Origin of the sequence: Rhodococcoides kyotonense, from assembly GCF_900188125.1 — a bacterium.
In the GTDB taxonomy this organism is placed as follows: Bacteria; Actinomycetota; Actinomycetes; order Mycobacteriales; family Mycobacteriaceae; genus Rhodococcoides; species Rhodococcoides kyotonense.
This window is the reverse complement of record NZ_FZOW01000033.1, coordinates 1-41,032: the sequence shown is the minus strand read 5'-3', so window position 1 is coordinate 41,032 and position 41,032 is coordinate 1. Positions and strand designations below refer to the sequence as shown.

Sequence of the window (41,032 nt, the reverse complement as noted above, 5' to 3'; positions counted from 1 at the left end):
GCAGCAGCAGACACATCACGAGGAAGACAGCCATCGGCGTCAGAGCGAAAACGAGTCAAACTCCTGCATCGACGAACAACTCCAGTATCACTGAGTGGAAATGTATAGGTGGCTATACATTTCCACTCACGTACGGCTAGGCGCCTGCGGGCCCGAACTCCTCCAGCATTTCCGTCACCAGCGCGGCGATCGGCGAACGCTCACTGCGCGTGAGGGTGATGTGCGCGAAAAGCGGGTGCCCTTTGAGCTTTTCGATGACCGCGGCCACTCCGTCGTGACGCCCGACGCGCAGGTTGTCCCGCTGCGCGACGTCGTGGGTCAGCACGACGCGTGAGCCGCTTCCGAGTCTCGAGAGGACCGTCAGCAGTACATTGCGCTCGAGGGACTGTGCTTCGTCGACGATCACGAACGAGTCGTGCAGCGACCGTCCACGAATATGCGTGAGCGGCAACACTTCCAGCATTCCGCGTGCGATGACCTCCTCCATCACCTCGGGGCTCGCGAGACCGTCGAGAGTGTCGAACACCGCCTGAGCCCACGGGCCCATCTTCTCGCTCTCACTTCCGGGAAGATAGCCGAGCTCCTGGCCGCCGACGGCATAAAGGGGCCGGAAGACAACGACTTTCCGATGTGTCCGACGCTCCAACACCGCCTCGAGCCCGGCTGTCAGAGCCAGCGCGGACTTGCCCGTACCTGCCTTACCGCCGAGCGAGACGATGCCGATACTCTCGTCGAGCAGAAGGTCCAGTGCCACACGCTGTTCCGCCGAACGACCGTGAAGACCGAACGCTTCTCGCTCACCGCGCACCAGCTGAACCTGTTTGTCCGGTGTGACGCGTCCGAGCGCACTCGATCGTCCGCCCAGCAACCGAACTCCGGTGTGGCACGGCATCTCTCGCGCACCGTCGAGGTCGATGACACCCTCGGCGAACAGCTGATCGATGTCGCCCGGCTGGACGTCGAGCTCGGCCATCCCGGTCCAGCCCGACGGTACGACGTCGTGTGCGTGGTACTCGTCGGCAGGAAGCCCGACTGCACCTGCCTTGACTCGGAGCGGGATGTCCTTGCTGACCAGTACGACGTCCTTGCCCTCGGCCGCCAGGTTGAGTGCGCAGGCGAGGATTCGTGAGTCGTTGGAGTCGGTTCGGAATCCGACGGGGAGCACCGACGGGTCGGTGTGGTTGAGCTCGACTTGCAGTGTGCCGCCGTCGATTCCGATGGGAACCGGCTGATCGAGTCGCCCATGCTCGACGCGGAGGTCGTCGAGCATACGTAGTGATTCCCGCGCGAACCATCCCAGTTCGTGGTGATGGCGCTTTCCCTCCAACTCGCTGATGACCACCAGCGGTAGGACCACATTGTGCTCGGCGAACCGGATGACTGCCCAAGGATCCGACAGCAGGACCGAGGTATCCAGCACGAAAGTCCGAAGAGGGGCGGAAACGGAGCGTGAAGTGGTCACGTGGGGCTCCTATGTCTGCGGCGCACCGCGCAGACGTTTGTCGCTCGGCCGGTCGGTCTGCCGTGTCAGATGACACGAGGACCGGGTGCCGGCCCTCTCGCGCTCACTTGCTCAGTCACGTATCAGAACCTCCCGCACAAACAGCTTCCCCGCTGCCTGATACTGCCGACGGTACAGCCGAAACCGGCGGTTGGCTCGGCGAGTGCGGGGCGTGTCGGTGAACAACAAGTTAAGGGGCTTCCGCCGAAAACATCGATGGCCGCGAAACACGAATGGCCCATTCGTACGATCCAGATGGCTTGAATGTCAGATTCAAGCCATCTGATCGTATGAATGGACCATTCAAGCGATACAGGGGGACCCCAAAGAAGTGAGCTATCCGATCAAGCCCCAGTCCTCGAGACCGTTGTACAGGGGCTTGCTCTGTGCGAGCTTGACGACGCGCTCTTTCAGCGAATCGCTGGCCTCACCGGTGGCGAGGGCGGTACCGATGATGTCGGCGACCTCGGTGAACTCGGCTTCGCCGAAGCCACGCGTCGCGAGTGCTGCGGTTCCGATACGCAGGCCGGAGGTGATCATCGGCGGGCGCGGGTCGAACGGAACGGCGTTGCGGTTGACGGTGATGCCGACCTCGTGGAGGAGGTCCTCGGCCTGCTGGCCGTCGAGGTCCGAGCTGCGCAGGTCGACGAGCGCGAGGTGAACGTCGGTGCCGCCGGTGAGCACAGAGACACCCTTGTCCGCGACGTCCTTGGCGAGCAGACGGTCCGCGAGCAGCGATGCACCGAGGAGGGTGCGCTCCTGACGTTCCTTGAACTCGGGCGTCGCGGCGATCTTGAAGGCGACGGCCTTGGCTGCGACGGCGTGCATGAGCGGGCCGCCCTGCTGGCCCGGGAACACTGCCGAGTTGATCTTCTTGGCCCATTCCTTCTTGGCGAGGATCAGGCCGGAGCGCGGTCCGCCGAGGGTCTTGTGGACCGTCGAGGACACGACATCCGCGTACGGAACGGGCGACGGGTGCAGACCCGCCGCAACCAGCCCGGCGAAGTGAGCCATGTCGACCCACAGGAGGGCGCCGACCTCGTCGGCGATCGAGCGGAACGCCTCGAAATCCTGGTGACGCGGGTACGCGGACCAGCCGGCGATGATGACCTGCGGCTTGGACTGGATGGCCTGCTTGCGCAGCTCGTCCATGTCGATGCGGTGGTCTTCCTTGCTGACACCGTAGGACTCGACCTCGTACAGCTTGCCGGAGAAGTTGAGCTTCATGCCGTGCGTGAGGTGGCCACCGTGCGCGAGGTCGAGTCCGAGGATCTTGTCGCCCGGGTTGATCAGCGCCATCAGGACAGCGGCGTTGGCCTGCGCTCCGGCGTGCGGCTGGACGTTGGCGAACTCCGCGCCGAACAGTTCCTTCGCACGGTTGCGGGCGAGGTCCTCGACGACGTCGACGTGCTCGCAGCCACCGTAGTAGCGACGACCCGGGTAGCCCTCGGCGTACTTGTTGGTCAGCACGCTGCCCTGGGCCTGCAGCACGGCGCGGGGAACGAAGTTCTCCGACGCGATCATCTCGAGGGTGTCGCGCTGACGACCGAGTTCGCCCGCCATGGCCTCGGCGACCTCGGGGTCGAGTTCGGCCAGCGACAGGTTGTTCACGTCGGTCATGTCAAGAATCTCCCAAAGGGTGTACGCGCGGGTGGGCGCATACAGTTTAGAAGATGCGGCTCAGCTCGTTCGCAGCGCGCTCGGGATCAGCGGCTCGTCGAGAAGCCGCCCGAACAGCGCGGATCGCTCGCTGACCGTTTTGCCCTGATCCAGCCAAGCCCCCAGAAGTTTGTACCCCTCGACGTAGGTGCTGATGTAGGCGCGCCACAACGGCGACGACAGGAACTTCAGGCTCTGACGCGCCCGCTTGGGCGAGGCCAGCGACCACTTCTCGAGATAGGCGGCGACGTCGTCGTGCGAGCGGTGCTGGTCGTGCAGCAGCAACGCCGCGTCCTGACGCACCCCGAGCAACTGACCCGACGCGTTCGACAGCTTCTCTGCCTTCTCGCCATCGAACCGCAGGCCAAGATCGGCGTAGATCTCCTGAGCCCACAGTCCCCACCCCGGCCCGACGATCGACTTCAGCGCGAGGTCCGCAAGCCCCTCGGCCATCAGGCACTGCGGGGTGTTCACGAGGAACAGCGTCTGCTCGAGCTGACCGGTGGACACCAACCCGGCTTCCTTGCGGCAGTGTTCGGTGTGGTGACCCGGGTAGGCCTCGTGCGCGATCAGATGCGGCAGGTTCGCCATCTGCTGCTCGAGATCGGAGTTGATGGCGACGGTCGACTTGTAGTCACCCAGGTAGTAGTTGAAGCCCGACCACGGCTTATCTCCGACCACCTCGTACGTCACCTGCTCGGTATCGGGCAGCGTGTATTCGGTACGGACCTTGTCACGCAACGCGCTGGAGAACGCGTCGACGCAGTCCTGCAGACGATCGGCGGGTACGACGTCGGAAGCGCGATGCGCGGCAAGACGGTCGGCGAGCGTTCCTGGACCAGCCAGCACCTCGTTCATCTTTCGATGCGCCTCGCGGTACTGATCCTGGTCGCCCGCTTCGATGCGGACGTCGAAGTACGCGAACACCTCGTCGACGAATCCGATGTCGTCGCCGGCGAACTTCCGGCCCGAGCATTCGAGCGCACGCAGGTGCACATCGATGAATTCGGCTCGCTGCGCAGGCAGTTCGGTATTCGCGAGTTCACCTCGAAGCTCCCCTGCCCGACGAGCCAACGCACGGGGCTCGGGAGCGGGTGCGTTCTCGACCTGCCGACGCAACTCGGGATCACCGGTGTACGCGTCGACGAATCCCTCTTCGAGACGGTCGAAACTCAGGCCGAGGGTCAGATACTCACGAACGAAGGAATCGGCATGCATGAGATCCGACACTAGCGGTCGTTCGCGGGTGAACCACCCCGCCCGAGCCAGTCTTCGTGGCACCGAGCACAATCTGAATCCATGCGACACGCGCTCCACCGGAGTTCACGCCTGCGAAGTGACCGTGTACTGCGCGCGTGGCGGTGCCACCGATGAGCGAATCCAGCCCGTACGTCGAGTTCGACCGCAAGCAGTGGCGCACGCTCCGGCAGTCGACTCCGCTGGTACTCACCGAGGAAGAACTCGTCGGCCTGCGTGGTCTCGGCGAACAGATCGATCTCGAGGAAGTCGCCGAGGTCTACCTGCCACTGGCCAGGCTCATTCACCTTCAGGTCGCGGCGCGTCAGCGACTGTTCGCTGCCACCGCCACATTCCTCGGCGAGAAACACCCCGACCGTCAGGTGCCCTTCGTCATCGGAGTCGCGGGAAGCGTCGCCGTCGGGAAATCGACGACGGCCCGTGTCCTGCAGGCGCTCCTCGCACGATGGGACCATCATCCCCGCGTGGACCTCGTCACGACCGACGGATTCCTGTATCCGACAGCCGAACTGATGCGTCGCGGCATCCTGCATCGCAAGGGATTCCCCGAGAGCTACGACCGACGCAAGCTTCTTCGATTCGTCACCGAGGTCAAGTCGGGCGCGGAAGAGGTTGCGGCGCCGGTGTATTCGCACGTGTCGTACGACATCGTCAAGGGCCAGCTCCACATGGTCCGACAGCCGGACATCCTCATCGTCGAAGGCCTCAACGTTCTGCAGACCGGACCGCGGCTGATGGTGTCCGACCTGTTCGACTTCTCGATCTACGTCGACGCGCGGATCGAGGACATCGAGTCCTGGTACGTCCGGCGATTCCTCGCGCTCCGTGAGACGTCGTTCGCGGATCCCGAGGCGCACTTCCACCACTACGCGAATCTGTCCGACGAGCATGCCCGCATCGCCGCCGAGGACCTGTGGCACTCGATCAACCTGCCGAATCTCGTGGACAACATCCTCCCGACGCGTCCGCGGGCGACGATGGTGTTGCGTAAGGACGCCGATCACACGATCAACAGGCTGCGCCTCCGCAAGCTGTGAACCCCCTCGTGAGTGAAAATGTATAGCCCTCTATACATTTTCACTCACATGGTCAGATCCCGAACCTCCTGTGCCTCGCGGCGTAATCACGCAACGCACGCAGGAAGTCGACGCGACGGAACTCCGGCCAGTACGCCTCGGTGAACCAGATCTCCGAGTACGCGCTCTGCCACAGCAGGAACCCGGACAGCCGCTGCTCCCCCGACGTACGGATGACGAGATCCGGGTCGGGCTGGCCGGACGTGTACAGGTGACTGTCGATCGCGTCGACGGTGACGGACTGCAGCAGCGCCTCGTCGGTCAACCCGTCGGCGATCTTCTCGCTCAGCAGCGACTGAACGGCGTCGGCGATCTCCTGCCTGCCGCCGTAGCCGACCGCGACGTTGACGTGCGTGCCGGTTCGGCCGACGGTGAGGTCGGCGGCTTCCTTGAGCCGGCGGGCCGTGGGCGCGGGCAGCAGGTCCAGTGTGCCGACGATCTTCACTCCCCAGTTCTGCTCGGGCCCACAGATTTCCTCGACGACGTCGGTGATGATCTCGAGCAGCGAATCCAACTCGTCGGGGTCGCGTCGTAGATTCTCGGTGGACAGCAGGTAGATGGTCGCCATCTCGATACCTGCGGCGTCGCACCAGCCGAGCATCTCGGCGATCTTCAGCGCGCCCATCCGATGCCCGTGTGCGACGTCGGTGAATCCGTTCTCACGCGCCCAGCGGCGGTTGCCGTCGCACATCACCGCGACGTGACGAGGGTGTGCCACACCGTCGAGTTGCGTCAGTAGACGCCTCTCGTACACGTTGTAGAGGACGCTGCGCACTTTGGTCGGGAGAATCTTCACCGAGACATCACCACGGGGAACAACCTTACGCCGACCCCCTACAGCTACTCGCCGGTACAGTGTTGACCGAACCTACGGTTGCGTAGGTTTCAGCTCGCGAGGAGGTCACGCCGATGACGATGTTCGGTATCGACGAACTGCCGGTCAAACCGCGTATGCGGGGATGGATTCACCTCTACGCGTTCGGTTTCGCTTTTGTCTCCGGCATCGTGCTGGTCACACTGGCGTTCTCGCTCGTCTCGGTGAGCGCCGGCATCGCGACCGCGGTCTATGCGACGACGGTGTGCGGGGTGTTCGGTGTCAGCGCGACGTATCACCGCGTGCACTGGGACAACCCGACGCACCGGATATGGATGAAGCGCGCCGATCACTCGATGATCTTCCTGTTCATCGCCGGCAGCTACACCCCGTTCGCCGTGCTCGGGCTACCTGCCGCGACAGGACGCACACTGCTGATCGTCGTCTGGGCAGGCGCGTTGGGCGGCGTCGCACTGAAGATGTTGTGGCCGCAGGCCCCTCGCTGGGTCGGAGTCCCGCTGTATCTGCTGCTCGGGTGGGCCATCGTCCCGGTTGCGCCCACGCTCATCGACCAGGTCGGCTACGCGCCGTTCGTGCTGTTGCTCGTCGGCGGCATCCTGTACAGCGTCGGAGCCGTCCTCTACGCCACCAAGTGGCCGAACCCGTGGCCGACGACGTTCGGCCATCACGAGTTCTTCCATGCGGCGACGGTTCTCGCGGCGATCTGCCACCTCGTCGCAGTGTGGCTGGTGCTGTTCTAGCGCCGCAGCGCCTCACGCAGTTCGTCCTCGGTCATGACCGGCCGATCACACACGAAACCCCTGCACACGTAGGCCGCTTCCCTGCCCTCGACCGTAGGCCGGTCGACGAGCAACGGAGAAGAATCGACGACGCCTGCAACGATCGTGGTTCCGCCCGGCGCGTACCTGCGCGCGACGTCGAGAAGTGAGCCGGGCGCGTCGAGGGACACGGCCACCTGCAGCGGACCCCGCACCGACGCCTCGGCGACGGCGAGCCAGTGCCCGGCAGACCGCGGCGCACGTTCGAGAACCACGGCCGCACGCGCCAATCCGGCTGCCGCCAACTCTCCGTAGCGAGCCGAGTCGGCAGGTGTCACCAGTGCTTCGGCCGTCAGCAACGCCTCGGTGATGGTCGACGCCCCGGACGGCGTCGCGTTGTCGAGTGGGTCTCGCGGCCGCGTCACCAACATCTCGGCGTCGTCGGCGGTGTCGAACCAGCTCCCCGGATTGTTCGTGTCGGCGAAATGCGCGATCGCGTTGTCCAGGATGGTCTGCGCCCGCGTCGACCAGACGACGTCACCGGTGGCCTGGAACAGCGTCGACGACGCCACCGCGAGAGCCGCGTAGTCCTCCAACACACCGGGTGCATCTCCGACGCGGCCACCGAGCGAGGCTCGTCGCAGCCTGCCGCCCTCGTCGTGGGTGGCGAAGAGTTGTTCGGCGCATTCGACGGCTGCGTCCACCCACTCGGTACGTCCCAGGCCGGACCCGACCTCGGCGAGCGCCGTGATCGCCAGCCCGTTCCATGCGGTGACGACCTTGTCGTCTCTACCCGGCTGCGGGCGCCGGTCACGCGCCTGCTTCAGCGTCGCGCATACTCGTTCGTACCGTTCGGCGTCGTCGGGATCTTCCGGCAACTGCAGCACCGACATTCCTGCCTCGAACGTGCCCGAGCTGTCGACGACGAACAGCCCCGCGGCCCAGACACCGTCCTCGAAGCCCAGTACATCGATGAGTTGCTCGGGCGTCCAGGCGTACGTCAGCCCTTCGACGCCATCGGTGTCGGCGTCGAGAGCCGACGCGAAACATCCCTTCTCGGTACGCAATTCGCGCAGCATGAACTCCGCTGTCGCGGTCGCGACCCGCAGCGCCGTCGCATCACCCGTGACGCGCGCGAAGTGGCCGTAGAAGCGTAGCAACAACGCATTGTCGTACAGCATCTTCTCGAAATGAGGGACGACCCATTCGTCGTCGACCGAGTAGCGCGCGAACCCGCCGCCGATCTGGTCGTACATGCCGCCACGTGCCATCGCCGACGCCGTGCGCTGCACGGTCGCGAGCACCGCGGCGGATCCGGTCCGTTCGTGGTGACGCAGAAGACCCTCGAGCAGCGGGCCCGGCGGGAACTTCGGTGCACCGCCGAAACCACCTCGGTCGACGTCCTCGTCGCGCAGCACCGACGCGACCGCGTCGGCGAGCAGGTCCGCATCGACCGGCCGTTCCGACGACGGCAACCCACCCGAGTTCTGCTTCAACGCGGTCACGACGGCCGCCGACGCGTCGAACACCTCGGTACGACGCGTCGCCCATGTGTCGGCGATGGCCTCGAGCAACTGCGTGAACGACGGGCTACCTGCGCGCGGCCTCGGCGGAAAGTAGGTGCCGCAGTAGAAGGGCTCGGTGTCGGGCGTCAGGAAACACGTCATCGGCCAACCGCCCTGCCCGGTCATCGCGACCGTCGCGTTCATGTAGACGGCGTCGAGATCGGGGCGTTCTTCTCGGTCGACCTTGATGCAGACGAAGTGCTCGTTCATGACCGCCGCGGTGGCCTCGTCCTCGAACGATTCGTGGGCCATCACGTGGCACCAGTGGCACGCCGAGTAGCCGATCGACAGCAGGATCGGCACGTCTCGCTCGCGCGCAGAGTTCAACGCCTCGGCCGTCCACTGCTGCCAGTGGACAGGATTGTCGGCGTGCTGCCTCAGGTACGGACTGGTCGAGTCCCCGAGTGCGTTGGCGCCGAGCACGTCAGCTGTCGCCGGGCGTGCTGTCGCTGGGCTTGACGTCTCCGGTGTCACGAACGGCACCCCGGTCGGTGCCCTCGTCGAATTCCCGATCGGCACCGGGATCGTCCTTCTCGAAGGATTCCGGGAGCTTCTTGATCTGCTTGTTCATGGACCAGATCAGAAATGCGGTACCCACGAGCAGCGCGACGATGATCACCAGACCGACCGGAGAGGATTTACCGAACTCCGGTCCGGTCGGCTGCTGCGCCAAGATGGAGATGATCACTCAGGCGTCCTCGGGATCGATACCGGCGAACAACTCGGTCTCGGGAATCGACGTCTTCACACGCGTACGTGCGAGTTCGTATTCCTCGGTAGGCCACAGTTTACGTTGCACGTCGACGGGCACGGCGAAGAACGAACCGTTCGGATCGATCTGCGTCGCATGGGCGCGCAACGCGTCGTCGCGCTGTTCGAAGTAGTCGCCGACGGCTACCTGCGTCGTGATGCGTTCCATGATCTCGTCGCGATCGGTGGTCCAGCGCTTCAACCAGTCGACGAACGGGCTTTCCTCACCGCGGTCGATGAACCAGTCGTGGAACAACTGCATCCGCTTCCGCAGAAAACCGTGCGAGTAGTAGAGCTTGAGCGGCGTCCAGGGCTCGCCCGCATCGGGGAACTCGGCTGGGTCTCCTGCAGCCTCGAACGCTGCGACCGACACCTCGTGGCACCGAATGTGGTCGGGGTGCGGGTAGCCACCCTTCTCGTCGTATGTGGTGATCACGTGCGGCTTGAACTCGCGAATGACCTTGACGAGAGCTTCGGTGGACTCTTCGAGCGGAACGAGAGCGAAGCACCCTTCCGGCAGGGGCGGAAGTGGGTCACCCTCGGGCAGGCCCGAGTCGACGTATCCCAGCCAGGTCTGCTGAACACCGAGAATACGAGCGGCCTCCGCCATCTCCTCGCGTCGAACTTCCTGGATGCGCTCGTGCACTCCCGGAATGTCCATCGCCGGATTGAGGATGTCTCCCCGCTCGCCTCCGGTCAGCGTGACGACCAGAACGTCGTTTCCCTCGGCCGCGTACCGAGCCGTCGTCGCCGCGCCCTTGCTCGACTCGTCGTCGGGATGGGCGTGTACAGCCATGAGCCGTAGTCCGGACACGTTCTTTCCTCACCTCAGCGTCGCCTGTTTCGAACCTCCCCCTATAGTTCCATCTGACACCGACAGTGCGTGCACCGGCTGCCGAAGACAAACGTTTCCGCTCCACCCGACGAAAGCTCGTATGACTGCCACGCTCCCCGAAGGCCGCTATCCCAGGTCGACGACGCACCGTGGCATCGGCCGACGCGCCAAGACCGTTCTGCTGGTTCTCGTCGTGCTTCTGGGACTGGGCGTCGCCTACATCGGCTACCAGCGGTTCTCCGTCAAGGATGTCGAGGGAACATCACTTGCCTTCGATCTGCTCGACGACCGAACCATCTCCATTCGCTTCAGCGTGACCCGCGCGCATCCCGACGAAGACGCCGTCTGCATCGTGCGCGCGCGCTCTCGGGACGGATCGGAAACCGGCCGACGCGAGGTGCTCGTACCGGGCTCGGCGAACCGCGAGGTCGAGGTCGTTTCCGAGCTCAACACGTCCCAGCCGCCCGCTGTCGGCGACGTGTACGGATGCAGCCTGAATGTTCCGGAGTATTTACGCGCAGGCTGACCAAATGCCTGCTCGTGGTAACATCTACACGTACACGGTTCCGAACTGGGGCCGTGTATTGCTGCATTGACGGTCGATGCCGACTATGCGGGCCGGCCGGGGGGCTCCACGTTCTGGATCTCCCGCACGCACGCTCGCGCGTCCGTCCGCAGGCACACCGGGAGTCCACCGCGACTTCGACTACAAGGGAGTGATCGAGATGACCGAGACCCAGGTGACCTGGCTTACCCAGGAGTCACATGACAGGCTCAAGAGCGAACTCGACCAACTCATTTCCAATCGCCCGGTCATCGCCGCCGAAATCAACGAGCGACGCGAAGAGGGCGATCTGAAAGAGAACGGCGGATACCACGCTGCGCGCGAGGAGCAGGGCCAGCAGGAAGCCCGCATCCGCCAGCTTCAGGAGCTGTTGAACTCCGCCAAGGTCGGGGAAGCCCCCACCCAGTCCGGCGTCGCACTGCCAGGATCCGTCGTGAAGGTCTACTACGACGGCGACGAGTCGGACACCGAAACGTTCCTCATCGCCACCCGCGAAGAGGGTGCACGCGACGGCAAGCTGGAGGTCTACTCCCCCAGCTCACCCCTCGGCGGCGCACTCATCGACGCGAAGGTCGGCGACACCCGCGAGTACACGCTCCCCAACGGCAAGACCATGAAGGTCACGCTGCTCAGCGCGGAGCCGTACCACGCCTGACGCGTCGGTTCAGCCGAAAGACCCCTCCCGAGCACAAGCTCGGGAGGGGTCTTTTTTGCGTTATACAGCCGACACAGAGCACGGCGACAGCGCACACTTGACCGATGGAGCCCGTATCACTGCAGGTGGACCCGGTTTCCGGTCCCATCGACAGCGCGACGGTCTTCCGTGTTCACGGTGTCGCACCGGGTCTGCCGGTCCACCTGGACATCGCGACGATCGACGCGGACGGCCATCATTGGATATCGCAGCAGGACTGCGACGTCGACAGCAACGGGCAACTGAGAATCGCCGACCCGGACCGGCCGTGGTGGAACATGAAGTTCGTCGACGAGGGCATTGCCCCGGTCACCTTCGTCGGTTCCGAAGCAGGGCTGGACTATCGAATCTCCGTGCACGCACACGAAGGGTCGTCGAGCACGACGGTCCGCCGTAGTTGGGGCGACGATCTCGTACGCGAGGATCACGTCGGAAACGGATGGCATCTGCGCATCTACCTACCGGACACCGGTGAATCGGTCTCGGCGGGTGTGCTGCTCCTCCCCGGCACGATGGGTGCCCGCCCGTCGACACCGACCGCGGCGCTCCTCGCGTCGCACGGCTACGTCAGCGCCGTGCTCTCCTACATGGGAGAACCCGGGCTGCCGAACGACTTCGAGGACATTCCGATCGAAGCGATCGCTGCCGGGATGGCGGCATTCGCATCACACGAACGCGTCGACGCCGATCGCATCGCCGTGCATGCCGCGTCCGTCGGCGTCTCGGTGGCGCTGTCCGCGCTCGTGCACACGCCGGGATTCTCCGTGCGTGCCGTCGTCGCCGTCGCACCGACCCACGTCGTACTTCAAGCTCTGGCCGACGGCGCCCCACCACCCAAGGCGTCGTCGCTCACCGTGGCCGGTGAACCGTTGCCGTACATGCCGATTCGCGTCGAGCGGCTCCTGGGGCAGATCGCCAAGAGAACGTTCGGGCGCGTGTTCTCGCCGTCGCCGACATCGCGTGCGTTGTCACTCCGGCCGGCCTACTCCGCTGGCCTGCGCGACGACGACGCCGTCGCGCAGGCCCTCATCCCCGTGGAGAAGATCGACGCCCCGATGCTCGCGATCGCAGGCGTCGCCGACGCGTCCTACCCGGCGGACCGAATGGCCCGCGCACTGCTCGCTCGACGCCGACGCGACACGGACCGGTTGCTGATCCTGCCGAACGCCGGCCACTTCCTCCGGCCGCCTGCCACTCCGACGACGGTGGACCGCAACAACAGGATCGTCTCGGGTGGCACTCCGGCGGGAACGGCGAAGGGCCAGCGTCGAGCATGGAACGAGACACTGGACTTTCTGTCGAAAACCCTTGCCGCGAACTGACTCCGCTCAGGCCGTCAGCGTCCGCTCGTATTTGCGCACCGACAACGGCACGAAGACGACGAGGAAGATGACGACCCAGATCAGCGTGTAGAGCACCGGATTCTGCAATGGCCACACGTCCGGCGGGGGTGTCATCGGATTGGTGTTGCCGAACAGCTCACGCACCGCCTGGGTGACGGCGGAGATGGGGTTCCACTCCGCGATGGTCTTGAGCACCGTCGGGAAGCCGTCGATCGGGACGAACGTGTTGGCGATGAACGTCAACGGGAAGATCACGATGAACGACGCGTTGTTGAAGATCTCCGGCGACCGAACCGTCAGTCCGACGAACGCCATGACCCACGAGATCGAGTACGCGAACAACAGCAGCAGAACATAACCCGCGACCGCTTCGAAGAACGACGACGTGATGCGCCAGCCGACGATGAGGCCGGTGATCGACATGATCGTGATGGTCACGATGTTGTTGCCGACATCCGCCGCCGTCCGCCCGATCACGACGGCCGACCGTGCCATCGGGAGGGAGCGAAAGCGGTCCATGACGCCCTTCTGCAGATCCTCCGCGAGCGACGAACCGGTGATGGACGCACCGAAGATCATGGTCTGCACGAAGATGCCGCCCATGAGGAAACTCTTGTAATCCACTCCGGGAACGTCGATCGCGCTGCCGAACACGTACGCGAACAACAACACGAACATGATCGGTGACAGCGTCGCGAAGAACAGCAGATCGGGAACTCGCTTGAGCTTGATCAGGTTTCGCTTGGTGACGATCAGCGAGTCGTGAAGAACACTCATTTCGCTTCCTCCACAGGTGCGTCGGCCTCGGTTGCATGGCCGGTGAGAGTGAGGAACACGTCGTCGAGGTTGGGGCGTCGTAGACCGACGTCGACCACCTTGATACCGGCATCCTTCAGCTGGACGAGAGCGCTGGTCAGGTCGTCGGCACCGTCGCCGACCGACACCGCGATGCGACGCGCCTGCTCGTCGTAGACGGGGGCGTCGACGCCGATCGGCGCCAGAATCTGCTCGGCACGTTCACGATCCGCCGAATCGACGAGCACGAACTCGAGCCGCTCGCCGCCGACCTGCTCCTTGAGCTGATCGGCCGTTCCCCTGGCGATGATCGACCCCTTGTCGAGCACGATGATCGAATCGGCCAGTCGGTCGGCTTCTTCGAGATATTGCGTCGTCAGGAGAATGGTCGTTCCGTCCTTCACGAGGTCGGAGATGAACTCCCACATGCCGATTCGACTGCGTGGATCGAGGCCCGTGGTGGGCTCGTCGAGGAACACGACCTTGGGCCTGCCGATGAGGCTGGCCGCGATGTCCAGTCGACGACGCATACCCCCGGAGTATTGTTTCGCCGTTCGGTCACGGGCGTACTCCAGATCGAAACGCTCGAGCAGTTCGTTCGCGCGACGACGCGCTTCGGCCTTCTTCAGCCCGAACAGCCTGCCGACCATCTCGAGATTCTCGTATCCCGTCAGGTACTCGTCGACCGCTGCGAACTGCCCGGTCAGACCGATCGTCTTGCGGACGTCGTTGGGGTGTTCCCCGACGTCGACACCGTGCACTTTCGCGGTCCCGGACGTCGCTTTCAGCAGCGTCGCGAGAATGCGGACAGCCGTCGTCTTTCCTGCGCCGTTGGGACCCAGGACTCCGAGGACCGTGCCCTCGGGGACAGAGAAGCTGATTCCTGCAAGCGCGGTGTTCTTCCCGTACTCCAGTACCAGGTTTTCGACTTCGATGGCATCAGCCATGGTGTGTAACTCCATTCCTGTGGTGCATCCGTACTGCAGACTCGGAACCCGTGGAACATTAATCGGTCCGTAGGACAGTGGCTGTCCTCGAGCGCGCTCAGCGTGACGGCGCCCACACCGTCGACCCGAATCGATCCGATACCGTCAGCACACCCGCGGTCTCGGATACCGACACCTCACGTGGATCGACGCCTTCGGGCCACGGGATCGACCACATCATCACCCCGTCCGACGCCCGAATGGCGTGCATGCCGGTGTAGTCGCCGAATACGTAATGTTCACCGTCGGACGTGCCGGCCCGAGCCCAATAGGCGTCCTGCCACGGCGTCGTCCATGTCGTTCTTCCCGTCCCGAGGTCGATACCCGAGAACGTCCGCGTCTCGGACGATCGCACGACGACGGTGTCCCCTACGACTGCCAGCACCGCGGAGTTGATACCTCCGTTGTTTTCGAGCGTCGCCGGGTTTCGCCACAGTTCGACACCGGTGTACGCGTCGTACGCCCCGTCGCCGAGGAACCTGGGCAGCTCGGAGTCGTAGAGGTTCGCCCACGGCAGAGGTGAGAGACCTACAGTGGCGACCGGTACCTCCGTCCGCTCCTGGCCGACACCATCCAGAATCGCCTCGCGCAGTGCACCGTCGGGCGCCCGGGTGACGGTGACGAACAGGTCGTTCCCGAGTGGTAGCGGGTTCTCTCCGGTGAAGACGAATCGCGGCTCACCCGTGTCGATATCGATGATCTGGCGGGCGCCGGACGAGTACACGTCGGCGATGCCCTTGTCCGGGAACACTGCAGGGGAAGCGGGCTGACCGGGCACCGGCGACGGATAGCTCGCACTCCACCGTGCGTCGAGGTCCTCGAGCGTTCCGCTGTGGATGGTCGAGGTCAGCATGTCGTCGCTTCGGCCGGACACATAGCCCACGCCACCTGCCGCTCGGACGTGATAGACGTAGAAATCGGTCGCGATGTCACCGACAATGCGACCGTCGGTGACATCGACGTAGACGACGCGGTGGTCCCCGTAGCAGGCCAGAATCGTGTCGTCGATCTGCTCGGCGCACTGCCGGACCGGCCCGACGTCGCGCAGCCATGATCGTTCGCCGCTGCTCGGATCGAGTGCGAGCACACGAAGACCTCGCGGATTCTGCGAGTAGTCGCCATCGGTCAGACCTAGGAGCATGGGCGCGTCTGCATTCGGAACCTGAGGCAGCGAGAACGGGACCGAATGTGTGACAGTTCCCAACGCGGCCGCGTCGACAGTCCACGCGGGAACCGGCGCCACGGCGAAATCCCCGGTGCCGAAACGCGCATCGACGACCGGCTCATCCGGCGATTGCGTCGCACAGCCGGTGGCGAACAGCACCACACCCACGACCAGCCCGGCAACACGGTGTCCGATTCTCACCGCGGTCACCTTACGGACTCGCACCGACACTCCGGCGCTAACTCCGCACGGTGTACCCGGCGTGCGCGAAGGCGTCGAGCAATTCCTGACGGTGCTCGGGTCCGCGGGTCTCGACTGTCAGGCTCACCTCGACCTCTTCGAGTCCGAGTTGCCCGCCGGTACGCGAATGCACGACGTCGACGACGCTCGCGCCGAGCCCCTTGACCACCCCGAGCAGATCCAGCAGACCACCCGGTCGGTCCGAAATGGTCACGCGCACAGCAAGATACCGTCCGGCGGCGCGCAGACCGTGCGTGATGACATGCGTGAGCAGCAGCGGGTCGATGTTGCCGCCGGACAGAATCGCACACACCGGGCCGTCGAGCTCGAGATCATCCCGGGTCATCAACGCGGCGACGGCCGCAGCACCCGCAGGTTCGACGATCAGCTTCGCGCGCTCGATGCACATCAGCAGCGCCCTCGACAGAGCGTCCTCGGTGACGGTCACGACGTCGACCCGATCCACGACGTGCTGAAACGGCACGCTTCCCGGCAACCCGACGGCGATGCCGTCGGCCATCGTCGACATCGACGCCGCTGCGACGGGATGCCCCGCGGCGAGCGACGCGGGCCACGCGGCCGCGCCTTCGGCCTGCACGCCGATCACTCGCACCGACGGTCTGTACAGCTGCATCGCCGCCGCGACTCCCGCGAGCAGTCCCCCGCCTCCCGTGGGAACGACGACGGTTCCGACGTCGGGCATCTGCCCCAACAATTCGGTACCCAATGTCGCTTGTCCGGCAACGATATCCGCATGGTCGAACGGATGGATGAGCACGGCACCCGTGCGGTCGGCGAATTCGCGAGCATGGACGAGCGCGTCGTCGACCGTCTGACCGACCAACTGCACGTCGGCGCCGTAGGCCTTCGTCGCGACGAGCTTGGGCAACGACACACCGGTCGGCATGAACACCGTCGATGCGATGCCCAATTCGGTTGCCGCCCAGGCGACTCCCTGTGCATGGTTGCCTGCACTCGCGGCGACGACCCCGTTTCGGCGTTCGACGTCGCTCAGGCGTGCGATGCGGTTGTACGCGCCTCGCGGTTTGAACGAACCTGTGCGTTGCAAGTTTTCACACTTCAGCCGCACTTCCCCACCGGTCAGGTCGGACAGAATCCGGGATGCGACGACCGGCGTCCTGCGCATCACCGGCTCGAGCACCTTCTCGGCGCCGGTGATGTCTGCAGCCGTCACGAGTGCGTTTCCCATACGGTCGCACTATGCCACGAACACCACGGGCCGTTTGCGTGGCCGTGACGGGCGGAAAGTCACTACGATCGAGCGCATGAGTACTGACCCCAGCTTCGCCGCCGCGGGTTCCGCGGCGCTGACCACCACGCAGGGGCGAACGATCATCGCCGACGCCGTCGTCGCGAAGATCGCAGGCATCGCGACCCGCGAGATCAACGGCGTGTACGACGTCGGTGGCGGCACCGCGCGTGTCGTCGGCGCGTTACGTGACCGGATCCCCGGTGCTCGGGTCAATCACAGTCAGGGCGTCGCGGTCGAGGTCGGTGAGAAGCAGGCCGCCATCGACATCGGCATCGTCGCCGAGTACGGCGTCGCACTGCACGAACTGGCGGCGGGCATCCGTAAGAACGTCATCACCGCCGTCGAGCGCATGACGGGACTCGAGGTGACCGAGGTCAACATCACCGTCTACGACGTCATGCTGTTCGACGAGACGGAGACGGGTGTCGACGGAGACGTTCGCCCACGCGTCCAATGAACGCCGAACAGCACTACGAGATCGCCGACGCAGTCGCGTCGGCGACGCTGGCAGTCGCCGGTGTCGTCGGGCTGCACGGCGGGGAGTTCGGCGAGGTCGCAACCTACCTGCCCGGGCGCAAGGTCGTCGGGATTCGGGTCGACGCGGACCTGTGCGACATCCACATCACCGCCGAGTACCCGACCGACGTGAACGGCGTCGCGCGCGGCGTGCTCGCGGCGGTCCAGCCGCTGGTGACCGTGCCCGTGTCGGTCACCGTCGAAGACGTCGTCGCGGGAGCGTTGTCATGACGTACACGTTCGTGGGATTGCTGACCGGAATTCTGCTCGCACTCGCGGGCATCATCGGCGGCTTCAGCGGCTTCGTACTCGCCCTGTTCCTCGGCGCCGTCGGCGTCGCCATCGGCGCCCACTTCGACGGTCGCCTCGACCTGACCTCGTTGTTGCGCAGCCGTGGCCGTGGCTGAGACAGTCGGAACCGGCGGAGCGACCCAGACAGGCAGGAGCGGAGCCGGCGGAGCGACCCAGACGAGCAGGAGCGGAGCCGGCGGAGCGACCGATTCAGGCGGACCCGGCAGTCTCGTGATCAAGGAGCGCGCTGTTGCGCGCGTCGCCGTCGCCGCAGCGTCGACGGTGCCGTCGGTAGTCCGTCAGGTCGGCGGAATGTCCCGTCTGACCGGACGAGACCTACCGCGTGCCGACGTCTCGGTCGGCGAGGAATCGGTGGCGGTCACCCTGTACGTTGCCGTCGCGTGGCCGTGCCGGATATCGGATGTCGCGGCGGCGATCCACGACGAGGTCAGCCGAGCTCTCGACGGCATCGTCGGCCTTCCGTTGCATCGACTCCACGTGATGGTCGCCGCGACGACGCCGAGCGACGACGGCGAGCAGGTCGGCTCTGTCGAGCCTGCCCCTGTTGTTCCGCGGCCGCGTCCGCCGACAGCAAGCCCCGCAGCCTTGTTCGTCGCAGTGGTTCTGGCGATCGCGCTGCTCGGCGTCGCGTTCGTCGCGGGCCGCGAGTTCCTGATCGTGCACGAGACCATCGACGGTGCGCCGTGGATCCTGAACTCCATCGATTGGATCGCCGAATTGCATTGGGCGCCTTGGATTCTCGGCGCTTCGATTGCATCGGTCGTCGCCGGACTCGTTCTCGTCGCGCTCGGGCTGAAGCCGCGCACCAAGACTCATGCGGGTGCGGTGTCGCCGACGTCGTCGTCCCCGATGGTGTGGCTGCGGCCCACCGATGTCGCTCGGATGTGCAGCGACCATGCCGGTGGGGTGCCCGGTTCGGAATCCGCGCGTACGACGGTGACCAAGAAGCGCGTCATCGTCGACGTCCATCCCGTCGGCGACGGTGATACCGACGCATCACTGACCGATGCAGTGCGCGACGCTGTGGCACCGACGCTCGCGGTTCTCGCCGACCCGCGCACGGTCCAGGTTCGAGTCAAGAGTGTCCGATCGTGAAGCGACTGACGGCTGCCGTCGACCGCGTGATCGTCGTCCTGCTGGGCGTGGCACTGCTGTGCGCGGGTACCTACGCGCTCGCGTGGTACTTCGACGTTCCGTGGGCGGTGGCGAGGTTCGCCACGTTCGACCGCGATCTCTTCGCGTCCATTCCGGCGCAGAACTGGTGGGAGGCAGCGGTCGGAGTGACTGCCGTCGTCAGTGCGGTGGTGGCGATACTCCTGCTGATCGGCAACCTGTCACCCAGGCGAACAGGGACGATACAGATCTCCGCGGGCGAGTCGCTTGCGGTGCGCGTCGACCTCGGGGCTCTGGCGCGCGGCGTCGCCACCGACCTCGCCACGTTTCCCGGCGTCGCCAGCGCGCAGGGTCGAGCCATCGACGACCGCGGGACCGCGACCCTGGCCGTCACAGTTCACGCATCTCCGGACATCGACATCGACGCGTTCACCCGGGTCGCCGAATCGCGGGCGGAGTTCGTCGCCGAGACGCTGGAGGGGGCCGACGTCGCGCTGCGGGTCCAGGTGCATGTGGATGCGTCGCGGGCCTAGCTGTCTCGCTTGAATGGACACTGCTCGCTATCTGATCGTATGAATGGCGCATTCAAGCGGTCGGGCAGGGTCCAGCAGACACGAAAAAGCCCCACCTCCCGGAAGGGAGATGGGGCTTTCTCAGGTGAAGCTAGATCACTTGATGATCTTGGTGACGCGACCGGCGCCGACGGTACGACCGCCCTCGCGGATAGCGAAACGCAGGCCCTCGTCCATGGCGACCGGCTGGATCAGCGTGACGGACATCTCGGTGTTGTCACCGGGCATGACCATCTCGGTGCCCTCGGGGAGGGTCACGACGCCCGTAACGTCCGTGGTACGGAAGTAGAACTGCGGGCGGTAGTTGTTGAAGAACGGCGTGTGGCGGCCGCCTTCGTCCTTGGACAGGATGTAAGCGTTGCCCTCGAACTCCGTGTGGGGAGTCGTGGTGCCCGGCTTGATGATGACCTGTCCACGCTCGACGTCTTCGCGCTTGATGCCACGAACGAGGAGGCCGACGTTGTCGCCTGCCTGGCCCGAGTCGAGCAGCTTGCGGAACATCTCGATGCCGGTGACCGTGGTCTTGGTCGAGCCGGGACGGATGCCGACGATCTCGACCTCTTCGTTGACGTTGATCGCGCCACGCTCGATACGACCGGTGACGACGGTTCCACGACCGGTGATCGTGAAGACGTCCTCGACGGGCATGAGGAACGGCTTGTCGGTCTCACGAACCGGGTCCGGGATGGAGTCGTCGACAGCCTGCATGAGCTCTGCAACGCTCTCTGCCCACTTCGGGTCACCCTCGAGTGCCTTCAGTGCGGACACCTTGACAACCGGTGCGTCCTCGTCGAAGTCCTGCGCAGCGAGAAGCTCGCGGACCTCCATCTCGACGAGCTCGATGATCTCGTCGTCGTCGACCATGTCGGCCTTGTTCAGGGCGACGAGGATGTACGGAACGCCGACCTGCTTGGCGAGAAGCACGTGCTCACGCGTCTGCGGCATCGGGCCGTCCGTAGCTGCCACGACCAGGATTGCGCCGTCCATCTGGGCAGCACCGGTGATCATGTTCTTGATGTAGTCGGCGTGTCCCGGTGCGTCGACGTGCGCGTAGTGGCGCTTGTCGGTCTGGTACTCGACGTGGGAGATGTTGATCGTGATACCACGAGCCTTCTCCTCAGGCGCCTTGTCGATCTCGTCGAAGGCCGAGGCCTCGTTGAGGTCCGGGAACTTGTCGTGCAGAACCTTGGTGATTGCTGCCGTCAGCGTCGTCTTGCCGTGGTCAACGTGACCGATGGTCCCGATGTTGACGTGCGGCTTCGTCCGCTCGAACTTCGCCTTCGCCACTGTGTGTCCTCCTGGACTGTTGGTGCTTGCGTCTTATGCAGCAGTGCGGTTGTCTAACAGCTCTTTTGAGCTGCATGGTCGTGCGGTGTTACAGATGCAGCGTGTCCAGCTCGCGGAGAAATTATTCTCCGGTCGCCTTCGCGATGATTTCCTTCGCGACGTTCGCGGGAACCTCGGCGTAGGAATCGAACACCATGGAGTAGTTAGCGCGGCCCTGAGTCTTCGACCGGAGGTCTCCGATGTAGCCGAACATCTCCGACAGCGGAACCTGTGCCTTGACGACACGAGCGCCGCTACGTTCCTCCATGGCCTGAATCTGACCACGGCGGGAGTTCAGGTCGCCGATGACCTCACCCATGTAATCCTCGGGGGTCGTGACCTCAACGGCCATGACGGGCTCGAGAATGACGGGGCCGGCCTTCTTGGCGGCTTCCTTGAACGCTTGTGAGCCGGCGACCTTGAAGGCCATTTCCGACGAGTCGACGTCGTGGTAAGCACCGTCGAGCAGTGTCACCTTGACGTTGACCAGCGGGTATCCGGCGAGAACGCCGTACTGCATGGCGTCCTGAGCTCCGGCGTCGACCGAAGGGATGTACTCCCTCGGCACACGACCACCGGTGACCTTGTTCTCGAACTCGTAGGTCGCACCGTCTTCGCCCTCGAAAGGCTCGAGGCTGATGATGACCTTCGCGAACTGGCCGGAGCCACCGGTCTGCTTCTTGTGGGTGTAGTCGAGCTTGTCGACCTTCTTGCGAATGGTCTCGCGGTAGGCGACCTGCGGCTTACCGACGTTGGCCTCGACCTTGAACTCACGCTTCATACGGTCGACCAGGATGTCGAGGTGGAGCTCGCCCATTCCGCCGATGACGGTCTGGCCGGTGTCCTCGTCCAGCTTCACCGAGAAGGTGGGATCCTCTTCGGCGAGCTTCTGGATAGCTGTTCCCAGCTTCTCCTGGTCGCTCTTCGTCTTCGGCTCGATCGACACCTGGATGACCGGATCCGGGAAGGTCATCGACTCGAGGATGACCTGGTTCTGCGGATCACAGAGGGTGTCACCCGTCGTCGTGTCCTTCAGACCGATCACGGCGTAGATGTGACCTGCCGAAGCGGTCGCGATCGCGTTCTCCTTGTTGGAGTGCATCTGGAACAGCTTGCCCAGACGCTCCTTCTTGCCCTTGGTCGAGTTGATGACCTGAGCGCCGGAGTCGACCTTGCCCGAGTACACGCGGACGTAGGTCAGCTTGCCGAAGAAGGGGTGCGTCGCGATCTTGAACGCGAGAGCAGAGAAAGGCTCGTCTGCCGAAGGCTTACGAGTGAGGATCTCTTCCTCGTTGCCCGGTGCGTGGCCCTCGACGGACTCTACGTCGAGAGGCGACGGCAGGTAGTCGATGACGGCGTCGAGCATGGGCTGAACGCCCTTGTTCTTGAACGCCGAGCCACACAGGATCGGGTACAGCTCGCTGTTGACGGTCATCTTGCGAATCGCGCCCTTGATCTCGTCGATCGAGAGCTCTTCGCCACCGAAGAACTTCTCCAGCAGAGCTTCGTCGGACTCGGCGACGGTCTCGAGGAGTTCCTGGCGGTACTGCTCCGCCTTCTCCTGGAGGTCGGCCGGGATCTCCTGAACCTCGTACTTCTCGCCGAGCTTGGTCTCACCGCTCCAGACCTTCGCCTTCATCTCGACGAGGTCGACGATGCCTTCGAAGTCGTTCTCGGCACCGATCGGCAGCTGGATGACCAGCGGACGAGCGCCGAGGCGGTCCTTGATGGTCTGCACGGTGAAGTAGAAGTCAGCGCCCAGCTTGTCCATCTTGTTGACGAAGCAGATACGCGGAACGTCGTACTTGTCTGCCTGACGCCAGACCTGCTCCGACTGCGGCTCGACGCCTTCCTTGCCGTCGAACACTGCGACGGCGCCGTCGAGAACACGCAGCGAACGCTCGACCTCGACCGTGAAGTCGACGTGTCCGGGCGTGTCGATGATGTTGATCTGGTTGTCGTTCCAGAAGCACGTCGTGGCAGCAGAGGTGATCGTGATGCCACGCTCCTGCTCCTGCTCCATCCAGTCCATGGTGGCTGCGCCATCGTGAACTTCACCGATCTTGTACGAGATACCGGTGTAGAAGAGGATGCGTTCGGTAGTGGTGGTTTTACCAGCATCGATGTGGGCCATGATGCCGATGTTGCGGACCTTGTTGAGGTCGGTCAGCACGTCCTGTGCCACGGAATTCATCCCGCCTTGTAAGTCGAAGAAGTGGGGCTGGTCCCTTTGGATCTGACCAGGTACTCGGTACAACGCCGGAAGGATGTAGAAAGTTTCACTACACCCTCCCGGCCGGAAGTCACCAGCGGTAGTGAGCGAATGCCTTGTTGGCTTCGGCCATCTTGTGCGTGTCCTCGCGACGCTTCACAGCGGCACCGAGGCCGTTGCTGGCGTCGAGAAGCTCATTGGCGAGACGCTCGACCATGGTCTTCTCACGACGAGCGCGCGAGAAGGTGACCAGCCAGCGCAGTGCCAGCGTGGTGGAACGACCCGGACGAACCTCGACGGGCACCTGGTAGGTGGCGCCACCGACACGACGGCTGCGAACCTCGAGGGCCGGCTTGACGTTGTCGAGTGCACGCTTGAGCGTGACGACGGGGTCGGTGCCGGTCTTCTCGCGAGCCTGCTCGAGAGCCTGGTAGACGATGCGCTCGGCGGTGGACTTCTTGCCGTCGAGAAGGATCTTGTTGACGAGCTGCGTGACCAACGGGGATCCGTAGACCGGATCATTGATCAGCGGCCGCTTGGGTGCTGGGCCCTTGCGTGGCATATCAGCTCTTCTCCTTCTTGGCGCCGTAACGGCTGCGTGCCTGCTTGCGGTTCTTGACACCCTGGGTGTCGAGCGAGCCGCGGATGATCTTGTAGCGCACACCCGGGAGGTCCTTCACACGACCACCGCGAACGAGCACCATCGAGTGCTCCTGCAGGTTGTGGCCCTCACCGGGGATGTAGGCCGTGACCTCTACCGAGCTGGTCAAGCGCACACGCGCGACCTTACGCAGAGCAGAGTTCGGCTTCTTCGGAGTGGTGGTGTACACGCGAGTGCACACACCACGGCGCTGGGGACTGCCCTTGAGGGCAGCGGTCTTCAGCTTCGCAACCTTGTCGGTGCGACCCTTGCGGACCAGCTGGTTGATAGTTGGCATGAACCGGCTTTCTTCGTGTCGATAATCAGGGATCTAGCAGTTGGAGCAAGAGAACACTGCTCCTCACCCGTTACTTCTGGCGTTCTTGTACTGCATACCGCGGGTCTCTTGCACCCCGCGGTCGGGTGTGTCGCATACCCCCACACGTGCAGCCGGGAACTCGCTCTCACTTCAGCGGGCGCACGGCTGTACCTCGCATAGGCACACAAACGGACCGGCCAGGCCGGACACGACCCATAACGATACCCGGCGGCGCGGCCTCGGGTCAAAACGGCCCAGGCTGTGCTACCGGGCCAAATTGATCGTCAGGTCCATCAGGGTCGTCGCGGCCGCGCACGGATCCGGATGGCCCGAGCCCGGTAGGTACTGCACCCACCACCCGACGACGCCCGAGTCCGGTGACCCGGCACTGACACCGCACGACCCGGGATCGTTCGGCGGCTGACTCCGAATTGCCTTGCGCCCCTGCACCGTTACGTCGGCGACCGAGTACATCAGCTTCTGGTTCGTCTCCTTCTCGACGTCGAGCGATCCGTTCTCGAACCAGTTGAACGACACCTTCACGATGCCGTTCGGACCCGCGACATCCCACCGGCAGATCGCGCCGAAGAAGCCCCGGGCGATGGCGTCGCCACCCACTGTGTCGGCGATGGTGTCGTCGGCGACGGCGTCGCATTCGGTGAGCAGGTTTCGGAAGTTCTGATCCCCCGATCCGTCGAATGTCGCTGCCGTCGGCGTGCCTTGAACGGTGGTGCTGCACCCCGCCAGCAGAAGCACACTCACCGCGACGAGTACGCGCTTCACTGTGCCCGCTCCGCCGTGAGCTCGGCGAGTTGCGTCGCGACGTCGCACGGATCAGCCGTCGGAACCTGGTCTCCGTACGTAACGGACCAGTGCATGAAATCCTTCCCGTACCGAACGCCGACTTCGCACAGGTAGTTGTCGGTCGCCGCGGCGAAGCCCTCGTGCCCGTCGACCTCGATGTCCTCGGCGGGACGGCCGATCAGTTCCGATCCCGAGCGTTCTCGATCGATCGGGCTGCCGCGGTACCAGGAGAAGCTGACCGACGGGCCGGTGAAGCCCGCGACCTCCCATTCGCAGCCGACCGAGTTGCGGGTGATCATCGTGAACGCGGACACGACGAAAGCCTGCTGCACTTCCTCGTCGGTGACCGAGCCGCACAGCCCGAAGAACGGCCCCGACGCGCCGGGATCCACGGTCGTCGTCGTCGGCGCGGAATCCGTGGAATCGCCGGACCCGGCGCACCCCGCCACGAGGGCGGCGAGAACCACCCCGAAAACCGCTGTCACCCGCATGTCCAGGCACCTTAGTCGAGTGGACCGACAGACCCGGGCTCATGAGATCCCGCCCCCACGAGGTTGAAGGGGTGACAGTCAGTCGAAGTAGTCCCAGAACTGCAGCCACCGGACCGACGCGAACAGCCCGAGCGTCGCGGCGTACACGGCCACGACGATCAGCGCACCGACAAACGAGACCGTGCGCGACGCGCCGTCGATCGGGTCGAGCCAGCGCCGGAACCATCCGGTCACCGACGGCATGAAGAAGTACGTCATCAGCCCGACGCTGCAGATCTGGCTCAGCCACATCGACAGCCACGGCTCCGCTCCGAGATCGTCGAGCAGCGGCCCGAGGAACCTGGACAGGGTCATGACCGTCGGATAGAGCACGAGGAGGACGAGCATCGCCGTCTTCCAGTCGGGAGTCACTCTGGCTTTGCCGTCCTCGACGCGGACGATCGAGCCGAACGGAGTGCTGTGCGTGATCACCGAGAACTCACCGACGAGCTGTTTGCGCAGCATAGGTAGGGCCTGGTGTCTCGTGTCGGACTGCATCCATTCCGACAGCTGCCGGTCGGTCCGGAATCGCAGGACCGACGTCCACCGGCTTTCCTTCGCGTCGGCAGGCCCGATCAGCACCGCGCCCTCGAAACCGGAGAAACCGGAACTGAGCGCGACGAGTTCCTCCTGCGACCGAAGGAAGTCGTGTTGACGACCGTCGACGACGTCGTGCGCGATGATCCCGACTCCCGTCGACGGCGCATGCCCGTCGACGATCAACAGGTCGGTGCTGACCCGTGTGTGGCCGGTCTTCGCGCCCGATCGCAGCAGCGAGGCTCGTTCACCGCCGTCGAGCCAGCCGTGCAGGTGTTCCTCGGAATCGAACGTCACCGCGGAAGCCCAGTCGAAACCGTCCGCCACCGGCGTGGACACGACCGCCGACACGAACCCCGGAGTCGACGCTGCGGCGGCGTGCAGGTCGTGGAGCCAGGCTGCGAACCCGTCGCCCGAGTCCTCGGGGCGGAAGACGCTGACCGCCGTCGCTGGAGACGACGGCATGTCAGGAAACGTCGATCCGTCGACCCTGCACGTAGACCTCGCTGATCGCCGGCTCGCGCATCGCCATCAACAGCGCGAACAGCGTCTGGTCGCGTGCCAGGGCCGGATCCTCGGACCGCACGCCCTTCTCCACGACACCTTGCAGCGGAGGCCAGGCCCGCGGATCGACGACGACGAAATCCGCCTCCTTGCCGTCGTCGAAGTTGCCGATGCGGTCTTCCATGTCCAGCGCTCGCGCACCGGCGAGGGTGCCGGTGAACAGCATTTCGGCCGGGTGCATCGAGATGCCGTCGTCGCCTGCTTCCGAGATGTGAACCTTGAACGCGTCGGCGAGCACCTGCGTCAACAGGAATTGGTCGCCACCGCCGAAGTCCGAGCCGATGGCGACGTTGACGCCCGAGGCCACGGTTCGTTTCCACGGCATCGTTCCGGAACCGAGGAATTGCTGCGACGTCGGGCAATGCGCGATGGACGTGCCGGTTTCGGCCATGCGGGCGAGTTCGACGTCCTGGCAGTGGACTGCGTGCGCGAGGATGCTGCGTCGTCCGAGGAAACTCTTGCCGCCGACGGCGGATCCGGGCAGGAACTTCCCGTCGTACGTGTCGAGGTACGAGCCGACCTGGTACATCTCCTTGGTCGTCGCGACCTCGCCCGTGCCGGGACGGTCGTTCTCGTTGAGGTGGCTGTGGAAGTAGACACCGCGGTCGCGCACGGAGTCGTACAGTTCGCCGAGATTCTTCAGAGTCTCGGTCGTGACAGCCAGCGAGAACCGCGGTACGACGGCCACGTGGAGCATCGCCGTCGCCACATCACCGGTGTCGGCGGCGTGCCACTTCTCGATTTCCTCGGACACGAGGCGGACGGCGTCGTCTTCGCTGGTGATCAGCGCTGCGGCGGAGTCCGGTCCCGCCGTCTGCACTCCCCTGCCGCTGACGACGCGTAGCCCTCGCCGACGGGTTTCCTCGAACAGTGCGTCCTGCGCATGCGGGAACGCCGAGCCGAACACCATCGCCTGCGTCGTACCCGCCGCGACGCGTCGATCACAGAAGGCGACCGCGGCCTCGCGCGCGAACTCGGGGTCGGCGAACAGGCTTTCCGACGGGAAGATGCATGCGTTCAGCCATTCGAGCAGCTGGCCGCCGCCGTACGAGTCGCCGGCGTATGTCTGCGGGAAGTGAATGTGCGTGTCGATGAAACCCGGAAAGAGAAACCCGGGACGGTGATCGACGACGTTCCAGCTGTCGTGATCCTCCGGCAGTTTCTCGAACTCGCCGCAGTAGACGATGCGACCGTCCCCGTCGACGACGAGTGCCCCGTCCTCGATCAACACGAGAGCATCGGCCGCGCCTTGCACGGTGGGTGATCCGGCGATGTGGAAGATATGACCTCTATGAACGTGGCTCACCTGCAGAAGCGAATCACGCCGGGGGGCGTCGCGCTCGCCGAACCGTCAGATTCATCCGTTCACGACAGCGATTTCACCCTGATGCATCTTCAGTGAACTGTTCAGGACGCCCGCCCACGCCCGTACGATCTCGGTCCGTCGACGCGAATCGTCGCTGAGCACGTCCGCGAGTCCGAGCCCGCGCGCGAGATCCAATGTGGCTTGGACGAGACGATGCGTCTGCGGATCGGAGTCATCGGCACCGAGATGTGCGACGGCCGTTCGATGTGCGACGCGCCCGAATTTCTCTTCGAGCGGGAGCACCCACGCGCGCATCTCCGGATCGGCAGCGGCTGCCGTCCAGACCTGAAGTGCCGCTTTGAACTGTGGTCCCGTGTAATAGTCGACGAGCCGTTCGACGACCGCCTGAGTCCTGCCGATCCCCTGCGGAACCGTGGCCGCTTCGGCCTGCGCGGCTTCCATTCTGGAATCGAACATGTACTCGAGTGCGGCGGTGATGAGGTTCTCACGCGTCGGGAAATGATGTTGTGTCGCACCGCGGGAGACGCCTGCTCGTTCGGCGACGATGCCTACCGTCGTCGCACCCCAACCGTGCTCGGACAACGAGTCGATCGTCGCTTCCAGTAGCCGCTGGCGCGTGGCTCTACTGCGGTCCTGCTTGGGTTCACGCGCCGTCACCATCTCGTACTACTTCTCCCCTGAATTCGGTAGCGCCCACCCCGGCGGGCGCTTCTGCAGAAAAGCCATCATCCCCTCCCTCGCTTCGTCCGATGCAAACAGCCTCGCCGAATGCGCCGCCAGTTCACTGCCTCGGGCGTCGAATTCGGCGACGACAGCCCGCGTGGTCAGCCATTTCGACTCCGCGAGTCCTTGCGGCGACGCCTGTCTCAGCGACGACAGGATGTCGGCGACGGTCGATCCCGGGTCCGAGCTTGCCTCGCTGATCAGCCCGATCGCCTCGGCCTCGTGCGCTCCGAACTTCTCCCCGGTCAGGAAGTATCGGCTCGCCGCGCGTGAATCGAGGCGGGGCAACACGGTCAGCGAGATGATCGACGGCGCGAGTCCCAGTCGCGCTTCCGTCAGCGCGAACGTCGCGGCGGTGCCCGCGACGACGATGTCGCACGCGCCGACGAGTCCCATGCCGCCTGCCCTCACGTGGCCGTCGATCTGCCCGACGACGGGTTTCGGCGTCTCGACGATCAGCCGAAGCAAGCCGAGCATCTGTGCCGTGCGACTCTCGACGGAGCCGCCGGCCTCGGTCAGGTCCGCGCCTGCACAGAAAGTGCCACCGGTGTGAGTCAGAACGATCGCGCGGACGTCGGGATCGTCGGTTGCCAGCCTCAGCCCGTTCTCGAGCTCCGCCACCAGCACCGACGACAGCGCGTTGCGATTCTTCGGACTGTCGAGCGTCAGTGTGGTGACGCCGTTCTCGGTGTGTGTCTCGACAGCCATCAGTACGACTTCGGTAGGCCGAGCGAATGCTGCGCGACGAAGTTGAGAATCATCTCGCGACTCACCGGCGCGACGCGAGCGATGCGGGCCGCACCGAGCATCGCCGCGAGTCCGTACTCCTCGGTCAGACCAGCGCCGCCGTGAGTTTGGATCGCCTGATCGAGCGCCTTGATACTTGCTTCTGCCGCAGCGTATTTCGCCATGTTCGCAGCCTCGGCGGCACCGAAGTCGTCGCCTGAATCGTAGAGAACCGCAGCCTTCTGCATCATCAACTTCGCGAGTTCGAGTTCGATCTTCACCTGCGCGAGTGGATGCGAAATACCTTGATGCGCAGCGATGGGCGTCTTCCAGACGGTGCGCTCCTTCGCGTATTTCACGGCCGCGTCGACGGCGTACCGCCCCATCCCGACGGCCATCGCCGCACCGAGAATGCGCTCCGGGTTCAGCCCGGCGAACAACTGCATCAGAGCCGCGTCGGCCTCTCCGACGAGAGCGTCGGCGGGGAGCCTCACGTCGTCGAGGAACAGTGTGAACTGGTGATCCGGCTCGATGATGTCCATCTCCATCCGGGTCTTCTGGAACCCCTCGGAGTCCGTCGGAACGATGAACAGCGCCGGCTTCAGCTTCCCGGTCCTCGAGTCTTCAGTGCGTGCGACGATCAGCACCGCATCGGCCTGGTCGACGCCGGAGATATAGATCTTGCTGCCCTTCAGGATCCAATCCGATCCATCCTTGCGGGCCGTCGTCGTGATCTGATGCGAGTTGGACCCGGCGTCGGGCTCGGTGATACCGAACGCCATGATCTTCGACCCGTCGGCGAGCGCGGTGAGCCACGTCTGCTTCTGCTCGTCGGTGCCGTACTTACCGATGATCGTGCCGCAGATGGCAGGGCTGACGACGACCAACAGCAGACCAGCACCGTGTGCCGCAAGTTCTTCCTGCACCAGAGCAAGCTCGTAGATGCCTGCGCCGCCTCCGCCGTACTCCTCGGGCAGGTTGACACCGAGGAATCCGAGTTTGCCTGCCTCGTTCCACAATTCGCTGAGCGGCTCACCCTTGCGGGCTTTCGGAAGCACGTAGTCGATGTAGTTGTAGCGCTTGCCGAGCGACGAGACCGCAGTCCGCAGGCTCTTCTGCTCGTCCGTTTCGATGAAGCTCATGATTCTCCTTCGGTGACCACGGCCAGGACCGACCCAACTTCGACCTGCTGACCTTCGGTGACATTCAGTTCGGCGAGCACACCGTCCGCCGGAGCCGTGACTGTATGTTCCATCTTCATCGCCTCGAGCCACAGGATCGGTTGCCCGGCGGTAACAGTGTCTCCCTGTGCCGCAGCGACTCTGACGACACTTCCCGGCATGGGCGCGAGTAGTGAGCCGGCAGCGATGTCCTCGGTGGGGTCGACGAAACGCGGCGCTCGTTCGAGTCTCACCGGCCCGAGCGCCGACTCGACGAATACCTGCGAGCCGTACGTGCTCACCTGGAATGTGCGACGAATCTTGTTGTCGTCCAGCACTACCCGATTCGACCCGCTCGACACGAGCGTGACACCGTCGAAATCGCTCACCAGCCCATATCTGCCGAGGGAGTATTCGACGACGACCTCGCCGTACTGCTTCCGTTGGGGCTGCGAAGGCAGGTTGCGCCACCCACTGGGAATGCCCTTGTTGACCGGTGCTTTCTCACGATTCGATGCCGCATCCGCCAACGCCGCGGCGAGCGCCGACAACCTGACCGCCCGGCCCTGCGCGATCGGCTGCGACAGGATGTCGAGTCCGTGAGTGTCGAAGAAGGCCGTGTCCGTATCACCAGCAAGGAAAGCCGGGTGCCGGAGGATGTTCACGAGCAGGTCGCGGTTCGTGACCGGGCCGTGAATCATCGCTTTCGACAACGACTTCGCGAGAAGGTTAGCCGCCTGGTCCCGGGTGGGTGCGACCGAGATGACCTTGGCGAGCATCGGGTCGTAGTAGGTGCCGACCGTACTTCCACTGGCAACCCCAGAGTCCACCCGGATACCGGAACCGTTCAGGACTTCGAAGGCCACGCCAGGAATATCGAACCGATGCACAGTCCCACTCTGTGGTTGCCACTCCTGCGCCGGGTCCTCGGCGTACAACCTGACCTCGATGGAATGTCCCTGCGTCACAGGCTGTTCCGCGGGTAAAGCTTCGCCTGCCGCAACGCTGATCTGTAACGCGACCAGGTCGAGACCCGTCGTACATTCGGTGACGGGGTGCTCCACCTGGAGACGGGTGTTCATCTCGAGGAAGAAGAAGTTGCCGCGCCCGTCGGCGAGAAACTCGACAGTGCCTGCGCCTTCGTAGCCGATGGCCTCGGCGGCCTTTCTGGACGCGTCGAACAGCCTGTCCCGCATACCGTCGATACGCTCGACGAGGGGCGACGGCGCTTCCTCTACGACCTTCTGGTGTCGCCTCTGGATGGAGCATTCACGCTCACCCACCGTCCACACCGTGCCATGTCGGTCGGCCATGATCTGGACCTCGATGTGGTGACCGGTTTCGATGTAGCGTTCGACGAACACCGTCGCGTCACCGAATGCGGACAGCGATTCACGGCCGGCTGCTTCGATTTCCTCGTTCAGCTTCGTCAGGTCGCGGACGATCCGCATGCCACGTCCACCACCACCGGCCGACGCCTTGATCAGCACGGGGAGGTCGGACTCGGCGATCTCCTTCGGGTCCAGCTGGGTCAGGACCGGCACACCCGCGTCGGACATGATCTTCTTCGACTCGACCTTCGACCCCATCAGTTCGATCGCTTTGACGGGCGGTCCGATCCAGGTCAATCCGGCATTCTGCACCTGCTGGGCGAAATCGGCGTTCTCCGAGAGGAATCCGTAACCGGGGTGGATGGCGTCGGCGCCGCTGTGTACTGCTGCCGCGATGACGAGTTCGCCGCGCAGGTAGGTCTCGCTGGATGCGTTGCCCGGCAGGCGGACTGCAACGTCGGCGTCGTGAACATGCGGGGCATCGTCGTCGGCGTCGGAGAAGACAGCGACCGTGTCGATGCCCTCCTTGCGGCAGGTGGCGAAGACGCGTCGGGCGATTTCGCCGCGGTTGGCGACCAACACAGAGGTAATCATGCGCGTCACATCCGGAAGACACCGAACGTATCGGTGCCTTCGATCGGGGCAGAGGCAATGGCCGACAGGCACATTCCCACCACCGTGCGGGTGTCTCGGGGGTCGATGACGCCGTCGTCGTACAGGCGCCCGGAGAGGAACATCGGCAGCGACTCCGCTTCGATCTGGTTCTCGATCATCGCGCGGAGTCCGGCGTCGGCTTCCTCGTCGAATGCCTGCCCGCGCGCCTCGGCGGCGGCGCGTCCGACGATGGAGATGACACCCGCCAGCTGGGCACCGCCCATGACGGCGGATTTGCTCGACGGCCACGCGAACAGGAACCGTGGGTCGAAGGCGCGGCCGCACATGCCGTAATGCCCCGCGCCGTACGACGCGCCCAGCAGGATCGAGATGTGCGGAACAGTCGAGTTGGAGACTGCGTTGATCATCATCGAACCGTGCTTGATCATCCCCCCTTCCTCGTATTCCTTGCCGACAATGTAGCCAGTGGTGTTGTGCAGGAACAACAGTGGAGTGTTCGAACGGTTCGCGAGTTGGATGAACTGAGTCGCCTTCTGCGATTCCTCACTGAACAGCACGCCGCGCGCATTGGCGAGAATCCCGATCGGATAGCCGTGCAGTTCGGCCCAGCCGGTGACGAGCGACGATCCGTACATGGGCTTGAACTCGTCGAAGTCGGAGCCGTCGACGATTCGGGCAATGACCTCGTGCGGATCGAACGGGATCTTCAGGTCCGTCGGGACGATCCCGAGCAGATCCTCCGGGTCGGCGAGCGGTTCGATGACGTCGGCGCGCGGTTCGGGTCCTTTTTTCTTCCAGTTGAGTCGCTTGACGATGCTGCGGCCGATGCGGATCGCGTCCTGTTCGTCGACGGCGAAGTAGTCTGCGAGACCGGACGTTCGGGCGTGCATCTCGGCACCACCGAGCGACTCGTCGTCGGAGTCTTCGCCGGTGGCCATCTTCACGAGCGGCGGGCCGGCGAGGAATACCTTGGATCGTTCCTTGACCATGACGACATGGTCGGACATGCCGGGGATGTAGGCACCGCCGGCCGTCGAGTTACCGAAGACGAGTGCGATCGTCGGAATTCCCTTGGCGGACAACTGAGTCAGGTCACGGAACATTCGGCCGCCAGGAATGAAGACTTCCTTCTGAGTCGGCAGGTCCGCGCCACCGGACTCGACGAGCGAGATGACCGGAAGCCGGTTCTGGGTGGCAATGTCGTTGGCGCGGAACCCTTTCTTCAGGGTCCATGGATTGCTGGCGCCGCCGCGCACGGTCGGGTCGTTGGCGACGATGAGGCATTCGACGCCACTGACGACGCCGATGCCCATGACCGTGCTTGCCCCGACCGGGAACTCGCTCCCCCACGCTGCCAACGGGCACAGCTCGAGGAAAGCGGAATCCTCATCGATCAACAGCTCGATGCGTTCACGGGCCAGGAGCTTGCCGCGTTTTTTATGCCGTTCGACGTACTTCTCGCCGCCGCCGAGCAGCGCTTTGGCGTGCTCCCCGTCGATCTCGGCGAGTTTCGTGTTCATCGCCTCGGACGCGCCGGTGAATTGCTCCGATGCGGTGTCCAAGGTGGACTTCAGGACGCTCATGCCTGATACCCCAATCGTTTTGCTGCGAGTCCGGTCAGGATCTCGGTCGTTCCGCCGCCGATGCCGAGAATGCGCATGTCGCGGTACTGACGTTCGACTTCGCTCTCGCGCATGTAGCCGAGGCCCCCGAACAGTTGCACTGCTTGGTTCGCCACCCACTCCCCTGTGTCCACAGCGGTGTTCTTGGCGAAGCAGACCTCGGCGATCAAGTCGTTCTCGGTCTCGAGAGATTGCTCGACGACGTATCGCGTGTAGACACGCGCGATATCGATCTTGCGGGCCATCTCGGTGACGGTGTTCTGAACGGACTGCCTCTTGATCAAGGGCTTTCCGAATGTCTCGCGATCGCGCACCCACTGCAGCGTGAGATCGAGACACCGCTGCGCACTGGCGTAAGCCTGCGCGGCGAGGGCGATCCGTTCGGTCAGAAAGGCCTGTGCGATCTGCGCGAATCCTGAATTCTCGGGCCCGACGAGGTTCTTCACGTGCACTCGTGCGTCGGTGAACGACAGCTCCGCGGTGTCCGACGCGCGCCAGCCCATCTTGTCGAGCTTGTGCGTCACCTCGAAGCCTTCGGTGCCTTTTTCGACGACGAGAAGCGAGACACCCGCTGCGCCGTCGCCGCCGGTACGCACTGCGGTGACGACGAAGTCCGCACGGCAGCCTGACGTGATGTAGGTCTTCGCGCCGTTGACGACGTAGTGTTCTCCGTCCCTGACTGCCTTGGTACGCAGGTGCCCGACGTCGGAGCCACCACCGGGTTCGGTAATGGCAAGTGAGCCGATCTTCTCGCCTGCGAGGGTCGGACGGACCCATTTGTCGATCTGCTCGTCGTTCCGTGCTGCGACCAAGTGCGGCAACGCGATTCCGCTCGTGAACAGTGACGCGAACAACCCACCCGACGCACCGGCCTGATGCATTTCCTCGCAGATGACGACCGCGTCGGCGAGGTCCCCGCCGTCACCTCCGACCTCCTCGGGGAACCCGGCACCGAGCAAGCCGAGGGCTGCGGCCTTCGTGTGGAGTTCGCGTGGAATTTCGCCGTCGGTTTCCCACTGGTTCAGGTGCGGCAGGATGTCCTGTTCGACGAAGCCTCGCACGGTCTTCCGAAGTTGTTGCCGTTCGGGGGTGTTCCAGATGCTCATATATGTCCTTGGAATACAAGAGTTTCGGGGATGTCGAGGTGTCGGGACCTGAGCCATTCGCCGAGCCCCTTGGCCTGTGGGTCGAAGCGTGCCTGCGACGCAACGCCTTCACCGAGGATCCCCTCGATGACGAAGTTGACGGCTTTCAAGTTAGGGAGAACGTGCCTGGTGACGGTGAGGTCTCTGGCTTCCGGCAGAAGTTCTTTCAGCGTCGCCACGGTCAATGTGTTTACAAGCCATGCGAATTCATCGTCGCTGCGGACCCAGACGCCGACATTGGCATTGCCACCTTTGTCCCCGCTGCGCGCTGCCGCTATGGTGCCGAGTGGGGCACGGATGGTGGGTTCTTGTGGACGTTCTGCTGGGAGTTCTGGAGTGTCGAGCGGTTCGAGCGCGACAGTCTCCGCGGCGTGAGGAATCTCCTTCCGCGTGCCGTCCGGAAACACGGCCGTGTGCGGCACCTCTGCGACGGGCACGTAGCCGGCTGTGAACACGCCGTACGGCGCACCGTTCGACGGCGGTGCCGTGAGCGAGAATCCGGGGTAACTGGCGAGCGCGAGTTCCACTGCAACCGAGGAGAACTGACGTCCGACGGCGTTAGGATCGCTGTCGCGCGCGACACACCTGAGCAACGCGCTTGCGGTCTCCTCGGTCGGAGCGTCCGGCTTGTCGGTGCGGACCAAGGTCCAGTCGAGCTGCGTCGGCCTTGTGGGTAGCCAGGATTCGAACTGACTGCGCGCCAGTTCGGCTTTGGCGTCGATATCGAGGCCGGTGAGGACCAGTGTGAATTCGTTGCGGAACCCGCCGAGGGAATTGAGCGAGACTTTGAGCGTCGGAGGTGGGGCTTCGCCTCTGACATTCGAGATTCTCACTCGATCGCTCGATTCCTGCTCGAGAACGGCGGTGTCGATACGGGCCGTGACATCGGGATTCGCGTAGCGCCCGCCGGTGATCTCGTACAGAAGCTGAGCCGTGACAGTTCCGACACTGACTGCGCCGCCGGTCTTCTCGTGCTTGGTGATGACCGCGGAACCGTCGGACTCGATTTCTGCGATCGGGAAGCCGGGGCGGGACATGTCGGCGATTTCGGTGAAGAAGGAGTAGTTGCCGCCGGTGGCCTGAGTTCCGCATTCGATGACGTGACCTGCTACGACAGCCCCGGCCAACGCGTCGTAATCCGTTCGGGTCCAACCGAAGTGGTGAGCCGCGGGCCCGACGATGACCGATGCATCGGTGACGCGCCCGGTGACGACGACGTCGGCGCCGGATTTCAAGCATTCGACGATGCCCCACGCACCGAGATACGCATTGGCCGTCAGCGGGGAGCCGAGGCCGAGTTCCTGTGCGCGAGGCAGCAGGTCGTCGCCGTCGACGTAGGCGATCTCGGCGCCGAAGCCGAGCTTGTCGAGTGCGTCGACGAGGCCCTTGGGGTTGAGCCCGCCCGCGTTGGCGACGATCTTGACGCCCTTGTCCAGTGCAAGCCCGAGACAGTCCTCCGCTTGTCGCAGAAAGGTTTTCGCGTAGCCACGAGTGGCGTCCTTCATCCGGTCCCGGCCGAGGATCAGCATGGTCAGCTCGGCGAGGTAATCGCCTGTGAGGTAGTCGAGTTCACCGCCTTCGAGCATCTCTCGCATCGCGGAGAGTCGATCTCCGTAGAAGCCGGAACAGTTGCCGATCTTCACAGTCATCGTTTGTCACGTCCTGATCCTGGAGGCCCGGCGAAGGCCTGAGCGATGGTGAGCCAGTGCTGCGCGTCGGGACCCACGGCGTGAACGTCGAGGTCGCTGCGGTGCGCGCGTTGGGTCACCAGGAGACAGAAGTCCGCCGCGGATCCCGTGACACGTTGGGACGCGTCGTCCGGTCCCCAGGTCCAGAGCTCACCCAAGGGGGAAGTGAGCTCGATCCGAAACTGCTCGGCCGGCGGAGTCTGCTGATTGACGGCGTACGCGAAGTCACGGGTACGAACTCCGATGTGCGCGACGCCTCTGATGCGGTCGGTCGGTTCACGAACGATACCGAGAGCGTCGGCGACGTCCTGTCCGTGTGCCCACGTCTCCATGAGGCGTGCGGTTGCCATCGATGCCGCGCTCATGGGCGGTCCGAACCATGGAATCTTAGTGCCTGCAGGGACTTTCGCGAGTGCGTTGGTCATGGCACGCCTGCGGGTCCGCCAGCTCGTCAGGAGATCGGGCCTCGTGGCTTCCTCGTCGGCGGCGGCGTCTACGAATCCCATGGGGTCGGACCACGCCTGCTTCAGGATCACGTCGAATTCGGCGGCGGCATCGGCGTCGCCCGCTGCTCCCGACGTCGTCCGTTCGGCGACGTTGTCGGTCCACGAGAGGTGGCCGATCTGGTGGGCGATGGTCCATCCGACGGCGGGGGTGGGCGTCGACCATTGTTCTTGTTTCAGGTCTTCGACGAGCGCGTCCAGCGCGTCGCCTTCCGCGCGGAGGTCATCGACGATCGAGTCGAGGTCGGCCATGTGCACAGCATTCCAGCGGGTCCGTAAAAAAGCAAGCACGCCTGCTTGTTAATTCACGTGCCGTTCAAGTCGGGTGTCTACGGTGCTCCGCATGAAGCCTGTTGCCGGATTTGTCGCAGTCGCCGTTACCGCTGGAGTGCTTGCGGGATGCTCGTCGGCCGAGTCCTCCCCCGACGCCCAGAACGGACCGTCGACCGTGCGGCTGGCGACCTACAACGCGAGCCTCAACAGAGGCGAAGAGCGCCAGCTGGCAACAGATCTGAACGGGGAGGACGCGCAGGCACGGGCTGTCGCCGACGTCATTGCCGAGAACACCCCGGACGTTCTGCTGATCAACGAGTTCGACTACTCGGACCAGGACGTCGTCGATGCGTTCCGCGAGAACTATCTCGGCGGCGACTACCCCTACTCGTTCACCGCCCCGGTGAACACGGGGGTGGATTCCGGACTGGATCTGGACTCCGACGGATCCGTGGGCGGCCCCGGAGATGCGTACGGGTTCGGCCAGTTTCCCGGTCAGTACGGGATGCTGGTGCTGTCGAAGTATCCGATCGACACCTCGGCTGTGCGGACGTTCCAGAACTTCCTGTGGAAGGATATGCCGGAATCGCTTCTCCCACGGGACTATTACGGATCGAACGCCGACGCGTTGCGGTTGTCCAGCAAGTCGCACTGGGACGTGCCGGTGGACGTCGACGGTCGGACGGTGCACATACTGGCGTCACACCCCACTCCCCCATCGTTCGACGGACCGGAGGATCGCAACGGGAAGCGCAACCACGACGAGATCAGGTTGACGGCCGATTACATCTCCGGTGAGAACTATCTCTACGACGACAACGGGACTCGTGGCGGTTTGGAGTCGGGCGCGTCTTTCGTCGTGCTGGGAGACCAGAACAGCGACCCGGTCGACGGCGATTCCGTTCCGGGCTCGATCGGGCAGCTCCTGGACAATCCCAGCGTGCAGGATCCGAGTCCGAGTTCTCCCGAGAATGATACGGACACTGCCGATTTCGCGGATCCGAACCCCGGCAACCTGCGCGTCGACTATGCGCTGCCTTCGTCCGATTTGACCGTGACGGGTTCCGGGGTGCACTGGCCTGCCGGCGTCGAGCACCCATCGGACCACCGCCTCGTGTGGGTGGACGTGGAGGTCTAAGCCTCCTGACTGCCGAGTCCGCTTGTTCTGGCTCGCTGCTCGATTTGTTTGTCGTCGCACTTTCCGGTGCCGAGACCTCGACGACGGGCCTTCTTGTCGCGGGTGAGACTGCGCCGGTCGTCGGCACGCGGCAAGCGGTGGTTGATTCGGACGGGTTCGTTGTCGGGGTCATCGAGATCGCCTGCGTCGAGGTCGCGGCACTGCGGGATGTACCGCTGACGCACGCCATCGCCGAGTGAGGGACACTCGACCGTCGAGGCAGGATCACGAGTAGTTGTGGCACTCGACTCGAATGCGCTCCGAGATGGGCGATCCCGACTTCACCGTCGACGACGACACCCTTGTCGTGCTCGAGAGCTTCCACCTCGTCCAGCAGATCGGTGCCGACGCAGCACGGTGATGGTCGTCCTCGGGATGACGGTTGGTCAGGTGATCGTCGCGGCCGCGGTGATCTTCGGTCGAGTGATATCTGCACAACCCTCCGGTTCGCTCGACTGCACAGTCCGTTTTCTGTCGGTGGCATGTGATAAAGCGCCGAGATCCGTAAACCAGTGCGCTGCAATGGATTAACTGTTGCCCGATCCGAACCGATCCGATACAATCGAAAGTACGTTCGAATCGAGTCGGGGGGCTTGAATCCATGGCGTTCCAGCAACGCAGCGCATTCGCCAAGTATGTCGGTCCGCAGAAGAAGCCGGTCATCGACACCGCCCTGCTGGCCGAGCTGTCCGAGAACGCGGTCCGCGAGAACCAGGCGTGCGCACGGAAAGTCGCTCTCGCAGCCCAGATCTGGGACTCCTGCATCCACCAGACCATCCAGATCGGGGATCTGATCACCGACGCCGGGAACTATGCCGCCTCCGAAACCGCGAAGGCCCTCGGCTGCTCGAAGACGGTGGCGGACACGTTCGCCGAGATCGGTATGGACCTCCGTTTGCGGCTGCCCGCGATCAAAGCAGCATTCGAGGCCGGGGAACTCGACCTCGCCCGCGTCCGCGCCATCTACCGCGTCACCGGATCGGTCTCGCTCGGCGCTGCCGGGCGTATCGAAGCCGAAGTGCTCGCCGCTGCCCGTCGCCTGTCCCCGGGACCGCTTGCCACCGAGATCGCCGCCATCATTCAACGCACCGCACCCGACGAAGTCGCCGACGCCCGTGAAGACCTCAAGAAGCTCACCGGAGTCCGCTACCGCGACAAAGACTTGATCGCCACCATCGAAGCGAACCTGGAAGCCGCCGACGCCGCCGCGTGCTGGCAGTCCATCAGCGAAATGGCGGCCACACTCTGCCCGCGTGACCCCCGTACCCGCAGTCAACGCCTCGCTGCCGCCTATATCGCGTGCATGCAGCGCGAACAATATCTGGCGTGCACCTGTGAGGTCGACGAAGACCACCCGTGCACCGCGAAGCGGGAACTGCCCGATCGTCGGGTGCCGCTCACCTCGATCACCATCGACCTGGCCACCCTCGCCGGCCTGAGCGATCTTCCCGCGTTTCTGGCCGGGCACGGCCTGATCGACGCCGCGTACGCCCGCGAACTCGCCGCCAACAGTGACTGGCAGATCGTCATCACCGAAGCACGCAACATCGCCGACGAACTCGGCATCACCCCAGACCACGACACCCCAGCCGCCGCCCCGGATGACTCTGCAGGCAACGACGAGTCCGGAAAAGATGAATCCGGCGACGACGCCGAGAGCGAAACAGAAGGCGACGGCGCAGGAAGTCGGGGCGAGGGCGAGGGAAGTAAGGGCCAGGGCGCGGATCGCGAGGGCGACGGTCCCGTCACCACGGGACACCCCAGCACCGGGAACCATATGACCTTCCATCCGCTCGGACGCGGCCGACGTCGCCGGGGCCTCGGAGTCCCGAAACTAGCTGCAGCCGAGACGCTTTCGACACAGGCGAGCAGTGAAGTTCAGAGTAAGGCTGAGGGCCAGAGCGAGGGTGGGACCTACCGCGGCTCCTACAGTCTCATCGCCGCACTGGAGAACGCCATCGCCGCCAACCCCGCAGTCGCCGCAGCCCTGTACCCCAACG

The 41,032-nt window shown here is 64.4% G+C and carries 40 protein-coding genes; 13 read left to right on the top strand and 27 right to left on the bottom strand.

Annotation, left to right across the window (positions count from 1 at the left end; translation table 11 throughout):
* Nucleotides 1–136 precede the first annotated feature (136 nt).
* From phoH2 to CHB96_RS28575, 3 genes are all read right to left on the bottom strand, one after another.
* Nucleotides 137–1,462: an RNA 5'-3' helicase PhoH2 gene (gene phoH2 / locus CHB96_RS28585; RefSeq protein ID WP_176444554.1), complete on the bottom strand. Its 1,326-nt coding sequence runs from the start codon at nucleotides 1,460–1,462 to the stop codon at nucleotides 137–139.
* Nucleotides 1,463–1,837: 375 nt separating this feature from the next.
* Nucleotides 1,838–3,121: a serine hydroxymethyltransferase gene (glyA, locus tag CHB96_RS28580; RefSeq protein WP_089252738.1), complete on the bottom strand. Its 1,284-nt coding sequence runs from the start codon at nucleotides 3,119–3,121 to the stop codon at nucleotides 1,838–1,840.
* 60 nt (nucleotides 3,122–3,181) lie between these two features.
* Nucleotides 3,182–4,378 (bottom strand): DUF885 domain-containing protein, encoded by a 1,197-nt coding sequence (locus CHB96_RS28575; protein ID WP_089252754.1) that lies wholly within the window; start codon nucleotides 4,376–4,378, stop codon nucleotides 3,182–3,184.
* Nucleotides 4,379–4,521: 143 nt separating this feature from the next.
* Here CHB96_RS28575 and coaA point away from each other — a divergent pair, with 143 nt between their 5' ends.
* A complete protein-coding gene (gene coaA, locus CHB96_RS28570) occupies nucleotides 4,522–5,454 on the top strand; it encodes a type I pantothenate kinase (protein WP_089252752.1) in 933 nt (310 codons plus the stop codon).
* Between the two features lie 52 nt (nucleotides 5,455–5,506).
* On the opposite strand, the gene CHB96_RS28565 is transcribed toward coaA, so the two are convergent.
* Nucleotides 5,507–6,289, bottom strand: a complete 783-nt coding sequence (locus tag CHB96_RS28565) for an isoprenyl transferase (protein WP_089252736.1) — start codon at nucleotides 6,287–6,289, stop codon at nucleotides 5,507–5,509.
* 113 nt (nucleotides 6,290–6,402) lie between these two features.
* On the opposite strand from CHB96_RS28565, the gene trhA reads away from it, so the two are divergent.
* Complete coding sequence (gene trhA / locus CHB96_RS28560) at nucleotides 6,403–7,068, top strand: PAQR family membrane homeostasis protein TrhA (RefSeq protein ID WP_089252734.1); 666 nt, start codon at nucleotides 6,403–6,405, stop codon at nucleotides 7,066–7,068.
* Here the strand turns inward: trhA and CHB96_RS28555 are convergent.
* The 3 genes from CHB96_RS28555 to mca are packed head-to-tail and all read right to left on the bottom strand — an operon-like array spanning nucleotide 7,065 to nucleotide 10,215.
* Nucleotides 7,065–9,074: a thioredoxin domain-containing protein gene (locus CHB96_RS28555; protein ID WP_089252732.1), complete on the bottom strand. Its 2,010-nt coding sequence runs from the start codon at nucleotides 9,072–9,074 to the stop codon at nucleotides 7,065–7,067. The genes trhA and CHB96_RS28555 overlap by 4 nt on opposite strands.
* Nucleotide 9,075: 1 nt before the next feature.
* The gene (locus CHB96_RS28550; protein ID WP_089252730.1) at nucleotides 9,076–9,339 is read right to left on the bottom strand and encodes a hypothetical protein; all 264 of its coding nucleotides are present in this window, start codon (nucleotides 9,337–9,339) and stop codon (nucleotides 9,076–9,078) included.
* Nucleotides 9,340–10,215, bottom strand: coding sequence for a mycothiol conjugate amidase Mca (mca, locus tag CHB96_RS28545; protein ID WP_176444553.1), 876 nt, complete (start codon nucleotides 10,213–10,215; stop codon nucleotides 9,340–9,342).
* A 121-nt stretch (nucleotides 10,216–10,336) separates the two neighbouring features.
* Here mca and CHB96_RS28540 point away from each other — a divergent pair, with 121 nt between their 5' ends.
* From CHB96_RS28540 to CHB96_RS28530, 3 genes are all read left to right on the top strand, one after another.
* Nucleotides 10,337–10,762, top strand: coding sequence for a DUF4307 domain-containing protein (locus CHB96_RS28540; protein WP_089252728.1), 426 nt, complete (start codon nucleotides 10,337–10,339; stop codon nucleotides 10,760–10,762).
* Between the two features lie 199 nt (nucleotides 10,763–10,961).
* Nucleotides 10,962–11,456 (top strand): transcription elongation factor GreA, encoded by a 495-nt coding sequence (gene greA, locus CHB96_RS28535; RefSeq protein ID WP_089252748.1) that lies wholly within the window; start codon nucleotides 10,962–10,964, stop codon nucleotides 11,454–11,456.
* A 104-nt stretch (nucleotides 11,457–11,560) separates the two neighbouring features.
* Nucleotides 11,561–12,817 carry an alpha/beta hydrolase gene (locus CHB96_RS28530; RefSeq protein WP_089252726.1) on the top strand — a complete coding sequence of 419 codons (1,257 nt, stop codon included), beginning with the start codon at nucleotides 11,561–11,563 and terminating at the stop codon, nucleotides 12,815–12,817.
* 6 nt (nucleotides 12,818–12,823) lie between these two features.
* On the opposite strand, the gene CHB96_RS28525 is transcribed toward CHB96_RS28530, so the two are convergent.
* From CHB96_RS28525 to ilvA, 4 genes are all read right to left on the bottom strand, one after another.
* Nucleotides 12,824–13,615: an ABC transporter permease gene (locus tag CHB96_RS28525; protein WP_089252724.1), complete on the bottom strand. Its 792-nt coding sequence runs from the start codon at nucleotides 13,613–13,615 to the stop codon at nucleotides 12,824–12,826.
* A complete protein-coding gene (locus CHB96_RS28520) occupies nucleotides 13,612–14,580 on the bottom strand; it encodes an ATP-binding cassette domain-containing protein (protein WP_176444552.1) in 969 nt (322 codons plus the stop codon). Before CHB96_RS28520 ends, CHB96_RS28525 begins: the two co-directional genes overlap by 4 nt.
* Nucleotides 14,581–14,677: 97 nt before the next feature.
* The gene (locus CHB96_RS28515) at nucleotides 14,678–15,985 is read right to left on the bottom strand and encodes an outer membrane protein assembly factor BamB family protein (protein WP_141136598.1); all 1,308 of its coding nucleotides are present in this window, start codon (nucleotides 15,983–15,985) and stop codon (nucleotides 14,678–14,680) included.
* 37 nt (nucleotides 15,986–16,022) lie between these two features.
* Nucleotides 16,023–17,234 (bottom strand): threonine ammonia-lyase, encoded by a 1,212-nt coding sequence (ilvA, locus tag CHB96_RS28510; protein WP_089252718.1) that lies wholly within the window; start codon nucleotides 17,232–17,234, stop codon nucleotides 16,023–16,025.
* Between the two features lie 76 nt (nucleotides 17,235–17,310).
* Between ilvA and CHB96_RS28505 the strand changes: the two genes are divergently transcribed.
* From CHB96_RS28505 to CHB96_RS28485, 5 genes are read left to right on the top strand one after another with little or no spacing between them, the layout of a single operon-like run.
* A complete protein-coding gene (locus CHB96_RS28505; RefSeq protein WP_089252716.1) occupies nucleotides 17,311–17,754 on the top strand; it encodes an Asp23/Gls24 family envelope stress response protein in 444 nt (147 codons plus the stop codon).
* Nucleotides 17,751–18,044 carry a hypothetical protein gene (locus tag CHB96_RS28500; protein ID WP_089252714.1) on the top strand — a complete coding sequence of 98 codons (294 nt, stop codon included), beginning with the start codon at nucleotides 17,751–17,753 and terminating at the stop codon, nucleotides 18,042–18,044. The genes CHB96_RS28505 and CHB96_RS28500 overlap by 4 nt, the downstream gene beginning before the upstream one ends.
* On the top strand, nucleotides 18,041–18,220 hold the full coding sequence (locus CHB96_RS28495; RefSeq protein ID WP_089252712.1) for a DUF2273 domain-containing protein: 180 nt from the start codon (nucleotides 18,041–18,043) through the stop codon (nucleotides 18,218–18,220). Before CHB96_RS28500 ends, CHB96_RS28495 begins: the two co-directional genes overlap by 4 nt.
* Nucleotides 18,213–19,220: a DUF6286 domain-containing Asp23/Gls24 family envelope stress response protein gene (locus tag CHB96_RS28490; protein WP_089252746.1), complete on the top strand. Its 1,008-nt coding sequence runs from the start codon at nucleotides 18,213–18,215 to the stop codon at nucleotides 19,218–19,220. The genes CHB96_RS28495 and CHB96_RS28490 overlap by 8 nt, the downstream gene beginning before the upstream one ends.
* Complete coding sequence (locus tag CHB96_RS28485) at nucleotides 19,217–19,771, top strand: hypothetical protein (protein ID WP_089252710.1); 555 nt, start codon at nucleotides 19,217–19,219, stop codon at nucleotides 19,769–19,771. The genes CHB96_RS28490 and CHB96_RS28485 overlap by 4 nt, the downstream gene beginning before the upstream one ends.
* 135 nt (nucleotides 19,772–19,906) lie before the next feature.
* Here CHB96_RS28485 and tuf read toward each other — a convergent pair whose 3' ends face one another.
* The 16 genes from tuf to CHB96_RS28405 form a co-directional block, all read right to left on the bottom strand.
* Nucleotides 19,907–21,097: an elongation factor Tu gene (gene tuf / locus CHB96_RS28480; RefSeq protein ID WP_019665491.1), complete on the bottom strand. Its 1,191-nt coding sequence runs from the start codon at nucleotides 21,095–21,097 to the stop codon at nucleotides 19,907–19,909.
* 121 nt (nucleotides 21,098–21,218) lie between these two features.
* Complete coding sequence (gene fusA / locus CHB96_RS28475; protein WP_089252708.1) at nucleotides 21,219–23,330, bottom strand: elongation factor G; 2,112 nt, start codon at nucleotides 23,328–23,330, stop codon at nucleotides 21,219–21,221.
* 109 nt (nucleotides 23,331–23,439) lie between these two features.
* On the bottom strand, nucleotides 23,440–23,910 hold the full coding sequence (gene rpsG / locus CHB96_RS28470) for a 30S ribosomal protein S7 (protein ID WP_003941856.1): 471 nt from the start codon (nucleotides 23,908–23,910) through the stop codon (nucleotides 23,440–23,442).
* 1 nt (nucleotide 23,911) lies between these two features.
* Nucleotides 23,912–24,286, bottom strand: a complete 375-nt coding sequence (rpsL, locus tag CHB96_RS28465) for a 30S ribosomal protein S12 (protein WP_008714048.1) — start codon at nucleotides 24,284–24,286, stop codon at nucleotides 23,912–23,914.
* 285 nt (nucleotides 24,287–24,571) lie between these two features.
* Nucleotides 24,572–25,090, bottom strand: a complete 519-nt coding sequence (locus CHB96_RS28460; RefSeq protein ID WP_089252706.1) for a DUF3558 domain-containing protein — start codon at nucleotides 25,088–25,090, stop codon at nucleotides 24,572–24,574.
* Nucleotides 25,087–25,602 carry a DUF3558 domain-containing protein gene (locus tag CHB96_RS28455; RefSeq protein WP_089252704.1) on the bottom strand — a complete coding sequence of 172 codons (516 nt, stop codon included), beginning with the start codon at nucleotides 25,600–25,602 and terminating at the stop codon, nucleotides 25,087–25,089. Before CHB96_RS28455 ends, CHB96_RS28460 begins: the two co-directional genes overlap by 4 nt.
* Before the next feature lie 78 nt (nucleotides 25,603–25,680).
* Nucleotides 25,681–26,643, bottom strand: coding sequence for a putative antibiotic biosynthesis monooxygenase (locus CHB96_RS28450; RefSeq protein WP_089252702.1), 963 nt, complete (start codon nucleotides 26,641–26,643; stop codon nucleotides 25,681–25,683).
* A 1-nt stretch (nucleotide 26,644) separates the two neighbouring features.
* Complete coding sequence (locus CHB96_RS28445) at nucleotides 26,645–28,048, bottom strand: guanine deaminase (protein WP_089252700.1); 1,404 nt, start codon at nucleotides 28,046–28,048, stop codon at nucleotides 26,645–26,647.
* A 51-nt stretch (nucleotides 28,049–28,099) separates the two neighbouring features.
* Nucleotides 28,100–28,729, bottom strand: coding sequence for a TetR/AcrR family transcriptional regulator (locus CHB96_RS28440; RefSeq protein WP_176444551.1), 630 nt, complete (start codon nucleotides 28,727–28,729; stop codon nucleotides 28,100–28,102).
* Nucleotides 28,730–28,735: 6 nt separating this feature from the next.
* Nucleotides 28,736–29,500 carry an enoyl-CoA hydratase family protein gene (locus CHB96_RS28435; protein ID WP_089252698.1) on the bottom strand — a complete coding sequence of 255 codons (765 nt, stop codon included), beginning with the start codon at nucleotides 29,498–29,500 and terminating at the stop codon, nucleotides 28,736–28,738.
* Nucleotides 29,500–30,660 (bottom strand): acyl-CoA dehydrogenase family protein, encoded by a 1,161-nt coding sequence (locus tag CHB96_RS28430; RefSeq protein WP_089252696.1) that lies wholly within the window; start codon nucleotides 30,658–30,660, stop codon nucleotides 29,500–29,502. The genes CHB96_RS28435 and CHB96_RS28430 overlap by 1 nt, the downstream gene beginning before the upstream one ends.
* Nucleotides 30,657–32,603 carry an acetyl/propionyl/methylcrotonyl-CoA carboxylase subunit alpha gene (locus tag CHB96_RS28425; protein WP_089252742.1) on the bottom strand — a complete coding sequence of 649 codons (1,947 nt, stop codon included), beginning with the start codon at nucleotides 32,601–32,603 and terminating at the stop codon, nucleotides 30,657–30,659. The genes CHB96_RS28430 and CHB96_RS28425 overlap by 4 nt, the downstream gene beginning before the upstream one ends.
* Nucleotides 32,604–32,608: 5 nt before the next feature.
* A complete protein-coding gene (locus CHB96_RS28420; RefSeq protein ID WP_089252694.1) occupies nucleotides 32,609–34,207 on the bottom strand; it encodes an acyl-CoA carboxylase subunit beta in 1,599 nt (532 codons plus the stop codon).
* Nucleotides 34,204–35,352: an acyl-CoA dehydrogenase family protein gene (locus tag CHB96_RS28415; protein ID WP_089252692.1), complete on the bottom strand. Its 1,149-nt coding sequence runs from the start codon at nucleotides 35,350–35,352 to the stop codon at nucleotides 34,204–34,206. Before CHB96_RS28415 ends, CHB96_RS28420 begins: the two co-directional genes overlap by 4 nt.
* Nucleotides 35,349–37,040, bottom strand: coding sequence for an acyclic terpene utilization AtuA family protein (locus CHB96_RS28410; RefSeq protein WP_089252690.1), 1,692 nt, complete (start codon nucleotides 37,038–37,040; stop codon nucleotides 35,349–35,351). Before CHB96_RS28410 ends, CHB96_RS28415 begins: the two co-directional genes overlap by 4 nt.
* Nucleotides 37,037–37,834, bottom strand: a complete 798-nt coding sequence (locus CHB96_RS28405) for a TIGR03084 family metal-binding protein (RefSeq protein ID WP_089252688.1) — start codon at nucleotides 37,832–37,834, stop codon at nucleotides 37,037–37,039. The genes CHB96_RS28410 and CHB96_RS28405 overlap by 4 nt, the downstream gene beginning before the upstream one ends.
* Nucleotides 37,835–37,925: 91 nt before the next feature.
* Here CHB96_RS28405 and CHB96_RS28400 point away from each other — a divergent pair, with 91 nt between their 5' ends.
* From CHB96_RS28400 to CHB96_RS28390, 3 genes are all read left to right on the top strand, one after another.
* Nucleotides 37,926–38,993 carry an endonuclease/exonuclease/phosphatase family protein gene (locus tag CHB96_RS28400; RefSeq protein WP_089252686.1) on the top strand — a complete coding sequence of 356 codons (1,068 nt, stop codon included), beginning with the start codon at nucleotides 37,926–37,928 and terminating at the stop codon, nucleotides 38,991–38,993.
* Nucleotides 38,994–39,037: 44 nt separating this feature from the next.
* Nucleotides 39,038–39,232 carry an ASCH domain-containing protein gene (locus CHB96_RS30010; RefSeq protein ID WP_217900004.1) on the top strand — a complete coding sequence of 65 codons (195 nt, stop codon included), beginning with the start codon at nucleotides 39,038–39,040 and terminating at the stop codon, nucleotides 39,230–39,232.
* Between the two features lie 401 nt (nucleotides 39,233–39,633).
* Nucleotides 39,634–41,032 (top strand): DUF222 domain-containing protein (locus tag CHB96_RS28390; protein WP_141136597.1); only part of this gene is annotated, 1,399 nt, incomplete at its 3' end.

Bases quoted from the DNA above. Each gene is read 5' to 3' on its own strand.
- greA (WP_089252748.1), top strand. From the start codon at position 10,962: ATGACCGAGACCCAGGTGACCTGGCTTACCCAGGAGTCACATGACAGG.
- CHB96_RS28440 (WP_176444551.1), bottom strand. From the start codon at position 28,729: ATGGTGACGGCGCGTGAACCCAAGCAGGACCGCAGTAGAGCCACGCGC.
- CHB96_RS28405 (WP_089252688.1), bottom strand. From the start codon at position 37,834: ATGGCCGACCTCGACTCGATCGTCGATGACCTCCGCGCGGAAGGCGAC.
- CHB96_RS28420 (WP_089252694.1), bottom strand. From the start codon at position 34,207: ATGAGCGTCCTGAAGTCCACCTTGGACACCGCATCGGAGCAATTCACC.
- CHB96_RS28455 (WP_089252704.1), bottom strand. From the start codon at position 25,602: ATGCGGGTGACAGCGGTTTTCGGGGTGGTTCTCGCCGCCCTCGTGGCG.
- CHB96_RS28430 (WP_089252696.1), bottom strand. From the start codon at position 30,660: ATGAGCTTCATCGAAACGGACGAGCAGAAGAGCCTGCGGACTGCGGTC.
- CHB96_RS28495 (WP_089252712.1), top strand. From the start codon at position 18,041: ATGACGTACACGTTCGTGGGATTGCTGACCGGAATTCTGCTCGCACTC.
- CHB96_RS28525 (WP_089252724.1), bottom strand. From the start codon at position 13,615: ATGAGTGTTCTTCACGACTCGCTGATCGTCACCAAGCGAAACCTGATC.
- CHB96_RS28450 (WP_089252702.1), bottom strand. From the start codon at position 26,643: ATGCCGTCGTCTCCAGCGACGGCGGTCAGCGTCTTCCGCCCCGAGGAC.
- CHB96_RS28500 (WP_089252714.1), top strand. From the start codon at position 17,751: ATGAACGCCGAACAGCACTACGAGATCGCCGACGCAGTCGCGTCGGCG.
- glyA (WP_089252738.1), bottom strand. From the start codon at position 3,121: ATGACCGACGTGAACAACCTGTCGCTGGCCGAACTCGACCCCGAGGTC.
- CHB96_RS28410 (WP_089252690.1), bottom strand. From the start codon at position 37,040: ATGACTGTGAAGATCGGCAACTGTTCCGGCTTCTACGGAGATCGACTC.
- CHB96_RS28530 (WP_089252726.1), top strand. From the start codon at position 11,561: ATGGAGCCCGTATCACTGCAGGTGGACCCGGTTTCCGGTCCCATCGAC.
- CHB96_RS28435 (WP_089252698.1), bottom strand. From the start codon at position 29,500: ATGGCTGTCGAGACACACACCGAGAACGGCGTCACCACACTGACGCTC.
- ilvA (WP_089252718.1), bottom strand. From the start codon at position 17,234: ATGGGAAACGCACTCGTGACGGCTGCAGACATCACCGGCGCCGAGAAG.
- CHB96_RS28520 (WP_176444552.1), bottom strand. From the start codon at position 14,580: ATGGCTGATGCCATCGAAGTCGAAAACCTGGTACTGGAGTACGGGAAG.
- CHB96_RS28575 (WP_089252754.1), bottom strand. From the start codon at position 4,378: ATGCATGCCGATTCCTTCGTTCGTGAGTATCTGACCCTCGGCCTGAGT.
- CHB96_RS28540 (WP_089252728.1), top strand. From the start codon at position 10,337: ATGACTGCCACGCTCCCCGAAGGCCGCTATCCCAGGTCGACGACGCAC.
- CHB96_RS28400 (WP_089252686.1), top strand. From the start codon at position 37,926: ATGAAGCCTGTTGCCGGATTTGTCGCAGTCGCCGTTACCGCTGGAGTG.
- trhA (WP_089252734.1), top strand. From the start codon at position 6,403: ATGACGATGTTCGGTATCGACGAACTGCCGGTCAAACCGCGTATGCGG.
- rpsL (WP_008714048.1), bottom strand. From the start codon at position 24,286: ATGCCAACTATCAACCAGCTGGTCCGCAAGGGTCGCACCGACAAGGTT.
- CHB96_RS28425 (WP_089252742.1), bottom strand. From the start codon at position 32,603: ATGATTACCTCTGTGTTGGTCGCCAACCGCGGCGAAATCGCCCGACGC.
- CHB96_RS28415 (WP_089252692.1), bottom strand. From the start codon at position 35,352: ATGAGCATCTGGAACACCCCCGAACGGCAACAACTTCGGAAGACCGTG.
- rpsG (WP_003941856.1), bottom strand. From the start codon at position 23,910: ATGCCACGCAAGGGCCCAGCACCCAAGCGGCCGCTGATCAATGATCCG.
- fusA (WP_089252708.1), bottom strand. From the start codon at position 23,330: ATGAATTCCGTGGCACAGGACGTGCTGACCGACCTCAACAAGGTCCGC.
- CHB96_RS28505 (WP_089252716.1), top strand. From the start codon at position 17,311: ATGAGTACTGACCCCAGCTTCGCCGCCGCGGGTTCCGCGGCGCTGACC.